This window comes from Hymenobacter sp. DG25A, from assembly GCF_001280305.1.
Classification (GTDB): Bacteria; Bacteroidota; Bacteroidia; order Cytophagales; family Hymenobacteraceae; genus Hymenobacter.
Genome location: NZ_CP012623.1, coordinates 2533056 through 2590726, shown reverse-complemented (window position 1 = coordinate 2590726; position 57671 = coordinate 2533056). Strand labels below are relative to the sequence as shown.

The following is a 57671-nucleotide window of genomic DNA, read 5'->3' as shown; positions in this document are numbered from 1 at the left end:
GTGCTGATAGGCCGTTTACTGCTGCGCCAGGCCCGATTTGTGGTTGATGTCAGCCGCCTGAACGTCTCGTACAAAGCCGGGCAAGCGGCAGAGCGCCGCGCCCGCTAACGGCGTTTTCGTCATCTTTGTGCCCCCATTCGGCCTCCTCTTTCCCTTTCTTTTCAAGCACCTTCTCTGATGAAACTGGCGATTCTGTCGCGTGAGCCGAAACTCTATTCCACTGCCCGTTTGGTAGAAGCCGCCCAATTGCGCGGCCACCAGGTAGAGGTAATAGACCATCTGCACTGCAACCTGGTACTTGAAAAAGGCATGCCTGGTATTATTTACCAAGGCCGTCGTTTAGAAGATTTCGATGCCATTATTCCCCGCATCGGGGCTTCCGTTACGTTTTATGGCTGCGCCGTAGTGCGTCAGTTTGAGATGATGAAGGTGCGCACGGCTGTGGAAAGCCAGGCCATTGTGCGCAGCCGCGATAAGCTCCGCTCTATGCAGATCCTGGCCCGCGCCGGCGTGGGCATGCCCAAAACCGCCTTCACCAACTATTCCGATGAAGTGCCCCAGATGATTGAGCAGGTAGGCGGGGCGCCGGTTATCATTAAGCTGCTGGAAGGCACCCAGGGCCTGGGCGTGGTACTGGCCGAATCGGCCAAAGCGGCCCAGTCTGTTATTGAGGCCTTCCACAACCTGAAAGCCCGCATTATTGTGCAGGAGTTCATTGCCGAAAGCAAAGGTGCTGACCTCCGGGCCTTTGTGGTAAACGGCGAAGTAGTAGGGGCCATGAAGCGGCAAGGTGCGGCCGGCGAGTTCCGCTCTAACCTGCACCGGGGCGGCAGCGGCAAGCTGGTAAAGCTGACCCGGGCCGAAAAAGCAGCCGCGCTGCTGGCCGCCAAATCCCTGGGCCTGGGCATTGCCGGGGTAGATATGCTGCAAAGCAAGCGGGGCCCGCTGGTGCTGGAGGTAAATTCCTCGCCGGGCCTGGAAGGCATTGAAAAAGCTACCGGTCTGGATATAGCCGGCAAAATCATTGAGTATACCGAGGAGTTGGCCCGGAAGCACAAAAGCAAGGGTGCCAAGCGCAAAACCACGGCGTCGGCTGCCCCCGATAGTCAGTCGGACGAGCCACAGCAGTAGCGCAGAACCGCTTTTACGTTAGGCAGAGGACCGCGCGCTCAGCTCCTGCTGCACCCGGCGCGAAAGTTTGGCCCAGACTAGCTCGTAGGATTTTCGGACGTATTCCTGCCATTCCGGGGTGGTAAAGCGGCGGAGTTCCTGCACCAGCATCCAGTGGTGGCGGGCCATGTAAGGTGCCGGAATAATGGCGGGCGTTTCCGTGAGCAGGGCAAAATCCTCGTCGCTGGCTTTGAAGCTGACGGTAGTGGGAGAGTCCAGGGACATGACGCAGAACATTTTTTGTCCCACGCTAAAGCACAAATCATGTCCCCATTTTATATCTTCCGTAGCCGCCGGCAGATGCTGACAGAAGGAGCGTAAGTCTTCCAAATTCATAAAGGGAGGGTTATAGGCGCCTGAAGTCAGGTTCAGCGCCTGGTCCTAAGGTCGGCTAAATTCCTTTTTTCTTCCACTAGTCCATCTGCATTTGCCCAGTCACTCCGTTACCGAGCCCCAGGATATTTGCATCAACGGCCTGACCATCCGGCCGGGCGAGCGGGTAACTACGCGCCTGGTCATTTCCCGGCTGCCTTCCGGAACGGTGATTGATGTGCCGGTAAATGTGTTTCGCTCAACCTTGCCCGGCCCCACGGTGCTGCTGATGGCCGGCATGCACGGCGACGAGGTAAACGGCATTGAAACCATCCGGCGGCTGATCCGGCGCAATATGCTGCAGCCGCTGCGGGGCAGCATTATTGCCATTCCGCTGCTCAATATCTACGGGTTTCTGAACTTCTCCCGGGAGGTGCCCGATGGCAAAGACGTGAACCGCAGCTTTCCCGGCCACCCCCGGGGCTCCCTGGCCAGCCGCGTGGCGCACCGCTTCATGCGCGAAATCATGCCCCTAGTAGACTACGGTATTGATTTCCACACCGGCGGAGCGGCCCGCAGCAACAGCCCCCAGGTGCGCTGCCTGCTGGGCGAGGATGACGAGACGGATGCCCTGGCGGCCGCTTTTGCCGCGCCCTTTACGCTGCACTCGGGCCTGCGCGCCGGCTCCCTGCGCGAGGCCGCCATGCAGCAGGGGCGGCGCATTATTGTGTACGAAACCGGGGAGTCGCTGCGCTTTGATGAGCCCGGGATTGAGCTGGCCATTGCGGGCACGTTTCGGGTGCTGCACCACCTGGGCATGGCGCCGGAGGTGCCGCCGCCTGCGCAGCCCAGCATCATCTGCCCCCGCCATACCTGGCTGCGCGCGAAGTACGCCGGGCTGTTTCGCAGCCACGTGCAGCTGGGCGACTACCTGGAAAAAGGGCAGGTGTACGGCACTATCACCGACCCCTACGGCGAAATGGCCGTGCGCCTGGAGTCCCTGGTGAGCGGCTACGTGGTGGGCGTCAACCACATGCCCGTGGTAAACCAGGGAGATGCCCTGCTGCACATCGGCCGCACTGATACGGCCCCGAGCCGCGCCGACCTGATTGTGCCCTTCGAGGAAAAGCCCGGCCGTACCCCCGAAGAAACCGACCCGGACGAGGACGAAACCACCACGGTGCTGGAATAGCCGGGAGGCCGCACGCTTTCCTGATTTATTCTCGGGGCCGGAATGCGGATGGCTTGCCGCATTTTATGTTTCTTTGCCCGGCCGTTGTTCGGCCTCCTTCTTTTTTTCTATTTCTTACTGATGAACAACCCCCTGCGCATCGTTATTGACGCGGTCCTGGTTATTGCCGTGGCTGTGCTGTTTTACCTCCACTTCGCTAATAAGCCGGCCGCCACGCCCGCCCGCGTCCGCACCGTAGTGCACACCGATTCCACCGGCACCGCCACTGCCACCAACGAGCTGGAAGCCGTAGCCGATACCGATAAAATTGCCTTCGTGGTTTCGGAAGAGCTGCTGAATAACTACCAGGCCATGAAAGATGCCCGCAAGAGCTTCGAGGCCAAAGTGAAAGGCTGGAGCAACCAGAACGACGCCATTGGCCGCCAGTTCCAGAGCGCCATCCAGAAATATCAGCAGCAGGCCGCTTCGCTCACGCCCGAGCAGCGGGCTGCCACCGAGCAGCAGCTGGAAGCGCAGCGCGTGAAAGGCGGCCAGCTGCAGCAGCAGCTGCAGCAGAAAGCCGCGGAAGAAGAAGCCCGCATGACCAAGCAGGTGCTGGACCGCGTGGACAAGCAGGTGGCGCTCTACGGCAAGGAAAACGGCTACCGCCTCATCCTGATTTCTGCGCCCAGCGGCACTATTGCCTACGGTCGCAAGGACCTGGACATTACCAAAGAAGTGACGGCCTACTTGAACAAGGAGTACTCGGCTAAAAAGAAATAAGTACTGCGGCCGTTGCCGCTTAGAAAACGCCTGCCTTTCTTCCGGGAAAAGCAGGCGTTTTTTTCGGCCCGGCGGGCAACCAATCAGGCTTTGTCAGGCTCTTGCAGTCAACCCGAATAGCTTTCTTATCCTACTCTATGCCAATACTTCGACGCTTAGGATTGCTGGTATGCCTGCTACTGCCCATGGGCGCAGTGCAGGCCCAGCAGCCCGCCAAAATCACTATTAGCGGCTACGTGCGCGACGCCGCCACCGGCGAAAACCTGATTGGCGTGGCCGTGGTGCACCCGGCCGGCGGCCAGGGAACGGCCACCAACAACTACGGCTTCTACTCCCTGACTTTGCCTGCCGCCGACTCCGTGCGGCTGCTGGTCTCTTACCTGGGCTATGAAAAGGCGCGCTGGGCCGCGGCCGCCGGCCGCAGCCACACCCACGATTTCCGGATGAAGCCGCTTTCCGCCGAGCTGACGGGCGTGGAAGTGGTAGGCAGCCGGGAGGAGAAAATTGCCCAGAGCACACGCATGGGCACCATCAACGTACCCATCACGCAAATAAAAACCCTGCCCGCCCTGCTGGGCGAGGTAGATGTACTGAAAGTGCTGCAGCTGCTGCCCGGCGTGCAGAGCGGGGGCGAGGGCACCAGCGGCCTCTACGTGCGCGGCGGCTCCCCCGACCAGAACCTGATTCTGCTGGATGGCACCCCGGTGTACAACGCCTCGCACCTGTTCGGGTTTTTCTCCGTGTTTAATGCCGATGCCCTGAATAACGTGGAGCTGATTAAAGGCGGCTTCCCGGCCCGGTACGGCGGGCGGCTTTCCTCGGTGCTGGATATTTCCATGAAGGAGGGCAACATGCAGGAATTCCACGGCGAGGGAGCTGTAGGGCTGATTGCCTCCAAGCTCACGCTGGAAGGTCCTATCAAGAAGGATACGGCCTCGTTTATTTTCTCCGCCCGCCGCACCTATCTGGATATCCTGGCCCAGCCGCTCATTAAGGCCAGCCTGGCCAGTGAGAACAGCAGCGGCTCCCTGGGGTATTTCTTTCATGATTTGAACGGCAAGCTGAACTGGAAAATCAGCCCCCGCGACCGGGTGTACCTGAGTGCCTTTACCGGCTACGACAAGTTCTACGCCCGCATCCGCGACAAATATGAAAACGAGGATTACAACAGCACCAAATCGGCGCTGGGGTGGGGCAACCTCACGGCGGCGCTGCGCTGGAACCGGGTGCTCAACAGCCAGTTGTTCCTGAATACCCACCTCACTTACAGTAAGTACCAGTTCAACATCGGGGCCGAGGAGGAAAGCCGCTCCGGCAGCCAGACCGACAAGTTCACCCTGCGCTACTTTTCCAATATCCGGGACCTGAGCCTGAAGTCGGACCTGGACTATATGCCCTCGCCCGACCATTATATCCGGGCCGGAGGGCAGTACATTCTCCACTCCTTCAAGCCCGGGGCGCTGCAGGCCAAGGGTTCCGAGGAGCTGAGCGAGCTGAACTCCGTATCGAAAGTAGGCGCGCACGAGGCCTCGCTTTATGCCGAGGACGACTACCGGGTAAATGAGCGGCTGAAGGTGAACGGGGGCCTGCGGCTGAACAGCTTTCTGGTGAAAGATAAGCTGTACCCTTCGCTGGAGCCGCGCCTGGCAGCCCGGTTTCTGCTCACGCCCGAATGGGCTCTGAAAGCCGCCTACGCCCGCACCACGCAATACATTCACCTGCTCACCAACAGCGGCATCGGCCTGCCTACTGATTTGTGGGTGCCCTCTACCGCTACCGTGCGCCCGCAGCGGGCCCAGCAAATCAGCGTGGGCGCGGCCCGTACCCTGCGCTACCAAGATGAGGACTATGAGCTGAGCCTGGAAAGCTACTACAAGCCCATGCGCAACCTCATTGAGTACCGTGAGGGCGCCAGCTTCCTGGGCACTACCGACAATAACTGGGAAAGCAAAGTAACCAGCGGCCGGGGCTGGGCCTACGGGGGTGAGGTGTTTCTGCAGAAGAAAAGCGGCCGCACCACCGGCTGGCTAGGCTACACCCTGGCCTGGAGCAACCGCAAATTTCCGGAGCTGAACCAGGGCCGCCTGTTTCCCTTCAAGTACGACCGGCGCCACGACGCTTCCCTGGTCATCATTCATAAGCTGAAGGAAAACCTGCTGCTCTCCGGCACCTGGGTATACGGCACCGGCAACGGTACCACGCTCTCAGAAGGCCGCTACCGCCTGGGCGTGTATGAGCAGTACGACGACTACGGCCCGCGCAACGCCTACCGCATGCGCGCCTACCACCGCCTGGACCTGGATTTGAGCCAGACCCGGAAAAAGCGCTGGGGCGAAGTAGTAAACAGCTTCTCGCTCTACAACGCTTACAGCCGCAAAAACCCCTATTATCTCTACCTGCGCCAGGGCCGCACCGATGAGTATGGCAACGAAGTGGAGAAGTCTTCTTACCGGCAGATTTCTCTGTTCCCTATTATCCCATCGTTCAGCAAGAGCTTCCGCTTTTAAGGTGAATTCTGATATGAAAATGCTACCCAAGCTCCGTCCGGCGGCCTTTCTTTTTCTGTTGCTGCTGACTGCCGGCTGCGAAATGGCGGTGGATGTGCCCGCCCCCAAGCACACGCCCCGACTGGCCCTCACCTATGTGCTCAGCAACCAGACTCCCGATTCCCAATACTGGCAGAGCTACCCGCACCGCCAGCTCACGGTGAGCATCAGTCAGGGCGTGTTCAATAATGCCGAGGTGAGCCAGCCCGCCAATGCTACCGTGGAGCTGCTGGATGCCAGCGGGCAGGTGGTGGAGCGCTTTCGGGGGCGCTACCGCTACTACAACCCCTTCACGCAGGATAGCATGGGGGCCTACTATGAGCCCTTGTATGGCTTTGCGGGCCAGCCGGGCCAGCGCTACACCCTGCGGGCCGCCCTGCCCGGCCTGCCAACGGCCGAAAGTACCATAGCGCTGCCGGCGCCGGCCGCAATGGGCGCGGCTACCTTTGTGCGGCGGCAAAGCACCCCCAATGAAAGCCAGTACTTTGCGGCCGGCCACCTCACGCTGAGCATGCCCGATGCCGCGGCTTCCACCGATTATTATGTGGCCACGGCCCGGGTGCTGGACGCACAGGGGCGCTTCTGGGGCATGCTGTCCAACGACTATCAGAATGAAGACCCCGGCAGCGACGTGTCCGTAGACCGGTTTCTGCTCTCCGATGGGTACAGCAACCGCCCCAATGTGTACGCCGATTTAAACGCCAACGGGCGCACCCTGACGCTGACGCAGAACGTACAGGCGTATTTTTCGGGCAACTTTAATCCCGGCGACCCCCAAAACTACCGGGAGCCGGCCTTCATCGAAGTAACCGTCAGCACCCTCAACCGCGAAGCCTACGACTTCTACCAGTCGGTGCAGCGCTACCAGGACAGCCACGACAACCCCTTTGCCGAGCCGGCGCCCTTAGCCTCCAACATCCGCAACGGCTACGGCCTGTTTGGCGGCGCTACCGATACCAAGGTGGTTATCCCCATTCAATAACCAGCTGGTGGCCGGCCTCCAGGGTAAGTCGGCCACTGGCTCAGGTTGCTTAGCGGTGCAGCAGCTGGCGCAGTACGGCGCCTTCGCTGGTGCGCAGCCGGATAAAATACATGCCCCCTGCTAACTTCTGCAGGTTCAGCGTGGCGCGGAGGGTGCCTTGCCGGGGCTGCACCTGCTGCGTGCGCACCACTTGCCCCAGGCTATTCATAATTTCCGCCTGCAGGGGCGTGGTTTCCCGCAGGCCGCTTACCTCCAGCGTGGCGGCCTCGGCGGCCGGGTTGGGGTAGAGGCTACCCTGGTTTTCCCGCAATGCCAGCCGGGTGGCCGTCACGGAGAAAGCCTGGAAGTTGCTGTTATTGGTGCGGCTGACGTTCATGAAGGTGGTGGTGCCGGGCGTCAGCTGCTGTTCCACCGTGCGCAGCACCCGGTTGTTGTCGCCGTATTTAATGAGGTATCTGGTTTCCGAAGTGATGACCCAGGCCGCGCCTTGCCAGATTTCTTCCCGGTTGTTGGTGAGGTTATGCTGGGCATCGTTTAGTAGGGAAAGGCGGGTAGCATTCACCCACGCGGTGCCCGACCAATTCTCCGTTACTTCCACGCTGCTTCCGTTGCCGGGGTAGCTGAAGGTATGGCGAAAAGCATTCTGCCAGGTATTGTTGCCCCAGGTCTGCTCAATGTAGGAAGTATACTGCTGGGCATTGAAATCGGCCCACTCAATATTAATCTCCCGCGTGGCATTCACCCACGCGTTGTTCTGCCAGATTTGATTTACGATTTCCGTGTGGCGGTTATTGACAATGGTATACTGCTGACGGCTGGTATTTATGAAGCTGCCATTGGGCTGCAGGGTTTCCATAATCATCTCCTGCCACACACCCGCGCCATTACGGGTAACGGTAATGCGGTTGCCATCAGTAAGCACCCATGCGTTATTCATCCAAGTGTATAATGAGCTGGACGTTATATCGTTATGTGTATCGAAAGTGAGTCGGTATTGCGAATAATTTACCCAGGCTGTGCCCAACCAGACTTCTATTTGATAAAGTGTGAGGCGTCCTTGCGCATCATATGTAAAGCTGACGCGTCCCAGCGGCACCTGCGTTACCGAATCAGAAGCCATAATCTGGAGCGGCATACCCTGCTCGTTGTAGGTAGACACGTATGTAATAGCATCCGCCCACTTACCGTCCTTCCACTCATAGTACACCGATTGGCCAGGTAGATAAACGGTTTCCTGCGGACGGGCTTTAGCAAACCCCTGTAATTTTGGTGAGCCAGTGCCTTTAACCAGTTGTTGAAGCTCAATCGGAAGCCGTTGCCACATACCCGTAGCAGATGATTGGGCCTGCCCGGCTAAACTGCCAAGACAATAAAGTGCCAGGAAAAAGAGGCGTAGAGTCGTTTTCATAGCGGTTATAGGTTAAAGGCTGGGTATCAGGAGCAGGGAGCACACCACATTCTGCTGTTGAGTGTACTAATTATTGTGAAATTAAATATATAATTTATGAAATATTTATGCAATGATTTTCCTCACGCTTTCCGCCTAGGGTATAAAAAAACCGGCTGCGGAAGCTCCGCAGCCGGTGAAAAATAGGGTAAGCTGGCGCTGCTTAGAACGCAAAGCGCAGGCTTACTGCGGCATCGTTGTATAAGCCGGCGTAGCCATCAAACACTTCAAAGAAAGGCTTGTAGTCAACACCCAATACGAAGGGCAGGTCTTCCATTTTGTATTCCAGGCCCAGAATCAGGTCAGCACCGGGCGTCACGTACATATGGTCATCGTAGTAGTACGCGCGATACGAATCGTACTTACGGCCTTTGTAGTACCGATAATCGTCGAAGTAGTAGCGGCCGCGGTAGAAGCCCAGGTGGGCACCCGCGCCATAGTAAAACTGCAGACCTTTTACCTCTTTAATGGGGTGATGCTTTTCCAGCAGCAGCGTTACCCGTGCCCCACGGGCTTTGTATTCGGTAGTAACCAGGCCTTCGAAAGCCACATTATTCTTGCCGCTGAGGAAGTGCTTAACCGTTACCCCGGAGGAGTACCCGCCTGCCCGCAGACCAGCTGCGGTCTGGTAGCCGGCGCTGCCGCCGCTTTTCTGAGCAAAAGAAAGCGTGCTGCCCAGCATGAGGAGGATAAAAGTGAAAAATGCAGTTTGTTTCATAAGAAAAGGTAGAAAAAAGGAATACTTGACCAGCAAATATAAGAAGCTGGTTTTAGAGGTTCTCTTCCTTCTAAGCACGAAGGGTAAACAACTAATAACTTGTTGATAAAATCCTAACCGTCGGCGCGCACGCCCCGGGCAATTTCATCAGACAGATGCACGCGGATGCCGCCACCATCCTGCCCGGCAGCCCCCAGCATAGCCTGCGCTACCGCTTCCGCCGAAACGGGCCGGTACTTGCGCAGGGGACCCACCATCAGGGGCGAAACCAGCCGCATGAGTACGGCTCCAATCTGCTCGCCCAGGCGCTTTTCCTGGCGCTGGCCCAGCAGCAGGGAGGGCCGGAAAATATGAATGGCGCGGAAAGGCGTCTGCCGCACGGCGGCTTCCATCTCACCCTTCACGTGGTTGTAGTAAATGGCCGAGCCTGCATCGGCCCCCATAGCCGAAACCACCATAAACTGCGCCGCAAAGTTGCCGGCCGCCAGGGCGGCCAGCTTTACCACGTACAGGTAATCTACTTTATAAAAGGCTTCCTTCGAGCCGGCCTGCTTCATGGTAGTGCCCAGGCAGCAGTACACGTCGTCCGCTATCAGGGCCAGGCGTTGGTCTTCCAGCTGGTTGAAGTCTACGATGCGCTGCTCCAGCTTGGGGTGCACCAGCGGCAGCGTGCGGCGGCCAATGGAAATGACTTTAGCGTATCGGTCGCTGGCCAGGAGCAGGGGCAGCAGGTGCTGGCCTACCAGACCACTGGCACCGGCAATAAGGGCGGTTTTCTGAAGTTTCATGCGGCAGAACGGCGAAGGCAGAAGCAGGTGCGAAAGAGCTTCGGGCGTCCTTACGCAAAAAAGGGGAGCAGGGTAGCGCCACCCCGGAAAACGGGCTGCTTACGACTCCGGAATAAGCCGCGTGTGGTCCGGTGCCAGTTGCACCTGCCCGTTTTTGTACAGGTAGCCCAGGGCTTTTTTAAACACTTTCTTGCTGATGCCCAGGCGGCGGTAAATGTCGTCCGGCTCGCTCTTGTCTGAGAGCGGCAATGTGCCGCCGGCTGCGTGCAGGGCCTTTAGTACTGTTTCTACGGCATCGCGCGCTTCGTCGTAGCCAATTTTCTGCAGGCTGATGTCCAGCTTGCCATCGGGCCGCACTAGGCGCACGTAGCCGGTGGGCGTATCGCCCAGGCGCAGGGGACGGAATACTTCGTTGTGGTATAGCAGGCCCTGGTACTGGCCGTTCACCAGCACTTTAAAGCCCAGGTCGGTTTCTTCGGCTACCATCAGCTGCACGGCGTCGCCGGGCTGGCCGGGGAAGGGCTCGTGGCTCAGGAAACCCTCCCAGCGCGCCGAGGCCACGATGCGGTCGGAGGTTTCATCCAGAAACACATACACGGTGGCCCGCTCGCCGGGGCGCAGGTTGCGGCGCTGGTTGCGGTAGGGTAGGAAAAGGTCTTTCTCGAGGCCCCAGTCCAGGAACGCGCCCAGCGGGGTTACGTCGCGCACGCTGAGGGCGGCAAACTGCCCTACGCGCACCAGCGGGTCCAGGGTGGTGGCAATGAGGCGGTCTTCGGAGTCGCGGTACACAAATACGCGCAGCACGTCGCCTACCTGCGTGCCGGCCGGCACGTACTTGCCGGGCATCAGCAGGTCGCCGTCGTCAGAAGACAAGTACACGCCAAAGTCTACTTCGCGCGCTACTTCCAGGTCGTTATAATCACCGAGCTGCATGGGTATTAAGTTAATAGGGAAGCAGGGATAAGAAAGCATCGGCCAAAAGCCGCCGCCTTACCGGGCCTGCTGTAAAATCAGGAATGGGTACGAAAGCCCGCTGCAAAGGTCCGAAGAAGCGGCGGGATTACTTCTGCCTGCCAAAATACTTACTCATAGCGCACCAGACTGGGCTGGCCAAAGCTAAAGTCGCTGAAATCATAAAACGGGCGGGCATTCTCGAATACCCGGATACCATTCCGGTCGAACTGCCCGCGGGGGTAGAACCCGACCAGAATCTGGAAGGTGCGGATGGCCGTGTATTCGTTGCGGAAGCGCAGGCCCAGCCCAAACCCGGTGAAGGGTGTTTCCTTGAACGGCAGGGTCTGCAGCTTGGTGGTGTTCAGCCAGGCCGCATCCACAAAGCCAACGGCCGCCGTGCGGAAGCCGAGAAAGGAAACGGGCGTGTAAACGGTAGCCTCGTAATTAACCACGAAGCGGCTGGTGCCGCGCAGGTTGCCATCGGTGCGGAAGCCGCGCAGGCCCCGGTCACCATCAATATTCAGTACCCGCTCAGTGGGGAAACGGTTTAAACCAATGGCGGTGCGGTTCCAGAAAAAGTGCCGCCACTGATAGTTGCCCGTGTGGTACAGGCGCGTGAAATACAGGATTTCGCCGCCGGCCACGCCCTGTTGCCAGTCGTTGCTTTGCCCCCGCACAAAGGAGCCAAAGTCGCCGCTGACATATAAGTAGCCGCGCCGGGGGTTGTAAGAAGCGGCCGCGGCGTGCATGCCAAAGTAACGGCGGTTGGTGGCCTCATTAAACTCATAGCCGCTGGTGAGGCTGATGAGGGTACCGGTGGGAATGTCTTCGGTGCGGCCAAAGCCAAACAGGTACGTATCCTTATAGTAGTAGCGGACGCTGTAGCCGATGGTGCCCAGCACCAGCCCAGCGTTTTGAAACTCCGTCTTGTCGGGCCGGCTGTAGTAGTTGGTGCGGATAAAGCGGCCCGATACGATAATGCGCCCCGGGTTTTCATAGCCCAGGTCATAGCTATGCAGGCGGAAGGCGCGGCCCAGCCACACGTCCTGGGTATTAAACCGAAGGGGCACCAGGCTGTCGGGGCGGCCATCCTGGTGGTTGAGGATCAGGGGCCGGTCGAATACATTCAGGGCCACGGCGCCGGCGTAGCGGGTATTAATGGAGTAAAAGCCGCGCGAGACCACCACGTTCATTTCCTTGTTTTCGTAGCGGTTGAGGTAATGCACCTGCCCGGTCAGAAAGTTGCGGAACGGCACCAGATAGCTGCCCTCGTAGCTCCAGTTTTGGGGCTTGGGGCGCCCATACTCGTAGCGGTTGCGGAACTGGTGGCCCTGGCCCAGAAAGTTGACATCGCGCAGCCCGATAACGCCCGCGCCCACGTCCCGCACCTGCACTGAGCCGCTGATGCTAAACACGTCCCGGGTGATGACCTCAATATCCACGCTGTCCTGCGTGGTGGTTTGCTCGTTCACGAACACGCGGGCATCGGCAATTTCCGGGGTCTGACGCAGCAGACGCTCCGATTCGGCCAGGGCCTGCGGCTCCAGTTCTTCGCCCACCCGAAACTGCAGCACCTGCCGTACCCGCGCCCGCGAGGTTTTGATGTGCAGCGTATTAGCCGACTTTTCCAGAATGTTGCGCGGCTTGCGCGTGGGGTCGTTCAGACGGTAGCCAAAGGCATCGAGGGTGTTGATGTTGATGCGCCGCACCACTTTATAGCTGTGCCGGTCATACTGCCGGTCCAGCAGCTCGGCATCCAGGCCGGCGCGCTCCTCGCGGCGCCCGGTAAAGTTGAACAGGGCCGCCGCGGCTTTGCCGGCAATGGTTTTGCGCTTGGTATAGGCTTTCAGGTTATTCAGAATCCGCTCCTGATCAAAGCGCCGTCGCAGGGAATCGGGACGGGTTTCGCCAAGGGAGTCAGCGGGCGTTACGGGGCGCTCGGGCTGCTGCGCCCAGGCGGGCATGCCCAGCAACAGCAGCCCGGCCAGCAGCAGCCAGAAGGCCGCACCGGGCCGGCGTAAGTTAGATAACGGAGGAAGCACCCTTAAGCGGCCCGTTGGGTTAAGCGACGAGCCCGGGCAAGATACGGGTTCCGGAGGGAGTGCCTGAATAACCGATGGAAAGAAGCGGCTCATGCCGAAAAATGCTGCCGAGTAAAGTCCAGGCCCCAAAGGGACGTAGGCCATAAACGAAACCTGATTTTTTAGAGTTGATCTCCGAACTATTTCTAAAAAATTTAGCTTAGTGATATAGTGTAGTATTGAGTGGAATAGAATAGTTTTAAGCCCAGAAACAGCCTATTTGATGAACGAGCGAATTCAGGAAAAGCTAAGTATTTTGGCAGATGCCGCCAAGTATGATGTGTCCTGCTCCAGCAGCGGCGGCAAGCGGAAAAATGAGAACCGGGGGCTGGGCAATGCCGAGGGCATGGGTATTTGCCACAGCTATACCGAAGATGGCCGCTGCGTGAGTCTGCTGAAGATCTTGCTCACCAATCACTGCATTTTCGACTGCGCCTATTGCGTATCGCGCCGCAGCAACGACGTGAAGCGCGCCGCCTTTACCGTGGATGAAGTGGTGGACCTGACCATGAACTTTTACCGCCGCAACTACATCGAGGGCCTGTTTCTGAGCAGCGGTATTTTCTCCTCCCCCGACTATACCATGGAGCGGCTGGTGCGCATCATCAAAAAGCTGCGCACCGAGCACAAGTTCAATGGCTACATCCACGTGAAAGCCATTCCGGGTGCCTCGGAGGAGCTGATTCAGGAAGCCGGCCTGTACGCCGACCGCCTGAGCGTGAACATTGAGCTGCCCTCAGAAATGAGCCTCACCGCACTAGCCCCCGAAAAGAATTACCAGGAGATTCTCACGCCCATGGCGCAGATTCGGGACGGCATCATCCTGAATAAAGAAGAGAAGGCGCTGTTCAAAAAGGTGCCGCAGTTTGCCACCGCCGGCCAAAGCACCCAGCTGATTGTGGGCGCTTCCGCCGAAAACGACCACCAGATCATTCAGCTTACCGACTCGCTTTACAAAGGCTACGGCCTGAAGCGCGTGTACTACTCCGGCTACATTCCCGTGACCGATGACGCCCGCCTGCCGCAGGTAACCCAGCCCCCGCTCATCCGGGAGCACCGCCTGTACCAGACCGACTGGCTGATGCGCTTCTACGGCTTTCAGGCCGATGAAATCCTGGACCCCGAGCATCCTTTCCTGGACCTGGAAATTGACCCCAAGCTGGCCTGGGCCCTGCGCAACCGCCACGTATTCCCGGTAGACGTGAATACCGCCGACTACGAAATGATTCTGCGCATTCCCGGCGTGGGGGCCCGCTCCGCCAAGCGCATAGTGGCCGCCCGGCGGTTTGCGCCCATCACCCTGGACCACCTGCACAAGTTTGGCGTGGTACTGAAGCGGGCCAAGTTCTTCCTCACCTGCCGCGGCCAGGCCCTGGAAAAGCGGGAGTACGACGAGCAGACCATCCGCCGCCAGATTTTGTTCGGGGCCGGCTCAGTCCGCTCCGCCCTCGTCACCCAACAGCTCGATTTATTTGCTCAGGCCTCCTAAGGTGTATTAGCAGCTGGCAGGGGCCAGTTGTTTGTTCGATTCAGCGACTCTGCCATGTCTTCCCTCAACCCGCATTCCCTGTTTACTAACCCTACCGATTCCATGACTATTTCTCATCGCGCTGCCGACGCGTCGGCTTCTCCCCAGCAGGCCCCCAAATCTGTGAAAGTAGCCCGCGTGGCCTGCTGCTGTAAGCTCTCGGATTTGCTGCCCATTGTGCAGAAAATGCACCGCGAGGCTGCCCGTGCCCACGCCACCCGCACGGGGCAGCAGTCGGAAGCGGCGTAAGAAAGTGCCGCCCCGCGGTAACCCTGCCCGCCCGCATCCGGTACCACCTCTATGACCTACGAGCTCGACCATCAGGACGTCCGCACCAACGGCATTACGCTGCACGTGGTACAGTGCGGCCCGGCCACGGGGCAGCTGGTCATCCTGCTACACGGCTTTCCGGAGTTCTGGTACGGGTGGCGCCATCAGATACAGGCACTGGCCGCGGCGGGCTACCGGGTGTTGGCCCCCGACCAGCGCGGCTACAACCGGAGCGACAAGCCTCGTGGCGCGGCCGCCTACCGCCTGGAAATACTGGGGGCCGATGTGCTGGGGTTGCTGGAGGCCGCCGGCCGCGAGACAGCCATCGTCATTGGCCACGACTGGGGCGCGGCGGTAGCTTGGTGGCTGGCAGCCAACGCCCCGGAGCGCATTCTGCGGGTAGCTATTCTGAATGTGCCGCACCCGGCGGTGCTAGGGCACGCCCTACGGCGCATGCCCCGGCAGCTAGTGAAAAGCTGGTACATTTTCTTTTTCCAGCTGCCCTGGCTGCCGGAGAAACTATTTCGGCGGCATCAATACCGGTTTGGCCGCCGCGCCCTGCGGGGCACCAGCCGGCCGGGTACTTTCACTACCGAAGATCTGCACCGCTATGTAGCGGCCTGGTCGCGCCCCGGCGCGCTTACCGGCATGATCAACTGGTACCGGGCTGCTTTTCGTAAGCCCGGGCGCATTGGGCGGGTAGGGCGCATCCGCATCCCTGTGCACATCCTGTGGGGGCGGCGGGATGCCTTTCTGGAGCCAGTGTTGGCTGAGCGCAGCCTGGAGTGGTGGGGGAACGGGCAACTGACGTATTTCGAGCAGGCCACGCATTGGCTGCATCAGGAAGAGCCGGCCGCTGTAAACAAGCTTCTGTTAGCGTTTCTTGCGGCAGAGGGTTAGAGCTATGGTATTGAAATTCCTGCCGCTGGCCGCCGCAACTACCCCGGGTTACTTTCTTCGCCCTTTTCTTCTTACATGAGTCGTTCCCTTGGTCCGCGCCCGGCGCGTAACAGCGTCCCGTCTTCGGCAAATGCAGGGGTAGCCCGTATTGCGCCGCAGCTCACCAACCCGCCGCTGGACTATACATACGACGGCTCTTTTGAAGGCCTGCTGACGGTTTTGTTTCAGGTCTATGACCGTAAGGCCGCCCCAAACAGCATTCAGCCCCTCGGCGCCGTGCAGGGCGGCTTGTTTGCGCAGTCCGTGCTGGTAGAAACCCACGATGCCACGGCCGCCCGCGTGTGGGATGGGCTGGTGCGGTATATGGACGCCGAGGCGCGCACCCGGCTGTTCCATACGTTTCTGAGCGAGCAGCCCGACCGGGAGCTCCTGATTTTCCGCTACGCCGACACGGCCATGCGTGCCGGCCGCGACATCTCCGAAAACTACGCCGACGATACCGTGCGCCGCATTGCGGGCATTGCCCAGCAGATGTACCGCGAAAAGCACCGCATGGAAGCCTTCGTGCGCTTCGAGAAAACCAGCGACGAGCTGTTCCACGCCACCATTGAGCCCGATTTTGACGTGCTGCCGCTCATTGCGCCCCACTTCACCAAGCGCTACGCCGACCAGCGCTGGCTTATCTTCGATAAGCGCCGCCGCTACGGTTTGTATTACGATTTGCACCGCACCGATGTAGTGGAGTTCGAAACCCCCACGCCGCAGCGGCGCACCGATATTTCGGCCACGGTGCTGGATGAGCGGGAACCCCTGTTCAAGCTGCTCTGGCAGTCCTACTTCGACCACGTAAATATTCCGGAGCGCAAAAATATAAAGCTGCACCGCCGGCATATGCCCCTGCGCTACTGGCGCTACCTGAGTGAAAAACAGCCGCGCGAGCAGCGCTTCGAGCCCATTAAGAATAAGCGGCCGATAGGCTAAAACCGCTGGTGCTGGGTTGAAAAGCGCTAATTTGCAGCGCAAACCAGCATCGTTTATGAGCAATATCCTCGTTTTTGGCGCCTCCGGGCAGTTAGGGCAGTGCCTGCAGCACGTAGCAAAAGAAAGAAACCTGAGCAACCTGGTTTTCCTGGCCGAAGCCGAAGCGAATATTCTGGATGAAGAGAAGCTGGCAGCTGTTTTTGCCAAGTACCAACCCGCGTACTGTATCAATTGCGCTGCCTACACGGCCGTGGATAAAGCCGAAGACGAGGTAGCGCTGGCCCGTAAAGTCAACAAAGACGGGGCCGTGAATCTTGCCCGGCTGTGCGAGCAGGCTGGCGCCACCCTCCTGCATATTTCCACAGATTTCGTGTTTGCCGGCACAGGCAACCAGCCGCTGGTGGAAACGGATGAAGCCGCGCCTATCAGCATTTACGGCCTCACCAAGCTGGAAGGCGAGCAGGGGGTAGCCGCGCAAACCAGCCGCTACTTTATCCTGCGCACCAGCTGGCTGTACTCCGAGTATGCCGGCAACTTTGTGAAGACCATGCTCAAGCTGGGCCATGAGCGGGAAGAACTGAAGGTTATCTGGGACCAGGTGGGCACCCCCACCTACGCCATTGACCTGGCTGGCTGCCTGCTGACCATTATCGAAACCCGGAACCAGCAGTACGGCATCTACCACTACAGCAACGAGGGCCTGACTTCGTGGTACGACTTCGCTAAGGCTATTTTTGAGCTGAGCAACACGCCGGTGCGCACTCTGCCTATCCGCACCGCCGAGTATCCCACCAAAGCCACGCGCCCGGCTTACTCCGTAATGGATAAGACCAAAGCCAAAACCCAGCTGCAGGTAGCCATTCCGCACTGGCGCGACAGCCTGAAAGTATGTTTGAGCCGTCTGTAGGCGTAAACTGATTCCGCTATACATTATGAAAAGGCCGTGCTTCACATCAGAAGCACGGCCTTTTCTTTACGCCAAAAACCAAGAATTGAGTCCGGGGTGTAGTCAGCGTACGCCTTGCCATTTACTCAACGCGGCGCTAATAATCGGGGCCTTGCTATAGCCGTGTGGGGCTTATCCCTCACCGTAAGCGCACAGGGCTTATTGCTGGTTTCCTGACTCGTCGGGGTTTTCACTGGCTTCGTTTCGGCCCGCAGTATATTGAAACCCAATAACACTCTTTTCGCTGCCCGGATTTTCGGGAGTAGTGGTGACTGCGCCTTGGGGTGGCGCGCTGTTAGCTGGCTGCGCTACAGCATTGGTGGCTTGTAGGGGAGTGCTGACGGATATTTCTATCGGGATGGAAAGCGTCAGCTTGGTTGGGGCTTCCTGCGCGGCGGGCGCGCTGGCATTGCCTGCCGCACCATAAGCGGGTGGCGTGGCCTCCGCCGTTGGGGCAGGGCTGCTAGTGGCAACCGGAATGCTGGTGACGGTGGCAGTTGGGGCAGGGGCAGGGGCAGCGGCCGCACTGGGAGCAGGCGCTGCTACGGCAGTCGGTGCCGGAGTGGCTACTGCTACGGGGGCAGCTGCAGCTACCGCCGTTGGGTTTAGAGTAGCTTCGGCAGTGGGGGCAGGATTGACGGCGGCAGTAGGAGCAGGATTAACAGCGGCAGTAGGAGCAGGATTAACAGCGGCAGTGGGGGCGGGGTTGGCCTGCGCCATTGGAGCCGGGTTGGCTTCAGGGGCGGGCGTTGGGTTGACAGCAGCGGTTGGGGCAGGATTGGCCTCAGCAGTTGGAGCAAGAAAGGGAGCAGGGGCAGGCTTTTGGCTTGGGCCTTGGTCTTGGGGCGCCTGGTTGGTAGGCAGCGGCGTAGGATGGTCTTGCGTATCCATGATGAAGAGGAAAAAAAGATGAAAAAAGCAACCGGGCTAAGCTCAAAATTCCTGCCCTAAGTGCATCATTCACAATACGTAAACTGGTCGCTGCCGTTCAATATTATTATTGAGTTTACGAGGGTTTTTAGCTCCTCCTATTACTCCTGAAAACCGGCCGGTTCCACCGGCCCTCGATAACCGAAAAACGGGACCTGTCCTTCATCGTTATGCTACAAAGCAGACAGGTATTGTCCTCGCCTAACGCACCTCCCGTTTTCCTGAAGTTACCAAGCCAAGGGCCCGTATCATCTGGGCTGAGAGAAAAACTCTAGGCGCTCATTTTTTGCCTGCGCTTCTGGTGTGTTTATCTGAGGTTACGGGTACGCACCACCTGCCTTCCGGCCCTAAGACCGCACCAGCAAGCAGCATCGGCTTACTGCTTTGCTTCAATTTTAAAATCACATGACTGTCCGTTTTCGGTAGGCTTTCCGGCTGGTTATCTGTATATTACAAGATGAATCTGGCTTAGAAAAGTGATAAAAATTGCCTTTCTATACGCTTGGTACACAAGTAGCCGGAAGACGTTAAATGCCTGTCTGGCCGGCTGAAAGCAAATAGTTGCCAATTGGTAAGGCTGATGGAGGGAACGTGGCAACGCAATAGGCACAAGCCAGATCCAAATTCAGACAACCAATAAAAGGTCGCCATTTACTGTCGAGCTTAAAAAAACATCAACCCCCATAATAGCCGGTTCCTTTTCCCAGGAATCTGCTGCCCTCCGTGTCTTTCCATTCTTAGCTTTTCTAATTCCCACCACGCATGAAGAAAACCTTTACTCACTCCCCGTCTGGCTGGTCACAAGCCAGTCGGCGGCTGCTGGCCGCGGCGGCTCTGCTGCTGTCTGCCACGTTTACCACCCAGGCCCAAACCTTGGTTTGGGAAGATAATTTCGACGGCACGGCCATCAATCCCGACTCCTGGACCTATGATTTTGGGGATGGCTGCGAGCGGGGCATCTGTGGCTGGGGCAACCAGGAATTGCAGTACTACACCAGCCGGCCTGAAAACGCCCGCCTAGAGAATGGCAGCCTGGTGATTGAGGCCCGCAAGGAAAAATTCCAGACCCGGGAATTCACCTCGGCCCGCCTGAAAACGTTTGGCCGGGTGCAGTTTAAATACGGCACGCTGGAGGCCCGCATTAAAGTGCCGAATCTGAAAAACGGCCTGTGGCCGGCATTCTGGCTGCTGGGCACCACGGGCAACTGGCCCGCCAGCGGCGAAACCGATATTCTGGAGATGGGCAGCAAGGCCTCTTACCCCAGCAACGTGAACAACTGGGTTAGCGCGGCCCTGCACTGGAGCTATAAAGGCAACCTGGCCGATTACAGCGAAATCTACAAAAGCCCCACGCCGCTAACCGATGACTACCACGTCTATAAAATGGTGTGGGATGCGCAGTTCATCAAAGTGTTTATTGATGGCACCCAATACTTCTCCGCGGATATCACCAATACCCCGGAAAAGGATATGGAGGAATTCCATAAGTCGCAGTACATCCTGCTGAACATGGCTGTGGGCGGCAATTATACCGGCCAGCCCGGGGTAAATGATATTACCGCTACGCTGCCTGCCAAAATGCTGGTAGACTATATCCGGCTGTACCAGAGCCCCGGTGATGAGCTCTACCTGGGGAAAGACCATGCCTTCGGCGGCAATTTCGGCATCTATACCGAGCAGGCTACTATTACCAACAAGCTGGAGTTTGGGGCAGGAGCGGAGCTTTACTACTGGAACAACCTGACCAACATTACCCCCATGCCCGCCGCCTACGAAGGCACGCAGGTGCTGGCCGTGCGGGCCGGCAGCGGCGACTGGTTTGGCATGGGTGTAGATCATGCCCCTATCAACCTGCTCAATTTCGCGCAGGATGGCGCCCTCAAGTTTCATTTCAAATCCTCCTACACCGGTCAGTTTAAGATTGGGGTGAAAAGCGGGCATGGCGAAAGCTGGATTAATTTCCCGGCGGGCGGGGCTGCGCAGTATGGCCTGGTGCGGGATGGCAGCTGGCACGAGGTAACCATTCCGCTGAGTGCCTTTAACCAGCCTAACGTAGGCATGCACATTGATCTAGGCTCGATGACCAGCCTGTTCATGTTTGCCGGCGACCCTGCTTCCAGTACGGCTGATTTCTTCTTTGATGATATGTACCTGAGCGGCGGGATAATCTCCAACCCGGTGCCCACCGTTACGCTCACCGCTCCGGCAAACAATGCCGTAGTAACCACGCCGGCCAGCATTACGCTCACGGCCACGGCCGCCGACGAAAACGGCAGTGTAGCCAAGGTAGATTTCTACCAGGGCACCACCCTGCTGGGCACCGATACCAGCAGCCCCTACAGCTTTGCCTGGACCGGCGCTGCCGCCGGGGTGTACACCCTTACCGCCAAAGTCACCGACAACGAAGGCGCGGTTGCTACTTCGGTTCCGGTGACGCTGTTTGTCTCGGCTCCCAATAACAGCGCGCCCACGGTTAGCCTGACGGCCCCGGCGGCCAATGCCAGCTACTTTACCCCGGCCAGCATTGTCCTCACCGCCAATGCCGCCGATGCAGATGGCTCTATCTATAAGGTGGAGTTCTACCAGGGCACCACGCTGCTGGCAACGGACATGGCCAGCCCCTACACCTATACCTGGACCAGCGCGGTAGCCGGCACCTATGCTCTCACGGCCAAAGCCACCGATAATGGCGGCGCCGTTACCACCTCAACGGCCGTTACAATTACAGTGGCTGATCCGGTAAAGCCCACCGTAACCCTGACCAGCCCCCTGGCTACCGACAAGTTTACGGCTCCGGCTACCCTCACGCTTACGGCTACCGCGGCAGATGCCAACGGCACCATCAGCATGGTGGAGTTCTATAACGGCGATACGAAGCTGGGCACCGCCACTACTGCTCCTTACTCTTATGAGTGGAAGAACGTGGCCGCCGGCTCTTACTCCCTAACGGCCCGCGCCACCGATAATGATGGCAATACCACTACCTCGGCGGCAGTGGCCGTGGAAGTGAAACCCCTGGCCTGTACCGGCCTGGCCGCCAACGGCGACTACAGCTACGAAGTGTTCAGCCAGGATGGCAATGTGACTTACACGTTCCATCCGCTGGGTGCTACGGCCGGGGGCAATCTGGGCCTGATTTACATCCAGGAAGGTGGCGTAGGCGCTTACCCCGGCTACCCCATGACCAAGAATGCCGCCGGTGACTTCACCTTCTCTAAGCCTATTGCCACGGGTATAGCCACCAGCTTCTACTTCACTTATCAGGTAGGTGCAGGTGGCCCGGAGCGCAACTCCGCTGACAAGCCCCATTCCTACACCGTGGGGCAGAACTGCGACACCAGCGGCCCCGATAATGCCGCTCCTACGGTTAGCCTGACGGCCCCGCTGGCCACCGGCCAGTATGTGGCGCCCGCCACCATTACGCTCACGGCCACGGCCGCTGATACCGATGGCACCATAGCGAAAGTGGAGTTCTTCCAGGGAAATACCAAGCTGGGAGAAGATGCTACGGCCCCGTACTCCTATGAGTGGGTGAAAGTAGCCGCCGGTTCTTATGCCCTGACGGCCAAAGCCACGGACAATGCCGGCAAAAGCACTACCTCAACGGCGGTAACCATAACCGTGGCCGGTACTGATGGCTACTGCGCTTCCACCGATGATTACAGCTTTAAGGCCGTAACCACGGGCGAAAACGTAACCTACACATTTCATCCGCTGGGTGCCACGGCCGGCGGCAACCTAGCCCTTATTTACATCCAGGAAGGTGGCGCAGGCGCTTATCCCGGCTACCCCATGACCAAGAATGCCGCCGGTGATTTTACCTTCACCAAAGCCATTGCTACAGGTGTAGTAACCAGCGTGTACTTTACCTACCAGGCTGGTGCGGGTGGCCCGGAGCGCAACTCCGCGGAGAAACCGCATTTGTATGTGGTGGGCTCCAGTTGCGCCGCTACGCCTACGCCTAACAAGGTGGCTTCTATGGTGGAGGGTTTCTCGGTGTATCCTAACCCCGGGGCAAGCCGCACGGCGGTTTCCTTCTCTATGCTGGTTTCGGGTCAGTACAGCCTGGCTGTATATGACTTAAAAGGCAGCCGGGTGCAGGTAGTAGCTGCCGGTTCTGCGGCGGCCAACCAGAAAATAGCCAAGGAGCTGTTGCTTTCCTCGTACGCCAACGGGGTGTATCTGCTGAAGCTGGTAACCGACCACGGAGTGGCTACCAAGCGTTTGGTGGTGAGCCACTAGTATCTGAACGCATTATTAAAAAAGCCCCGGCCGTATGGTCGGGGCTTTTTTTATGCTCTATAGGGATGAGGCTACTCTTCTGACAACTCAACAGCCATACCAGCACCAGGCCGCCCATAAAAGCGGTTAACCAGGTAGCCCGCCACGCCAAACGCCAGCCCCACGGCGCATACGCCCGGCCAGTGGAAATGCGCCCAGGCCTGCCCGCCCAGCCAGGAGCCCAGGGAGGCGCCAATGAAAGCAGCCGTCATATACACCGTATTCAGGCGGCTGCGGGCTTCCGGCAGCAGGGAAAAAATGCGTGATTGGTTGGAAATGTGGGTCATCTGCTGGCCTACATCCAGAATAACAACGGCCAGAATCAGCCCCACCAGATAGTACCCACCAAACAGCAGGAGCACAAAAGACCCTACACACAGCAGTATGCCAATGTTGAGGGCAAAGTCGGCGCCTTTGCGGTCGGCTGAGCGGCCAGCCAAGGGCGAGGCCAGGGCCCCGCTGGCGCCAATGAGGCCGAACAGGCCGGCCACATCACTATGGTAGTTGTAGGTGCTGCTTTCCAGGAAGAACACCAGCGTAGTCCAGAAAGCGCTAAAGCCGGCAAACATGCACAGGCCCACCAGCGCCGAGCGGCGCAGCGTAGGCAGGGTGCGGGTGAGGGTGCCCAGCGAGCGAAGCAGGCTGGCGTAGCTGCCGGTAAAGGTGGGCTGATTGCGCGGCAGCATGCGGGCCAGAATGCCGGTCAGCACCACCATCACGCCGGCACCTACCCAGAACATGGTGCGCCAGCCAAAATGCGCGCCCACATACCCGCTGATGGTCCGGGATACCAGAATGCCGATAAGCAAACCGCTCATGACTTTGCCTACCACCCGGCCGCGCTCCTCATTAGTGGCCAGGGAGGCTGCCATGGGAATCAGCAGTTGCGGCACCGCGGAGAAAATGCCAATCAGCAGGCTGGCGGCCACCAGCAGCGCAAACGTAGGGGCAAAGGCCGCGCCGGCCAGACAAACCGCCGCAAAGAGCAGCAGGGCCAGAATCAGGCTTTTCCGCTCGCGCTTATCACCCAGTGGCACCACAAACAGCAGCCCTAGGGTATAGCCTACCTGCGTAATGGTGGCTACCAAGCTCACCCGGCTATCCGACAAGCCAAAGGTCTTCCCGATTTCGGCCAGCAGCGGCTGGTTGTAGTAGATATTGGCCACCACCAGTCCGCAGGTAATGGCCATCAGCCAGACCAGGGCCGGAGCAAGCGGAGGATGGGACGGAATAGGACGAATGTCCTCTAGCACTGGCTGAGGCGCAGCCGCAACGGCATCTTTCATAGGAGGCAAAATTACGGCGGCTATTATTGCCGCCGCCTTACTGGCCTCACACAACCCCAAGTCAGCCGGGAAAGTTGTTAACTATTGTACAATAGTTAACTGTAGAACTTCTGTGCTATTTATTGAATAACCTTTCTTTCTATAACCTTCATTTCATTATCAAAGACAACGTAGCAACTCATGGACGAACCTGGTGGCGTTCGATAGGTGTAAGTTGTGGTTTGTGGAACAGGAAGAAAATACACTCTGGATTCTGGATTGCCCATTATAGCCAGGACAGTAGACGAGTCCATACCTATTTCAACCTTACGGATGTTACGAAGATTCTCCTGACCTATTGCTGCCTCAGGGCTCCAGTGGGCATCATAATTAATATATAGGATCAGCGCGAAGACGGGACTCAGAAATACCAAGAGGGTTTTAAAAGTGTCACGCTTCATGTTTTATCTAAAGAGTAGCATACTGCTTTTTATACAGCCCCGGCGTTACGCCTTCATACTGCTTAAACAGCTTCTGAAAGTAAGCCGTGTTATTGAAGCCCGTCCGGAAGCACACGTCCGTAACGGTGGTAAGCGGGTTGCGCAACAGGCGCTTGGCTTCGGCCAGGCGCTCCTGAATCACATATTCTACGGGCGTGAGGCCCAGCTCGCGCTTAAACACCCGGAAAAAGGTGGCCTTGCTCATGCAGGCCAGCTCGCTCAGCTTCTCAATGGTAATCTGCTCCGTGAGGTGCTGTTTGATGTACTGCACCACGTGGGCAAAGCGGTGGGACGTGACGTGCTCCTTATAGTTGTGAAAGAGCAGCTGCCGGGCCTGGGTTTGCATCAGGCGCACCAGCATTTCCTGAATGGTGAAGTTGGCCAGCACATCCTTCACGCGGCCCGTATCCTGGGAAAGCTGCACCAGGCGCTCCAGGGTGCTGGTAAGCTCGGGCGTGTTCTGAAAGTGGGCGTGCTCGGCGGTGTCCAGCTGCCAGGGCAGGTGCTCTTCTGCGCGGGGCGAGTGCTCATTGAGCAGGTCTACGGTTTGCCGGATGGTATCGGTGGGAATAGCTACGGCCAGGCATTGCGTGGGCTGGGCCTCGTTGGCTTCCGGAAAATCAATGACCATGGTTTCATCCTTGCCCACCACTACTGACTCGCCCGGGAGGTAGTCGAAGGCCGGGCGGCCGGCCAAGTGCATCACTTTCTTGCCCCGCAGCATGGTGGTAAGCACCACGTGGCCCATGCTGAGCGGTACCTGGTGGGCCGTGCGGTGAGTTTCAAACACGTTCAGCTCAAAGGCTTCCAGTGTGTACACGGTGCGGTTTTCCACCAGCGTGGTCAGCTGCTCTGGCTGATGCAGGGAAATAGGGGCGGGCAGGTGATGGGTAGGCATGGGTGGGGAGTCCGATGAGAAGCCTGAACGCGGAAATAGCACAATACTTTCTCTACAATAGAGAGCAAGCGGAAATTGTTCATTGCAATTAGCAGAAAACCAGCAGGCTAGGTTGAGCTTTCGGGGAAAAGCTCAACGGCAACTTGCGACTATAGGCGGTATTTCTGAGAGTATAATACAACTATTTCGGCAGGATAAGAAGCTAGCTTGGGATATCCGAAACCCACACAAATCCCCATCCATGGAAACCCTAGAAAAACCCACCACCCTGGTTGCCCGGCCTCAATTCAAATCCCACTACGATAATTTTATTGGCGGCAAATGGGTAGCGCCCGTGAAAGGGCAGTATTTCGAAAACCCCTCGCCCATTGATGGCAAAGCCTTTACCAAAGTAGCCCGCTCCACCAAAGAGGACATAGAACTGGCCCTAGATGCCGCTCACGAAGCCTTCAAAACCTGGAGCAAAGCCTCGCCTACCACGCGCAGCAACGTGTTGCTGAAAATTGCCGACATCATGGAGGCCAACCTGGCCCACCTGGCGGCGGTAGAAACCGTGGAAAACGGCAAAGCCATCCGGGAAACCATGGCTGCCGACCTGCCCCTGGCCATTGACCACTTCCGCTATTTCGCGGGCGTGATTCGGGCCGAGGAAGGCTCTGCTACCGAGCTAAATGAAACCACCCTTTCCCTAGTTATTCAGGAGCCGCTGGGCGTAGTGGGCCAGATTATTCCCTGGAACTTCCCGCTGCTGATGGCCACCTGGAAAATTGCGCCGGCCCTGGCCGCCGGCTGCTGCGTGGTGGTGAAACCCGCCGAGCAGACGCCCGCCAGCATTATGGTGCTGATGGAGCTGATTCAGGACGTGCTGCCCCCCGGCGTGATTAACGTAGTAAACGGCTTCGGGCTGGAAGCCGGCAAGCCGCTGGCCAGCAACAAGCGCGTGCAGAAAGTAGCCTTCACCGGCGAAACCACCACCGGCCGCCTGATCCTGCAGTACGCCGCCGAAAACATCATTCCCGTGACCATGGAGCTGGGCGGCAAGTCGCCGAACATCTTCACTAAATCGGTGATGGACCACGACGACGACTTCCTGGACAAGTGCCTGGAAGGCGCGGCCATGTTTGCCCTGAACCAAGGCGAAATCTGCACCTGTCCTTCCCGTTTGCTCATCCACGAGGATATTTACGATGAGTTTATGCCCCGTCTGATTAAGCGCGTAGAAGCCATTAAGCTGGGCCACCCGCTGGATTTGGAAACCATGATGGGCGCCCAGGCCAGCAACGACCAGTACGAGAAAATCCTGAGCTACCTGGAAATTGGCAAGGCCGAAGGCGCCGAGGTGCTGACAGGCGGAGACGCCCACTTCCACGACCATCCAGAGTTAACCGACGGCTACTATATCAAGCCTACCATCTTCCGGGGGCACAACAAAATGCGCATCTTCCAGGAAGAAATCTTCGGCCCGGTGCTGTCGGTTACCACCTTCAAAACCAACGAAGAAGCCATTGAGCTGGCCAACGACACGCTCTACGGCTTGGGTGCCGGCCTCTGGAGCCGCGACGCGCACGAGCTGTACCAGATGCCCCGCGCCATTCAGGCCGGCCGCGTGTGGGTAAACTGCTACCACGACTACCCCGCTGGTGCACCCTTCGGCGGCTACAAGGCCTCCGGCTTTGGCCGCGAAAACCACAAGATGATGCTGGCCCACTACCGCCAGACCAAAAACATGCTCATCAGCTACAGCCAGCAGAAACTGGGCTTCTTTTAAAAAGCTGTAGTGATGAAGGGTGAAGCTGTGTTGCAGCTTCTATCCTAAAACATACTGTCATCCTGAGCCTGCGAAGGACCTTCTCCCGTAAAAACGAGTCGTAGCAACGATAATCGTTCTACTGGCATAAGGTCCTTCGCCAAGCTCAGGATGACAGGCGTTTTTACAAATCCACAACTTCACCGCTTCCCATGCCTACTCCCCGAGTTTTAGTAACCCCCGCCGCCGAAGCCACCATTGATTTGCTGCGCGACGAGCATGGCCCTTTAATGTTCCACCAGAGCGGGGGCTGCTGCGACGGTTCCTCGCCCATGTGCTTTACCAAAGGCGAGTTCCGCATTGGGGGCAACGATGTATGGCTGGGCCAGATCCATGACTGCGACTTCTTCATGAGTACCAGCCAGTTTGAGTACTGGCAGCATACCCAGCTCACGGTAGACGTAACCAAAGGGCGAGGAGCGAGCTTTTCGTTGGAAATACCGCTGGGCGTGCGCTTCCTGATTCGGTCCCGGCTGTTTACGGAGGAGGAGTCCCGGGATATGGCGCCGGTGCTGGAAGGCGAGGAATACCTGGCCGCGCAAGCATCTTAGCCTGGGGAGAGATAATCAAGCATACAAAAAGGCCCCGCCAGATACCTGGTGGGGCCTTTTTGTATGGTATGGGTAGCGGCTTACTTGGCTTTTACGGGCAGGCCTTCCAGCTGCGCGTAGCTCAGCTTCCAGAGGCCTTTGGCGTTCTTTTTCCAGATCAGGACAAAGTTGCCTTCGCCTTCGCCCATGGGCTGGCCGGGGGCAGCGGGCAGCACGTCTACCGAGAAAGTACCGGCTTCATATGCTATTTGGGTATCAGCACCGGAGCTAACCGGGTTCAGGCGCAGGTCGGAAATAGTATTGATGGTTTCCCGAACCCAGCGGTTGGAAACCTCCGACTTGCCCTGGTAATGGGCTTCGCCTTGCAGGTAATGCACATCATCCGCCATCATCGTATCCAGCTGCATGGCATTCTTGCTGTTCCAGGCTCCAACAAATTGCTGGTCCAGCGTTTGAATATTGGCGGCATCCTTCTTCTCGTCGGTTTTGGTACAAGAAGAAGCCAGGGCGGCCGTAGCGAGCAATAGCAACAGATAGGGCTTCATAGAGCCAGGGGGTTTGGTGAAGAAGTAAAAGAAATTCGCCGACTCCGGCACAAGGCTGGAGTCGGCGAAACTAAGGGAGAATCCGGACTTACCAGCTCTTTCTACGATATTCCGAGGTAGGATATTCCGTAGAACGCTCCCCATACGAGGCATTGGGCAAATAAGCTGCGTTCATGGGCATTGACGCGCCATTGCTGGCATACATCATGGCAGGGATAGAAGCGGCGGCAAAACCGGAAGCCGCGCCAGGATATTGCTGCTGCTGACCTACGGCCAGACCATTGTTTTGCTTGGAAGATTCTAGGCGGCGGGCCATGGCCGAACGCTCGGCGCGGGCGGCAGCGGCCTGACGCTCAGCAGCGGCAGCGCGGTTATTAGCCGCTACGCGGGCCGCTTCGGCGGCACGGGCCTTACGCTTGTTGTCAATGCTCTTACCAATTACATAGCCAGTACCAGCACCGGCGGCAGCGCCTACTGCGCCACCCACTACGCGGTTACGCTTATGAATCAGGGCACCCGCAGCAGCTCCACCAACGCCACCAATAATGGCGCCTTTGGCTTGTGGGCTCCAGGGCTTTCTAGTTTGCGCCTGAGAAAAATTGGTGAAGGCTATGTTGAGCAGAAATACGAGGCTCAAAATCAGACTGACCTTTTTCATAATACTAGACTTTAAGTTTCAGAAGATGGTTACGCTTGTGATAAGAACTTTTGCAAGCACCGTGCCATAACGGGAAACCGGGCGTTGAGGTTCAATCCGAAAAATGATAAGTATTGGCTGCCGCATAGCAGAAAAGCTCATTTTGGGAGTGAAACAGGCCTATTCAAATCAGGAGAAATACACTTGTTTTGTCCTCGGTTTTCGATGAAATCAGAGCTGCGTCACGGTTACCAATACATCGGTATTGCGGCCGTGGTCGTCGGCGCAGGAAATTTTTACCGGGCCGGATGGGGGATGGAAGAACACCCTTTCCGTGGCGGCCGCCGCTCGCAGAAACTGGTCGTTCACGTACCAATACACCTGCCGCACCTCATTATCGGTGGTGCAGCTGAGCAGGAGCTGCTGCTTTTCGTGGCTATTGAGTACGTATTCCGTATTGGCGGCGGGCGAGGTGATGCTGGGGGCCCGCTCCGGGCCCTCCTGTACCAGCTGGCATTGCGGGTTGTGCGCCGGCAACCGGCGGTACGGAATGCCCTGGGCTTCTTTGTAAGCGGCTATTTCGGGCAGCAGATTGGGGTACCACTCCCGCCGGAACCCGGCAGCCGGCGCGCAGGCCCGGCAATACGTGAATTGGCCATCGGCAGAAAGCAGCACTTCCCGCTGGTGCTGGCAGCGCTGCCCCGACGATACGCCGGGCAGGAAATAATCAATCAGCTGGTTGGGGCAGTTCTCCCCCGGTACCAGGCCCGACTCGGCACACACCAACCGAAAATCCAGCGCGGCGGGCGGCACAAACCAATCGTTGGGCGAATTATAGGCTACGGCATTAAACAGATCAAAGAGCAGGGGCGTGGCCACATCGGCGCCGGTGAGGGCGGGGCTGCCCTGGCCGCTGAAATTGCCCACCCACACACCAATAGTGTATTGTTTGTTGTAGCCGATGCTCCAGGCGTCGCGGCGGCCGTAGCTGGTGCCGGTTTTCCAGGCTACTTTGGGCAGACGCAGGCTGCTGGCCGCGCCCAGCGGCAGATCGGGGCGGGTAAGCTGGGCCAGAATATCGGTAGTAAGAAAGGCCGATGCCTCCGTAAACAGCCGGCTGGAGGCGGCGGCAGGGGCGGAGGTCAGCCGCAGGCCGGCGTAGCGGCCCCCGTTGGCCAGCGTTACATACAGGTTGGTCAACTCTTCCAGACTAGCACCGCAGCCCCCCAGAATACTACTCAGGCCCAAACGCGGGGCATTGCGGGTGATATTCTGAAAACCCGCCTGCCGGAGCTTATCCGTGAAGGCGGGCACCCCCAGCTCGTGGAGCACGCGCACGGCCGGGATGTTGAGGGAATAGGCCAGGGCCCGCTCCAGCGTTACTTCGCCATTGCAGTGCTTGTCGAAGTTCTCGGGCCGGTAGCCCTGGAAGTTGGTGGGTACATCGGGCAGCATGCGTTTGGGCGTCACCAGGCCGCGGTCCATAGCCAGCGCATACAAAAACGGCTTCAGCGTGCTGCCCGGCGAGCGAACCGCCTGCACGCCATCATTCTGACCCTGGTTGGCGAAGTCCCGGAAATCGGCGGAGCCCACGTAGGCCTCTACCTGCCGCGTGCGGTTGTTGATGACCAGCACCGAGGCCTGAGTAATGCCCCGCTCATAGAGGCGGCGCACGTAGTTACGCGTGAGGTCTTCGGCCTTGCTTTGCTTGCTGCTACTAAGCGCCGACCGGATAATGGCCTGCTGAGGAAACTGCCGCACCAGCCGGCGCGAAAAGTGCGGCGCCAGCGCCGGGGCGGCATGGCGCTGCACGTCCAGCGGCTCCAGCAGGGCATCTTCCACATCCTGTTTCGGAAATAACCCGGCTTTGGCAAAGCGCCTGAGCCAGCGGTTGCGCTCCTGCAGCACCGCCGCGTTGTTTTTGCCTAAAATCAGGCCGCGCGGACGGTTGGGGATAATGGCCAGCGTGACGGTCTGGGCCAGGGAGAGGTAATCAGGCGGCTGCTGGAAGTAGAGTAATGCTGCTGATTTAACGCCTTCCACATTGCCGCCATAAGGCACCAGATTCAGGTAAAGCTGCAGAATCTCGGCCTTGCTGTAGTGCAGTTCCAACTGGGTGGCGCGCAGCATTTCCAGCAGCTTATTACGGAAGGTGCGCTCCTTAGGCTCCAGCAGCCGCGCCACCTGCATAGTAATGGTGCTGGCCCCGGTGGTGCGGCCCGTGCCAAACACGTTGCGCCCGGCTGCCTGCACCAGCGCTACGGGGTTCACGCCTACGTGCCAGTAAAACCACCGGTCCTCTTTTTCTATAATAGCCTTGCGCAGTGCGGGGGTGATTTCGCGCAGCTCGGTTTTCATCCGCCACTTTTGGGTGGGGTTCAGGTATGCATGCAGCACCGAGCCATCGGCTGCCAGCACGATAGGGGAGTACTGCGGGGGCGGCGGCACCGGAAAAAGCCGGTCGAGCAGAAAGCCTGTGCCAACTACCAGCAGCAGCCCCAGCCCATACCGCCGCCAACGCCACAGCGCGGAAGAAAGGAATGCTAAAAATGCCCGGTAGTTCACCCTTGCAAGATACAGCACTGCCTTTATGAGCAAATACTATATCAGCGTAGCGTTGCTTTAAACCTCCGAAAGCCGGGCCTACTGCCATCCATCCTTAGAAAACAGAAAGCCCGACCCCAGGATCCGGGGTCGGGCTTTGGTAAGCAGTAAAGCAAAGGAGGACTACTCCGCCTTGATCTTCGACTTCTTCTTCTTGTTTTTTGCCTTTTTCACGTCAGCAGGCTGCGTTGTTGCAACAGCATCTGCTGAAACCGCGGTACCCGTTTGCGTTTCTACGGTAGTTGTGGTAGCCGGAGCCGTCGTTGCAGCAGGCGTGGTTACGGTTGTATTCACGGTGCCTGTAGCATCGAGAACGGCAGTACCTACCTGGGTTCCCACTGTAGTGCCCTGAGTAGGCTGGGTAGTGGTGGTAGTGGTAGTGCTGGTTTGAGCGTTAGCAGCAGTAACACCGGTTACGAGGAGTGCGGCAAGAACAAATACCTTCTTCATGGGTAAGGGATGAGGTGAATTTTTCGAAATGACCGGTCAGCCATTTCGACCTCGCCTTGAACGCGGGTATCTTTCCATTGTTATATCATACCCGAATTATACACTTTGCTTCAGCAGTTCGTGCAACACCGTCTGCATGGAAAACACCCGGTTGCCGGCCTCCTGAATCACCAGTGAGTTAGGCGAATCCAGAATGGCATCCGATACTTCCACGTTGCGGCGCACGGGCAGGCAGTGCAGGAATTTGGCGTGGTTGGTGCCGGCCATGTGCTCGGGCGTCAGCATCCAGGAAGGGTCGTTGCTGATAACCTGGCCGTAGTCCTGGTAGCTGCTCCAGTTCTTGGCCTGCACGAAGTCAGCGCCTTCTAGGGCCTTCTTCTGGTCGTACTCAATGCGGGCGCCTTTTGTGAACCTGGGGTCCAACTCGTAGCCCTCGGGGTGAGTGATGACGAAGTCTACCCAGTCTACTTCCGAGAACCAGTCACAAAACGAATTGGGCACGCACTGGGGCAGGGCGCGCACGTGTGGTGCCCAGGTCAGCACCACTTTCACGCGCTCCTTCTGCTTGTGTTCCGCTACCGTAATCAGGTCGGCAAAGCTTTGCAACGGGTGCAACGTGGCGCTTTCCAGGCTTACCACGGGCACGGTGGCGTACTTCAGAATCTTGTTGAATACTTCCTCGCTGTAGTCGGCCTCGCGGTCCTTGAGCGTGGGGAAGGTGCGCACGCCCAACACGTCGCAGTACTGGCTCATTACGGCAATGGCCTCCTTAATGTGCTCCTGGGTGCCGCCGTTCATCACCGCGCCATCAGCCATTTCCAGCGTCCAGGAATCGGCGCCGGCGTTGAGCACCCAGGCCTGCGCGCCCAGGTTATAGGCCGCCTTCACCGAGCTAAGCCGGGTGCGCAAGCTGGGGTTAAAGAAAATCAGCCCCACGGTTTTGTTCTTGCCGATGTGCTGGTAGCCAAACGGATTGGCCTTGATTTCCAATGCTTGTTGCAACAGGGCTTTATAGTCGCCCGCATCGGCGAAGGAGGTGAAGTTTTTCATTTTGGTTGAAGAATGGCTAAGGCCTAAAGCTAAAAAAGAACGTCATGCTGAGCTTGTCGAAGCATTTCTACCGCTTCGTAGGCCAGTCAGCCGCGCCATGTTTCTAAGTTGATGGTTTCCCAGTGGGGATTAAAAGCTGTAATCAACGCATCCTTCTTACTGCGCGTCCAACCTTTCAACTGATTTTCCCGCGCAATAGCCTGTTTAGCATCCGGGCAAAGCTCAAAGTACACCAGCAAATCCGTCTGATACCGTCCAGTAAACTTACCCACGTCGCCCCGGCCGCTGCTGTGTTCATAGAGGCGGCGCGTCAAGTCGTTGGTGACACCGATGTACAAGACGGTTTTAGTCGGGTTAGTCAGGATGTAGACGTACATGGGGCCACTATACGAAGAAAATCAGAACGTCATGCTGAGCTTGTCGAAGCATCTCTACCGCTTCGTCCTCACGACAGGAGTTAGCCAGAGGTAGAGATGCTTCGACTGCGCTCAGCATGACGTTGTTTTTTCCTTTGATCCGAAGCTTTGCCTTACATGGCCTTATACTCGTTCCAGCTCTTGATCTTCAGGTCCTGCATGTCCAGGGTGCAGAAGGCCTGAATGAAGGCCTTGGCCAGCCTCGCGTTGGTCAGCAGCGGAATGCCGAAGTCCACGGCCGTGCGGCGGATGGTGTAGTCGTTGTCCAGCTCGCCCTTGCTCAGGTTCTTGGGGATGTTGAGCACCAGCTCAATCTTCTTCTCCTTCAGACAGGTCAGCACGTTGGGCTCCTGCTGCTCGTCGGGCCAGAAGACCAAGTGGCTGGGCACCTGGTGCTCGGCCAGGAAGCGGTGCGTGCCCCCCGTGGCGTAGAGCGCGAAGCCGTGCTGCACCAGCAGGCGGGCCGAGTCCAGCAGCACCAGCTTGGAGAGCAGCGGGCCGCTGGACATCAGCACCGACTTTTGCGGAATCTTATAGCCCACGCTGAGCATGGCCTTGAGCAGGGCCTCCTCGGCCGTGTCGCCCAGGCAGCCCACCTCGCCCGTGCTGGTCATGTCCACGCGCAGCACCGGGTCGGCGCCGGGCAGGCGGGTGAAGGAGAACTGCGGGGCCTTTACCCCCACGAAGGGCAGGTCGTAGACCAGCTCGCTGGCGTCGCGCGTGACCTTCTTGCCCAGCAGCACCTGCGTGGCCTTCTGAATCAGGTTGTGGCCCGAGACCTTGCTCACGAAGGGGAAGGAGCGCGAGGCGCGGATGTTGCACTCAATGACGCGGATTTCGCGGTTTTTCTCCAGGAACTGGATGTTGAAGGGCCCGCTGATTTCAAACCGTTTCGCAATCTTCTCGGCAATGATTTTGAGCTTGCGCACCGTGCCCACGTACACGCGCTGGGGCGGGTAGTACATGGTCGCGTCGCCGGAGTGCACGCCGGCAAACTCCACGTGCTCGGAAATGGCGTACGAGACAATCTCGCCCTTATCAGCTACCGCGTCCAGCTCGATTTCCTTGGCCTCCTGGATGAACTCGGAGACCACCACCGGGTACTCGGCACTGACCTGCTTCGCAGCTTTGAGGAATTCTTCCAGCTCGAAGGCATTGGACACCACATTCATGGCCGCGCCTGAGAGCACGTAGCTGGGCCGGATCAGCACGGGGTAGCCCACCTCACCCACGAAGGCCAGCATGGCCTGCAGCGAGGTCAGCTCCTGCCAGCGGGGCTGGGCAATGCCCAGCTCATCCAGGATGGAGGAGAACTTGTGGCGGTTTTCGGCCTGGTCAATCATGGCCGCGCTGGTGCCCAGGATGGGGGCCTGCGCGTCGGCCAGGCGGGTGGCCAGGTTGTTGGGAATCTGCCCGCCCGTACTCAGAATCACGCCATTGGGCTGCTCGAAGTCCAGAATGTCCATGACCCGCTCAAAGCTCAGCTCCTCAAAGTAGAGCCGGTCGGAGACGTCGTAGTCGGTGGAGACGGTTTCGGGGTTGTAGTTGATGAGAATGGTTTTGTAGCCTTCGGCCGCCGCCGTCTGCACGGCCTGCACCCCGCACCAGTCAAACTCCACGGAGGAGCCGATGCGGTACACGCCCGAGCCCAGCACCAGCACGGACTGGTCGGTTTCCGGCGCCAGGTCGTGTTCCGTGCCGTGGTAGGTGGTGTAGAGGTAGTTGGTCTGGGCCGGGAACTCGGCCGCCAGCGTGTCAATCTGCTTGATGACGGGCAGCACACCCAGGGCCTTGCGGCGGGCGCGCACGCGCAGCTCATCGGCTTTCACGTCGCCTTCGCCTAAGAGTTTGACCGCTATTTGCTGATCCGAGAAGCCGGCTTTTTTGACGTCGCGCAGCAGCGCGGTGTCCAGCCCGTCGAGGCCGCCGTTGGTACGGCCTTCGGCCAGCTTTTGGCCCAGCTCAAAGATGGTGGACAGGCGCTGCAGAAACCAGTGGTCAATCTTCGTCAGCGCATGCACCTGGTCCAAGGTGTAGCCCGCCTCGAAAGCATGATTGATGGCGAAGATGCGCTCCTCGTTGGGCTCGCTGAGCAGCTGGTCGATGGCGGCATTATCCAGCTCGTCCTCCGGGCGGTTGGCTACGAAGCCGCGCTTGCCCGTGTCGAGCATGCGCAGGCCTTTCTGGATGGCTTCCTCGAAGCTTTTGCCGATGGCCATCACCTCGCCCACGCTCTTCATGGCCGAGCCGATCTGCCGGTTCACGCCCGCGAACTTGCCCAGATCCCAGCGCGGCAGCTTCACCACCACGTAGTCCAGGGCCGGCTCAAAGAAGGCCGAGGTGGTCTGCGTCACGCTGTTCTTGAGCTCGGCCAGTGAGTAGCCCAGGCTGAGCTTGGCCGCCACGAAGGCCAGCGGGTAGCCCGTGGCTTTGGAGGCCAGGGCCGAGGAGCGCGAGAGGCGCGCATTCACCTCAATGACGCGGTAGTCCTCGGATTTCGGGTCCAGCGCGTACTGGATGTTGCACTCGCCCACGATGCCCAGGTGGCGGATGGTCTGAATGCCAATGCGGCGCAGCTTGTGGTACTCCCGGTTGGAGAGCGTCTGCGAGGGGGCCACCACGATGCTCTCCCCGGTGTGAATGCCGATAGGGTCGAAGTTCTCCATGTTGCAGACCGTGATGCAGTTATCATAGGCATCGCGCACCACTTCGTACTCCACTTCCTTCCAGCCCTTCAGCGACTCCTCCACCAGAATCTGGTCCGAGGTGGTGAAGGCTTTCTGGGCCAGGGCCCGCAGCTCATCCAAGTTATTGGCAAAGCCGCTGCCCAGCCCGCCCAGGGCAAAGGCGGCCCGCACGATAATGGGGAAACCGATCTGCGCACCGGCGGCCAGCGCGTCCTCCAGCGTCGTGACGGCCACGCTGCGGGCCGAGAGCACGCCAATCTGCGCGAGCTTTTCCTTGAAGATGTCCCGGTCCTCCGTGTCGATGATGCTCTGCACGGGCGTGCCCAGCACGCGCACGTTGTACTGCTCGAACACGCCGGCCCGGTACAGGGCCACGGCGCAGTTCAGCGCCGTCTGCCCGCCAAAGGCCACCAGAATGCCGTCGGGCTGCTCCTTTTTGATGACTTCCTCCACGAAGTAGGGCGTCACGGGCAGAAAGTACACGTCGTCGGCCAGGCCCTCCGAGGTCTGCACGGTGGCAATGTTGGGGTTGATCAGGATGGTGCGGATGCCTTCCTCTTTGAGCGCCTTGAGGGCCTGCGAGCCGGAGTAGTCGAACTCGCCGGCCTCGCCGATTTTCAGCGCGCCGGAACCGAGGATAAGCACTTTGGTGGGTTTGTTCATGCTAGGTGCGCGTGGGGTTTGCCCCATGCTTTTTTGGGAGCAGAAGACTAATCTTTAAAAAATTCGACCGGCCTGTTAGAGCGGCTATTTACCGGCTTTATACTCGGCCACTGCCTTCAGGAAGTCATCGAACAGAAACTCCGTGTCCTGGGGGCCGCCGGCGGCTTCAGGGTGAAACTGCGTCGAAAAAAACGGTTTCGACACGTGCCGGATGCCTTCGCAGGTGCCGTCGTTCAGGTTCTCGAACAGCACGCGCCACTCGGCCGGCAGCGTGGCCGGGTCGACGGCGAAGCCGTGGTTCTGGCTGGTGATGTAGCAGTGCTGCGTGCCGGTGAGCCTGACGGGCTGGTTATGGCTGCGGTGGCCGTACTTGAGCTTGAACGTGTCCCCGCCCGCGGCCAGGCCCATGAGCTGGGAGCCCAGGCAGATGCCGAAGATGGGCTTGTCCTGCTGCAGGGCTTGCTGCAGATGCTGGATGGTAGCGGTGCACATCTTCGGGTCGCCCGGGCCGTTGCTGAGGAACAGGCCGTCGTATTCCAGGGTGGTGAAGTCGTAGTCCCAGGGCACGCGGATGAGCTCCACGTCGCGCTCGAGAAAGCAGCGGATGATGTTGGTCTTGGTGCCGCAGTCCACCAGCACGATTTTATGCTGGCCGTGGCCGTAGCGGGTGACCTGGGTGGGGCTGACCTGGGCCACCAGGTTATCGAGGTTGGGGTCGTGGAAGGGCACATCTTCCTCCGCTACAATTTTGCCCAGCATCGCGCCTTTCTCCCGCAGCTTCTTGGTGAGCATGCGGGTATCGACGCCGAAGATGCCGGGGATGTTATACTCTTTGAGCCAGTCGCCCAGGCTCTTGGCCGCGTTCCAGTGGCTGTGCTCCTGGGAGTAGTAGTTGACGACCAGGCCGGCAATGTGCACCTTGTCCGACTCGAAGATCCGGGAAATCGACTCGTAGAGCTCCTCGCCGGGCACGCCGTAGTTGCCGACCATCGGGTAGGTGAGCACCAGAATCTGGCCGGCAAAGGAGGGGTCGGTCAGGTTTTCCGGGTAGCCGGTCATGGCCGTGCTGAACACCACCTCGCCCGCGGCCGAGGTAAAGGCCCCGAACGATTGGCCCTCGAGTTCGGTGCCGTCTTCCAGAATGAGTTTTACTGTTTGGGTCATTGGGTGTAGCGCTGAGCTCCGGCTCGGCGTACGAGCGGAGCGAGTTCCTCGCGTTAGAATGTGATGAGGTGGTTGGGAATTGTCCTAACGGTGCGGTTCCACATACTCGCTGCGCTCGTGCGCCGAGCTGGAGCTCAGCGCTACAAGTGTATACAGCGCCTGCAAAAACCGATCAACCTCCGCTTTCGAGATGTTCAGCGGCGGCAGCAGCCGGAGGACCGTAGGATCGGAGGCATTGCCCACGAAAATGTGGTGTTCCGACAGCAGCTTGTCGCGCACGTCTTTGATGGGAAAGTCGTATTTAATGCCCACCATCAGGCCCCGGCCCCGGATTTCCTCAGCCCCGGCATTGGCTTCCAGCTCCGAGCGAAGGTAGTGGCCCATTTCAGTAGCATGGGCCAGCAGGTTTTCCTGCTCAATAACTTCCAGCACGGCTAGGGCGGCGGCGCAGGCCAGGTGGTTGCCGCCGAAAGTGGTGCCCAGCAGGCCGTAGGAGGCTTTCAACTCCGGCGCAATCAGGATGCCGCCGATGGGGAAGCCGTTGCCCATGCCTTTCGCCACCGAAATGACATCGGGGCGGATGCCGGCGTGCTGATGCGCGAAGAACTTGCCGCTACGGCCGTAGCCGCTCTGCACTTCATCAGCAATCAGCAGCGCGCCGTACTGCTTGCACAGCGCGGCTAAGCCAGTCAGGAACTCATCAGAAGGCATGATGATGCCGCCTACCCCTTGAATGGGCTCGATAATAGCCGCACAAACGTCGCCGCCCTGCAGCACCTGCTCTACCGCCGCCAGGTCGTATTCCACAAAGGAAATGGCGTGGTCAGCATTAAAGGGGGCTACGATTTTTGGATTATCGGTAGCGGCTACCGCACCGGACGTACGGCCGTGGAAAGCGCCTTTAAAGGCTACCACGCGTTTTTTACCGGTGTGGAAGGACGCCAACTTCAGGGCATTCTCGTTGGCCTCGGCGCCGGAGTTGCACAGGAACAGCGAGTATTCTTCGTAGCCCGATACCTGCCCCAGCTTGTGCGCCAGCTCCTGCTGAATCGGGATCTGCACCGAATTGGAGTAGAAACCGATGTTCTGCAACTGCTCGGTGAGGCGCTGCACATAGTGCGGATGGCTGTGGCCGATGGAAATAACGGCGTGGCCGCCGTAGAAATCCAGGTATTCCTGGCCCTTATCGTCCCAGAGTTTTGCCCCCAGCGCCTTTACCGGCGTGATGTTGACGAGCGGATATACGTTGAAAAGCTCCATAGTATAGAAGTGACAGCTGAGAGGTTAGAACTTAGAGGCAGTCGTCAGAAATCAGAAAAAGAACGTCATTCCGAGCGCAGCCGAGGAATCTCGCGTGCTGATGTTGCAGTAGTAATCCGGACGTCAGCACGCGAGATTCCTCGGCTGCGCTCGGAATGACGTTCTAGTGGGTTAGAACAGTCCTGCTTTCAAATTCAAGCCCGTCGTTTCGGGCAGGCCGAAGAGCAGGTTCATATTCTGGATTGCCTGGCCGGAAGCGCCTTTCACCAGATTGTCAATAACCGAGGTGATAAGCAGCTGCTTGCCGAATTTCTGCACGTGCAGCAGGCATTTGTTAGTATTTACTACCTGCTTCAAATGAATTTCCTTGTCCGAAACCGTTGTGAACGGCGCATCGGCGTAGAACTTCTGGTACAGCGCCCGCGCCTCCTCCTGCGTCAGGTCCGACGGTGTATAAACGCTGGCGAAAATGCCGCGCGAGAAGTTGCCGCGGTAGGGAATGAAGTGGATGTCCAGCTCCAGCGGCGTCTGCAGCTGTGCCAGGCTTTCCCCAATTTCGCCGAGATGCTGGTGCGTGAAAGGCTTGTAGATGGACACGTTATTCGTGCGCCACGAGAAGTGCACCGTCTCCGACAAGCTCTGGCCCGCACCCGTGGAGCCCGTAATGGCCGACACATGCACATCATCCGTCAGCTTGCCGGCCTGAGCCAGCGGCAGCAAGGCCAACTGTATGGCCGTGGCAAAACAGCCGGGGTTGGCAATGCTCTGGGCCTGCTGAATGCGGCTTTTATTCAGCTCCGGCAGCCCGTACACAAACTCGCGGCCATGAAACTCGGCGTCGGCTTCCAGGCGGAAGTCGTTGCTCAGGTCGATGATGTGCGTGGTTTCCGGCAGCTCGTGCTTTTCCAGCCACGCTTTGGAGTTACCGTGGCCCAGGCACAGAAAAACCACGTCCTCATCACCCACTAGCTCCGAGGCAAATACCAGGTCGGTTTCGCCCACCAAGTCGTCGTGTACCTGGTACACGGGGTTGCCGGCGTTAGAGGAGCTCACAATGCCGCCCAACTCCACAAACTCGTGGTGCAGCAGAATACGGATCAGCTCCCCGGCGGTGTAGCCGGCGCCGCCCACGATGCCAACCTTAATTTTCATCGTTGAAGGAGGAGTGAATCCGCAGCTGATTGCTGAAGATTTTGATGAAGCCTTTGGCGTCGCGGCCGTCCCAGGCGTCGTTTTCTTCGCCGTAGGTAGCCACTTTGGAACGCATCATGTCATATTTCGACTCGATGCCCTGCAGCTCGAACTGGTACGGTTTCAGCGTCACGAACACCTTGCCCGATACCCGCTCCTGCGACGAGGTGAGGAAAGCCTCGAAGTCGCGCATCACCGGGTCGAGGTACTGGGCCTCGTGCAGCAGCGTGCCGTACCAGTTGGCCACGTAGTCCTTGTGCAGCAGCTGCCAGCGCGAGGACGTGTGCTTTTCCAGCAGGTGGTGGGCTTTAAGCAGGATTAGCGGCGCAGGGGCTTCGAAGCCCACGCGGCCTTTGATGCCCAGAATGGTGTCGCCTACGTGCGTGTCGCGGCCAATGGCGTAGGCGCCGGCCAGCTCATTCAGCGCCTGAATCAGCTCCACTGGGTTCATAGCCTTGCCATTCAGCGCTACTGGCTCGCCTTTCTCAAAGGTTACTTCAATGTTCGTAGGCTCGGTTTCGCTGAGTTGGGTGGGGTAGGCCGACTCGGGCAAAGCCTGATGCGAGGTCAGCGTTTCGACGCCGCCCACGCTGGTGCCCCAGATACCCTTGTTAATGGAGTATTTGGCCTTTTCCCAGCTCATCTCGAAGCCGTGTTTGTTGAGGAAGTCAATTTCCGCTTGGCGCGAGAGTTTCAGGTCGCGGATGGGGGTGATGATTTCCGTGTTGGGCGAAATCACCGAGAAAGCCACGTCGAAGCGCACTTGGTCGTTGCCGGCGCCGGTGCTGCCGTGGGCAATGTAGTCGGCCTTGTGCTCCCGGGCGTACTCGGCCAAAGCCAGCGACTGGAACATCCGCTCCGCGCTGACGCTCAGCGGGTAGGTGTCGTTCTTCAGCACATTGCCAAAAATAAGGTAGCGCAGGCAGTCGTGGTAGAAACGCTGGGTCACGTCAATTACCTCGTGCTTCGTGGAGCCCAGCTCGTAGGCCCGCTTCTCGATGGCAGCCAGCTCTTCCTCGGAAAAGCCGCCGGAGTTGACGATAACCGTGTGCACCTCCAGACCCAGCTCGCGGGTGAGGTACACAACGCAGAAAGACGTATCCAAACCGCCGCTGTAGGCGAGAACTACCTTTTTCATTAGTGCTGTTGAGGTTCTTCGATGAAGTTGATGGTTTCCTGGGGCTGCTGGGCAAATTGGTCGTTGAGGTTATCGTAGACCATGCCGGTGCACAGGCACATTTTGCGGTTGTTGTCCTGCAGAATCTGGTAGTTTTTGCAGCTACCGCAGCCTTTCCAGAAGTCGTCGCTCTGGGTAAGGTCCTGGAATGTAACCGGGCGGTAGCCCAGCTCGCTGTTGATCTTCATCACCGGTCCGCTGGTGGTAATGCCGAAGATTTTGGCCTGCGGATACTTGGTGCGCGACAACTCAAACACACGGTGCTTGATGGCGCGGCCCAGGCCTTCCTTGCGCAACTCGGTGTTCACAATCAGACCCGAGTTGACGACAAATTTGTTGTCCTCAAAGGTTTCGATGTAGCAGAAGCCAGCCAGCTGGTCATCCAGAAAGGCAATGATGGCGTCGCCGCGCTCCATCTTCTTAATCAGATAGTTGGGGTCGCGCTTGGCGATGCCCACGCCCCGTTGCTTGGCCGACTGCTCGTACCATTGACAAAGCGTTTCCACATACTGCGCGTCGGCAGCATTCGCAACTCGTAGAATCATGGGAAAAGTGACGATGGGGCCTATCCGGAGCGGAAACGGCAGAATATCGGAGGGAAATAGCAGATGCACGGAGGCAAACCGTCCGCAGACGGAGTTGCCGCAACCACTTCCGGGAAGGAGCAGTAACCGGGGAACGTGCCAGAAAAAAAGGAGGATAGCGGAGCGAAGACGCGCGTTAGCGTCGCGCCAGGCGGGGACATACTTTCACCCGCGTTGGAAATAAACTCTTCGGCCTACACTCGTGTCAGTCAGTTGTCGTGGATTTCTCTTTAGGTTCCTCCGCTCTTACGCGAGCGGGCTTCGTCGGTTCGCAGTTCGCTGAGGAACGCAGGACGAGGTATTGCAAGCCAGCGGTTAAGCTGGCATTATTCGCACCAGTAGGGCAGTACGACGCGTAAGGGCAATAGAAGAGAGACGAATCATGACAAGGACCAGTACCGCAGGGCGGTGGATGGGTTTCTGCGTCTAAAATGCGTTAGACCCTGAAATCGTTGCAAAACTAGACGTTTTTTTTCGGAAACTTTGCTGGATCAGTCCAAAAAAAATGAGCGGCCAGTAAAATATCATACTGCCGCTGGTTCTCGTTTTAAATAGAAATTTGGGCGTTTTGGTGCCGTGCGCGCCATTTTTCTTTCACCTCGATAATGAGTAACATCCTGAAAATATTCAAGATTGGTGGCGGTATCATCGATGATGAGCAGCAGCTACGGCTTTTCCTGGCCGAGCTGGCCCAGGTGCCCGAACAAAAGATTTTGGTGCACGGCGGGGGCAAAGGAGCCAGCCAGATGCTCACCGATCTGGGCATTGCGCCGAAGATGGTGCAGGGCCGCCGCATTACCGATGCCGCCACGCTGGATATCGTTACCATGTTCTATGCCGGCAAAACCAACAAGCAGATAGTGGCCCTGCTCCAGAGTTACGGGGTAGATGCGCTGGGCCTATCCGGGGCCGATGGCAACGCCATCCGGGCCACCAGGCGCCCGGTACAGGAAATCGACTACGGTTTTGTGGGGGATTTGCCCCTGGACAGCATCAACACCGGGCTGGTAAATCAGCTGCTGCGCGCCGGCCTCACACCCGTATTCTGCGCCATTACGCACGATGGCCAGGGCCAATTGCTGAATACCAACGCCGATACCATTGCCAGCACCCTGGCCCGCGCCCTGGCCGATTTGTACGAAGTGGAGCTGCACTTCTGCTTCGAGAAAGACGGCGTGCTGGCTGATATCAACGACGAGCAATCTGTTATTCCGCGCATCACAGCGGAGCAGTATCAGCAGCTGAAAGCCGAAGGCGTTATTGCGGCCGGCATGGTGCCCAAGCTCGATAATGCCTTTGCCGCCCTGGCCGCCGGTGTGGAGCGTGTGGTTATTGAAAATGCACTGAAGATCAACGAGCCGGTCAAAACCATCCTATGTCAGCAGTAAGCCCCTCGCTGGCCGAAGAGGCCATTCAGCTGCTGATTCAGCTGATTCAGACACCTTCCTTCTCCCGGGAAGAAGCGAAAACGGCCGATTTGCTGGTGGCATTTCTGACGCGCCATGGAGCGCAGCCCCAGCGCAAAGGCCACAACGTGTGGGCCCGCAACCGCCATTTCAACCCCGCCAAGCCCACCATCCTGCTCAACTCCCACCACGATACCGTGAAGCCCGGCGCCACCTGGACATACGACCCATTCGGCGCGGTGGTGGAAGAGGACCGGCTCACGGGCCTCGGCAGCAACGATGCCGGCGCCTCAGCGGTAAGCTTGCTGGCTACGTTCCTGCATTTCTATGAGCAGGAAAACCTGCCCTACAACCTGATTTGCGCCATTACGGCCGAGGAGGAAATTTCCGGGGCGGGAGGCATCCGCAGCGTGCTGCCGGAGCTGGGGGAAATTGCCCTGGGCATTGTAGGCGAGCCTACCCAAATGGACCTCGCCATTGCCGAAAAAGGCCTGGTGGTGCTGGATTGCGTGGCCCACGGCCGCACCGGCCACGCCGCCCGCGAGGAAGGTGAAAATGCCCTCTACAAAGCCGTGGCTGATATTCAGTGGCTGAAGGATTTTCGCTTCCCGAAGGTATCGGAGTTGCTGGGCCCGGTGAAAATGACCGTTACGCAAATTCAGGCGGGCTCCCAGCACAACGTGGTGCCTGACCGCTGCACCTTTGTGGTAGACGTGCGCACCAACGAGCTGTATTCTAACCCGGAAGTGGTGGAGCTGGTGCGCCAGCACGTCAGTTCGGAGGTGACGCCGCGCTCCACGCATTTGAACTCCTCGCGCATTGCGCCGGAGCACCCGCTGGTACAGCGCGGCATGGCGCTGGGCCGCCGCACGTTCGGCTCCGTTACGCTGTCGGATCAATCAATGATGCCATTCACCACCGTCAAAATCGGCCCCGGCGACTCCGCCCGCTCGCACACGCCGGATGAGTACATTCTGCTCAGCGAAATCCGCCAGGGAATCCAAGGCTACGTAGACCTGCTGACGGGACTGGAATTGTAGCCAGAGCCAATCTTAACCGTCATGTCGAGCTTGTCGAGATATCTCGCGTGGGGTCATTGCCACAGTAACTGTCATGCTGAGCTTGTCGAAGCATCTCTACCGCTTCTTCTGGGAATACCAACACAACGTCAGCACGCGAGATGTCTCGACAAGCTCGACATGACGTTCTTTCATAATAAAACCACGGCCAGTTGCGCTGTAACGAATAACCAAGCATGAAAATCTGGGACAAAGGCATTGCCGTTGATAAGAAAATAGAGCAGTTCACCGTGGGCCGCGACCGGGAGCTGGATATGTACCTCGCGCGCTTCGATGTGCAGGCTTCCAAAGCCCAGGCGAACATGCTGGCCAAGGCCGGCTTGCTTTCCGAAGCCGAAAACCAGCAGCTACAACAGGGCCTCACGGAGCTGGCCGCGCAGCTGGAAGCCGGCACGTTCACCATCGAAGAAAGCTTTGAGGACGTGCACTCCAAAATCGAGTATTACCTGACGGAGAAATTCGGCGACGCAGGCAAGAAAATCCACACCGCCCGCTCCCGCAACGACCAGGTGCTGACGGCCATTCAGCTCTTCCTGAAAGATTACACCGAGCGCGCCGCCGCCCGCACGCTGGAGCTAGTAGAGGTGCTGCTGCGCAAAGCCGAGCAACACCGCACCGACCTGATGCCCGGCTACACCCATTTTCAGGCCGCCATGCCCAGCTCTTTCGGCCTGTGGTTTTCCGCCTACGCCGAGCACCTGCTGCTGGACCTGGCCCTGTTCGAAGCCGCTCACACCGTAGCCGACCAAAACCCTCTGGGCTCCGGCGCCGGCTTTGGCAGCTCCTTCCCGATAGACCGGTTGCAAACTACCCAGGAGCTGGGTTTTGGTAACCTGGCTGTGAGCAGCGTGGGCGCGCAAATGCTGCGTGGCAAAACGGAAAAAACCGTGGCGTTTGCCGTGGCTGGCATGGCCGCCACCCTCGCCAAAATGGCCTACGACCTGGTGCTGTACAACTCCCAGGACCTGGCCTTCGTGGAACTGCCCAAGGAGTTTACCACCGGTTCCAGCATCATGCCCCACAAGAAAAACCCCGATGTGTTTGAGCTGATTCGGGCCCGCTGCAACGCGCTGCAGGCGCTGCCCAACACGCTTATGCTGGCCACCAGCAACCTGCCCAGCGGCTACCACCGGGACTTCCAGATTCTGAAGGAAATCCTCTTCGAGCCGATGACGCAGTTTCTGGATATTCTGGACATCGTGCTGTTCGCCCTGCCGCAGCTAAAAATCAAGCCCGACTTGCTGAACCAGGCGAAATATGACGCAGTATTCTCCGTCGAAAATATTAACCAGCTTATCCAAACTGGCACACCGTTCCGCACCGCCTACAAGCAGGTAGGGCAGGCCGTGGAAGATGGCAGCTACGTGCCGCACCGCGAGTTTCATACCACGCATTTAGGCAGTGTACACAACCTTGGGCTGGAAGAAATTCAGGCCAAGGTGGCGCGGTTTAAACAGGGAAGTAAGTTGGTAGAATAAATTCTCTCTGTCATCCTGAGCTGTGCGAAGGACCTTCCTCGTCTTTGTGATGAGCTAAAATAAATGCACAAAGCCCTTTTCCGTTTGCGTGGAAAGGGCTTTGTGCTTTAAAAGCACTTTTGTGCTAGCAGAGAGGAAGGTCCTTCGCACAGCTCAGGATAACAACGGGGAAATAGTTAGTTGTTCTATTGCTAAGAGTGATTTTGGGTTTTGGTAAAACTCCCTTCCGTCATGCTGAGTGCAGTCGAAGCATCTCGCGTGCTGCTGTTGTGGTAGTAACTATTTACCACACTAGCGAGATGCTTCGACAAGCTCAGCATGACCATTTCCAGGCATGCACTTAGTCCTGGCGCACTAGGTAGCGCACCACTATTGCATTCTGAAACTCCAGGGCCAGAGCATCCCCGTCAATAGAACCAAGTTTTGGTGTTATGCCTATATAATATGCCCAATATTTTCCCTCCTTAAGATCAGGCTGGCCGAGCAAGGCGGCTACTTGGGATTCGGTTAGGCCGATAATCGGGTGTGTCGTCTGCAAGTCCTTCACCATCTCATAGCGCTTTGTGGCATTGCTTGTCCAGCCGCTGGTGGTAAAGTCCCGTTGCGGATAATACAAGTAGGTGCGAAGGGCTAAGTATAAACCCACTGCACAGAGCAAAGGCACCGCCAAAAAAGTGGTGAGAACAGCCAGAAGGTTAGGATGCTTTTGTTGGGTCCAGTAGCGCTGAAATAAGCGGCGAATGATTAAAAAAGAAGCCAGACAGATCAGGCCAAGCAGAAGCAGGGTGCCGGAATAGATAAAGGTGTTTACCCAATTCATAAGCCTGGAATACAGTACTAAACAAACGCTACCGCACCCGCACCACGCCCGCCCCGCTATAGCTGTGGTACTCGGCATTGTACATAGCATCGGCACTCACAGGGCCTAGCTTGAAGGTGCCTTTGGATACCGCGCGGCAGAGGTAGTAGAAGGATTTGGGTTGGGCGGTGGCGGTGGTGAACAGGTTAATCCGGTCGTCGCGCACGTCTAGGTAGTCGGGCTGGGCGGCATCGGTGGCCCAGGCCAGCTCGCGCACGGCCCCGATGCGTGGGTTTTCGATTTCCAGGCCCGCGGGCAGCAGGTCGGTGATGGCCACGTTCTTGATTTCGCCGGCCGCGCCGGGGGCCTGTAGGGTGATTTTGACTACCACCAAATCGTTCTGACGAAAGGTGGGCGCGCCTACGGGCTGACCGGTGCGGGTGAGAAAGGTGCGGCGCACCTGCAGGTAGGCGTCTTCCTCGCGCACCTGCCCGCTGGGGCTGATGCCTTCGGTTTCCCAGAAGTAGTACAGGCTGCCCTGACCCTGGGTGCGGAGGGCCAGCTGCCGGTTGGCCACGTTGGTTACGGTGAGGTCTTTGCCGGAGAAATTGCCAATGGCTTTGCCGTCGGCCAGCAGGCTGGCGGTTACGGTGCTGCCGGCGTTTTTCCTGGCCTGCTTGCCTAGAGCCAAGAGGGAGAAGGCGCGCTCCTGGGTGTTGAGCCAGCTGGCCCGCTTTACCTGCCGGCTTAACTCGCGGGCCAGGCCGGGGATTTGTGGGTTGCCAGGGTCGGCGGCCAGCAGGGCGTTGAGCACCAGGGCCTGGTCGCGGATGGGGGAGGAGAAGGAGTTGCCCAGCTCGCGGGCGGCGGCGGTGGGAGCAGCGTTGTAGCGACTGGGCACCGTGCTTTGGTAGCCGCGCTGGTTGCCGCTTAGGGCAAACGCAGCGGCCAGCAGGTAGCGCGCATCGGAAGTGAGCAGCTGGCGGTTGGCTTTGTAGTAGTTCAGGCCGGTGGCATCGGGGCGGCCGGCCAGGGCCAGCACGTAGAGCGAGTAAGCGGTTTCGCGCTTGGCCTGGGCCAGGGGCTGAATCTGGCCGCTGGTGAGGATGACGTTGTAGGTTTCCATTTCCCGTTTGCGCACGCGGGCCTGCAGGTAGCGCAGCACCCGGTCCAGTACCGGCTCATTCACGGCAAAGCCGGCTTGCTTGGCTTCCAGCAGGAAGTGAGCGGCGTAGGCCGTGGACCACCAGTTGTCGAAGTCGCCGCCGGGCCAGTAGCTGAGGCTGCCGTTGTACATCTGCTGGGCTTCTACCTTACGGATGGCTTCCTGCACGTGGTAGTTTGGATTGAACATACCCGCCTTCGAAGTACCGGTTTTCTGCCCCAGCGTGGCGGCCAAATCACCGTAATACAGCTGCGGAAATGCCGCCGATACGATTTGCTCCAGGCAGCCGTAGGGGTATTGCAGTAGGTAGCGCAAATCCCGGGCAAACTCCGTCATCGGGGAGCGGCTCACCACCAGCTGACTCCGCAGGGAAGAAGGCAGGAAATCAGTTTTTAGATTCAACTGCTGACTGGCACCACCTGCTACCACACCCGCGCCGGTGCGCTTCTGCAGTGGGGAGGCGGGCCGTATGGGTAGTTCGATGGTTTCGGTGAAGGTTTCGTTCCCCGATTTAAAGCTCATCGTAACGGAAGCATTTCCGATTCGGGATTTGGCAAAAAGTCGGAATAGAATTCGTCTTTCTGCGCCAGGTTGCAAGCTGGCTGCTTGTGACTTGCTGTTCGGCAGTGTCTTGTCCGAAATGTCTTCATCATTGACGACCTCCAATGGGCCGTTTAAATCCAGCATTACATTCGCAATGCCAGCTAGGGGCTTACTAGTCGTATTCGTCAGCGTAACGGGCATAACAATCGTGTCGCCAGGGCTGAGGAAGCGGGGCAGAGCGGTGCTGATAACTACCGGGTCGGCCACACGCATAGTGTGTTCGGCGGAGCCGAAGGCATCGTCTTTATAAGCCACAGCCATGATGCGCAGGGCGCCGCTGAATTGCGGTACGCGCACTTTGTAGCGCACCTTGCCGCTGGCATCGGCGGTGAGTACGCCGCTCCATTTGGCCACCATCTTCACGCGGCGGTTGGGTACGGGCGTGGTGCGGCGGGCCAGGTCACCCACGTCGCCGCCGGTGCTGCTGGTACCTAGCTCGGGCAGTAGAAAGGGATACACGTCGTAGGCCTGCACTTCCAGGGTGCGCTTCTGGTAGAAGTAGCCGTGTGGGTCAGGCGTGCGGTAGTCCTTCATCTGCAGAATACCCTCGTCTACCACCGCCAGCGTCACTTTGGCTTTAGGCGCAGTGCTGACTTCAATGGTTTGCCAGGTTTGCGAGCGGCTTTGCGCGGGCGCTTTGATGGCGACTTTCAGCCTAGCCTCGGGCTTTTCCACTATCAGCGGCACAAAGCCCCGGGCCACGGTAAGCGGCAGGCGGTTGTCTTTGATTTCGCGGATGGCGGTGGCCGTTACGTACACATTGGGCACGTGGCCGGCGCGAATAGGAATGCTCACGCGGGCCGATTTCTCGTCGGTGTTCACGTAGAAATGGTCCAGCACCCTGTCCCGCTCCACGGTTACCAGCACGCGGCCGGGGAAGGGTGTTTTCAGCAGCAGATGGGCCGTTTCCCCGGGCTGGTATTTGGCTTTATCGGCTTCAATAGTCACCTCGCCCTCGTTGTTTACTTCGAAGGAATTACTCTGCGTATCACCGTAGCCGTAGGCGTACACGCGCCGGGCCACATAAGTGCTGGCGCCGGGCCGGGAAACCCGGATTTCGTACTCGCCGGAGTAGTTGGGCGCGAAGTTGAGGCCGGCATCGGCGCCACCGCTGGGAACTGTTACAGTGCGGCTGAGCACCACCTGCTCGCGCTTCTGCGAGTTGTAGATGTAGCGGCCGCCCTGGCGCTCAATTACGGTTTCCCAGAGCAGGCGCACCACCTGCACGCGGGCCTGGGCCGTGGTAGGTGCGCCGGCCGGCGTGAGGGCCACCAGCCGCACCGGCAGCTGGGTGCGCGTGGCTACCAGCTCGTCCATGTTTTTTACCCCGAACATCACTGGCTGGGTCTGCACTTCAAATGTGGCGAGGCGGTTTACAGGCCGGCCGGTTTCATCGAACACAGTGGCAAAGGCCGCGCCTTCCAGCGTGCCGAGGTCAGTGTAATCAGGCACTTCGTAGGTGGCGGTGCCGCGGCCGTTGGCGTCGGTGGTGCCTTCGCGCATGGTCTTTTCAAAGCGGGCTGAAATCGGGGTGGATTCCTGCTCGCCGTAGCTGCCGCGCTGCTTTTCGCCGCTGTTGATGGCGAAGGTGTAGTCGGGGTAGTTTTTGGGGGCGAAGGACTTTTCCTTCAGCGAGAATTCTACTTCAAACTTGCGGTCGGCGGCGGGCGGGCCGAAGAGGTTCTGGGCGGTAATCAGGGCCGAAACGGTCTGGCCGGGCTTGGCTACGGCGCGGTCGGTTTTCACCGTCACCTTCATGCGGTCGGGAATGAACTCTTCCACGCTGATTTTGCGCGAGGTGAGCAGCACGTCGTTGCCGGTCAGTACTTCCAGCGTGTAGATGCCCGTCATCACACTGGGCGGCAGGATAAAGCTGGCTTCGAAGGTGCCTTCCGAGGTGAGCTGCTTGCGCAGGCTGGCGTACTCCTTGCCGGTGGGCAGCAGCAGCCGAATCTTGACGGGGAGCTTGGTCGGCGGGTTTTTCCAGCCTTCGGTGCGGATAATGGTGTTGGTGCGGATGGTGTCGCCGGGGCGGTACAGGTCCCGGTCGCCGTAGAGGAAGGCCTGGTGGCGGGCGGCATTGCTTTGCAGGCCGCCCACCTCAAAGCGGGAGGTTTCTACGCGGCTGCGCGTGAGGTCCAGAAACGTGAAATCAGCCTCCTTTTGCGCCACCAGCATGCCCAGCTTAAAGCGGCTGTTGGCGGCCGTGCTGTCGAATCTGGCCACGCCCTCGCGGTTGGTGATACCGGTGCCGATGACCTGATTATTCGTGCTCACATAGCGCACTTCCACGCCGGCCAGCGGCCGGGCATTGCGGATGGAATTGGCGAAAACCAGCGTGCTGCCGGCCTTGCCCTGCTTTACAATCAGCCCGATATCCGACACGGTCACCAGCTTACTCACCTGCAGCCACTGCCGCTCGGTGTCCTGCACTTTCACAATGTACAGGCCCTTCATACCGCCCGAAAACTCCAGGTCTTTCAGACTCAGATTCAGGAGCCGCAGCCCTTGCTCTTTGGGCAGTCCGTCCACGGTATAGGTGCGCTCAGAGAGGACGTTACCCAGAGTTTCGACATCGTAATACTGGAAGGAATGGTCTACGTATTCACCTTCCTCACCTTCTTCGCCTGCCGTTTCATCGTACTCCGGGTAGCCGTATTGGGGGCCGCCGCGCAACAGCTGCTGAATGTTGTTGGCGTAAACTTTGGCAATGGTCACTTTCACTTTTGCTACCTCGTTGATGCGCACGCCCAGGTTGCGCGTGCCCAGGGCATCGAGGTACATGGCTTTATCGGCGGAGGCAAACTGAATGCTGGGCCGCTCATCGGAGAAGCTCACGGTTTGGGTGGTGGTTTCGGCCAGCTGCCCGCCCAGCGCGCCGCGCAGACCCTGGCGCAGCGTTATCTGGTAGCTTTTGCCCACCTCAAACCCGCCTTTCAGCGCCACGCCGCTTTCCAGCTCCTCTATCTGAAAGGGCACCTGCGGCGTTACCGTGAGGCTGCTCTGCAGCTCCTGCTGACTGACAGGCTGGTTGGTGAGAATGGTAATGGTGGCCTCGGCGGTTTCCATATTGCCGGTGATGGAGCGCACCTCCAGGGCCTGTGGGTCGGGTACGGTTACTTCGGCGGAGTAGTCGCGGGCGGTGGGCTGGTCGCTGCCCACGGCGTGCAGGCCAGGGGCCAGCGCTACCGTCAGCGGGCTGCCGGTGCGCACCTGCTGGGTAAGGTGCACGCTGATGCTCTGGCCAGGCTCGGCGCTGGGTACTTCGAAGGCTACGGGCTGGCCATCCTGCGTGAGCCGCAGCAAAGGCTTGACATCCGTGGGGCGTACGGGGTAGTTGAAGGGTAGCTCCACGCGCATTTCCGCCGTGCCGGCAGCCCGCGCCGAGCGGCCCCAGAATGCCTGGGGCGGATTCAGCTGCAGATAGGGCGTATGAAATTTCCGGCGGTTCTCGGGGAGCGAAACGCTGCGCTTGTCGGCGGGCAGGTTTTCGGCCAGCAGCTCGGCGGTAAAGGTGGTGCTCGGCCGGAAAGGGGTAAGAGGAGAGAAAATCAGCTCCCGCTCACTGGTCCACTTGAATTTGCCGCGCACGGCGGGCTCAAACTTCACGTACTGAATAGTGTCCCAGCGGTCCTGTTGGTCCTTGCCTACCACATCCTCGTCAAACTGAAATACCAGATTCTGGTATGGGTCAATTTCCTCGCCGTTGGCATCGGAGCCGGAGGTGGAACCGGTTTTGGAGCAGGCAACCAACAGGGCCAGCAACACCAGCAGAGGCAGGCGAAAAAGGATCCGACGCAACATGAAATAGGGAATAGGAAGGATAGCGGCGGAAAGGTATAGAAAATGAGGAATGAATATGGATTTAGAGGGATATAATACCCAAGGATAACCGGCATCCTATTTCATGCGGAAGTAGCAAGGTTTCTACCTTTGCTTATTCATCAGCCTTTTATGTCCAGCACTATTCTCACAGTTCCCGGCCTGGGCAGTTCCGGCCCGCTACATTGGCAAAGCCAGTGGGAACAGCATTACGGCTACCGGCGCGTAGAGCAGCACAACTGGGACCAGCCGGTTTATGCCGATTGGGTTATGCAGCTGGAAGCAGCAGTAGCGGCCGCCGGCCCCAACGTAGTACTAGCCGCTCACAGCCTAGCCTGCGCTACCGTGGCGCATTGGGCCCGTACCACGCAGCTGACCCTTGCGGGAGCTTTGCTGGTAGGCCCCGCCGACGTAGACCGCCCGGATTTCCCGACCGAAGCCGTGGGCTTTGCGCCCATGCCGCTGCAGAAGCTTCCTTTCCCCAGCATAGTAGTAGCCAGTACCAACGATGAATACGTGACCCTGGCCCGTGCTCAGCACTTTGCCCAGGCCTGGGGCAGTCGTTTGGTGAATGTGGGAGCCAAGGGGCACCTCAATTCCGATTCGGGACTGGGTTTGTGGCCGGAAGGGCATGCCTTGCTGCGGGAACTCATAAAATAAAGTATCCGGCGGCAGCTTATTGCAGTACAGTAACCATGCTTTCCCACGCCCACGAAATCTTTCTGGAAGTAGCCCGGGAGCTGAGCTTTACTAAAGCCGGCCAGACGCTCTTTCTGAGCCAGTCGGCGGTGAGCAAGCAGGTAAAGGCGCTGGAAGAATACTACAAAACCGGCTTGTTTGAGCGGCTCGGCAATAGCGTGGTGCTCACGTCGGCCGGCGAGCTGCTGTACCAAAAGCTGCTTCTGGCCAAGCAGCTGCAGCATGAGCTGCACCAGGAATTCACCACGCTCAGCAAAGACTTCTCGCCGCAAGTGCGCATGGTTATCGGGGCCAGCACCACCATTTCGCTGTATATCATTCCGCCGGTGCTATCGGCCTACCTGGGCAAGTTTCCGAACACGCAACTCACCCTGAAAAACCGCAATAGTGAGAACATCCTGAAAGCGTTGCTGGAGCATGAAATTGACCTGGGAATTATTGAAGGCATCCATAAAGTCAGCAACGTAACGTACACGCCTCTGCTGACGGACGAAGTAGTAGCCGTCTGCTCAGCGCGCAATCCGCTGCACCGGGAAGGGCTGGTAGCGCAGGACCTGCGGCAGATTCCGGTGGCCCTGCGCGAATCGGGGTCCGGCACGCTGGCGGTGCTGGAGGAAGCCTTGGCCGCGCGGCACATTAAGCTCACCGATTTGCGGGTAAAAGTGCGACTGGGCGGCACCGAGGCCCTGAAGAACTTTGTGCGCGTAGATACCTGTCTGGCTTTTCTGCCCCGGCAGGCCGTGATGAAAGAGCTGGCTTCGGGCGAGCTGATGGAAGTGCCCGTGCGCGACCTGAACCTGATTCGTCACTTTGATTTTGTGCAGCGTAAAGGCACGGAAAACAATGTGCCGTACAAAAACTTCGTGCAGTTTGCCCGGCGTCACTATTCTAAATTGGAATAGGCTATTCCAAATAGCCATTTGTTTTCGGAATAGGCTACGGAGAGTTTTGCGTTGATACAAGCGCTATGAACACTCTCCTCGATACTACTACCCGCCTTCAGCAGTTGCATTGCGCAGCCTGTAAAACGCCTTACTCGGCTTTCAGCTTGCAGCATGTTTCGCCCTGTTGCGGCCAGCCTTTACTGGTAGATTATGCCCTGCACGAGCCGCTTTCCCGCACGGAGGGAATTAACCAGGCGGAGAATTCCATGTGGCGCTACCGGCCGCTCCTGCCTCTTTTGGATGAGGCAAACCGGGTGAGCCTGGGCGAAGGCTGGACGCCGCTGTTGGCGCTGCCCCGGCTGGGTGCCCACCATGGCTTACCTAATCTGCTGCTGAAAGACGAAGGCCAGAACCCCACCGGCTCCTTTAAGGCGCGGGGCCTGAGTATGGCCATTTCCAAAGCCAAAGAGCTGGGCGTTACCGGCTGCATTATTCCCACGGCCGGCAATGCCGGGGTAGCCATGGCCGCCTACTGCGCCCGGGCGGGCCTGCGCGCCGTGGTAGTGATGCCCCGGCACACGCCCAAAGCCTTTCAGGAGGAGTGCTACTGGTATGGCGCCGAGGTGCACCTAGTGGATGGGCTCATCAACGACTGCGCGGCCCTGGTCCGCCAGCTGAACGCCGATAATGCCCTGCTGGACGTTTCAACCCTGAAAGAGCCCTACCGCTTGGAGGGCAAGAAAACCATGGGCTACGAGCTGGCCGAGCAGCTGAACTGGCAGCTGCCTGATGTGCTGCTATACCCCGCGGGCGGTGGCACGGGGCTCATCGGTATCTGGAAAGCTTTTCAGGAAATGCAGGCCCTGGACTGGCTGCCGGCTGATGCCAAGCTGCCTCGCATGGTAGCTGTGCAGGCTGCCAGCTGCTGCCCCCTGATTGAAACGCTGGCCGGGCGGCAGGCCAACTGCCACACCTATATGGGCCAGGCCACTATTGCCAATGGGCTGGCCGTGCCGCGGCCCCTGGGCGAGCCCCTGATGCTGCGCGTGCTGCAGGAGTCGCGGGGGACGGCTATCAGCATTACGGACGAGCAGATGCTGGAAGGCATGCGCGAGCTGGCCCGGCACGAGGGACTGTTTGTGGCGCCGGAAGGCGCCGCCGTCTGGATGGCCGCCCGCCATCTGCTCCAAACCGGCAGTATACAGCCCCAGGAGCAGGTGGTCTTGTTGAATACCGGCTCGGCCCAGAAGTACCTGGAAAATGTAGAAGGCCGGTATCAGGGGTAAGCGGCGTGGTGCGCTCCGGCAGGCAGGTTCTGGAACAGCAGGAATCTGGTTACTTTGCCGTATGCACGCTCCATGTTCTTATTCCACCGGTTTCCTGCTGGCCCTGGGCCTGCTGGGTTCGTGTCAGATGTCGAAAACCCCGACTACTCCCATTACTTCGTCTTCTCCCGCCAGTCAGGTGGCGCCGCCCGTGTGGCAGTCGGCGGCATATACCGTGTACCGCGACTCTTTGGTGCAGGGTAAATATACGGCCCGGGCCCGCTCCCGCACCGAGCTGACGTCCAACTACCAGAGCCCGGCCAACGAGTTTCAGAGCCCACAGGTGAACTTCAAGTTCAGCCTCAACGGCAAAGACAACGAAATGCAGCCCGGCCAGGACCACGTGTTTATGGCCCTGCCGCAGGCTGGCGGCGCGGGTCTGGAAACGCCGGTTATCGTGTTCGGGAAGCAGTATGTAGGCCAAACGGCTGTGCCGGCCAATACCTACCTGGCGCCCAACACCCCGCTGAAAATCCGGCTGGATCTGCGCCCCGTGCTGGCGGCCTTTGAGAAGGAAGGCTACTACCAGCTCTACAACGGCCAGAAGCTCTACAAGCAGGATTTCAAGAAGGTATTTGTGGCAGGCAACACGGCCCCGCTGAGCTGGGACTTCGATAACCTCATCAACAAGCCCCAACTGGAGCTGAAGGACCCCGACGGCAACGGCATCTACGAAACCACCGTGGTGCTGAATGCCCACTCCGACGCCAAATCCACCGCCGGCCAGTGGAAGCAGACGCTGGATACGTCCGGAATGCCTCAGTATTCTTCTGACTATCCTTTGCTGGATGCGCTCTACAATCTGGCCCTGGAAGAAGCCAGGCGTGCCGTAGAGCCCGATGGTACCTTCCGTACCGGCCAGGAGTGGGCCGGGGTTTGGACGCGGGATATCAGCTACAGCATCATTCTGGCCCAAGCTGCCCTGCAGCCGGAAGTAGCCAAAACCAGCCTCCTGCGCAAGGTCACGCCCGATGGCCGCATTATTCAGGACACGGGCACCGGCGGCGCCTATCCGTGCTCTACGGACCGAATGATCTGGGCCACCGCCGCCTGGGAAATCTACAAAGCCACCGGCGACGAAGCCTGGCTGCGCAAGGCCTATCCCATCATCAAAAAGTCTATTGAAGATGATGAGCGCAACGCCTACGATGCCACCACCGGCCTGGTGCGCGGGGAGTCCTCCTTCCTGGACTGGCGGGAGCAGACCTACCCGAAGTGGATGCAGCCGGCAGATATCTACCAGTCGGAAAACCTGGGCACCAATGCCGTGCACTTCCAGGCCAACCAGGTGCTGGCCCTGATGGCCGATAAGCTGGGTCAAAAGGCGGTGGCTGCTATGCACAGGCTGCTGGCCGAAAACATCAAAAAAGGAATTAACCAGCACCTGTGGCTGGAGGTTAAAGGCTACTACGCGCAGTACCGCTACGGCCGCAACTTCGCCATCGTGTCGCCGAAAGCGGAGGCCCTGGGCGAGGCGCTGACGGTGCTGTGGGGCGCCACGGAAGGCAGCCGGGCCCAAACGGTAATGGCCCATACCCCCGTGATGGACTACGGCATTCCCTGCATCTACCCCCAGATTTCGGGCATTCCGCCCTACCATAATAACGCCGTGTGGCCCTTTGTGCAGAGCTACTGGGGCCTGGCCGCCGCCAAAACCGGCAATGAAACGGCCTTTATGGAAAGCCTGATGGCTGTAAGCAGGCCCACTGCACTGTTCCTCACCAACAAGGAAAACTTTGTGGCCAGCAACGGCGACTTTGCCGGCACTCAAATTAACAGCAGCAACATGCTCTGGAGCCTGTCCGGCTCGCTGGCGCTGGTGTATAAGGGCTTGTTTGGGATGGATTTTCAGACCGACCGCCTCGTGTTCCAGCCCTTTGTGCCCCAGGCACTGCAGGGCACGCGCAAACTCACCGGTTTCAAATACCGCCAGGCGGTGCTGAATATTGAAATGACGGGCTTTGGCCAGGGTATCCGCACCATTACCCTGGACGGACAGCCACTGCCCGATGCCGCCGTGCTGGCCACGCTCACCGGCCCGCACGACATCAAAATTGAATTGCCGGGCTTCGCTTTTGCTGCCTCTTCCCAGAATAAAGTAGCGCACCACGTATCACCCATGACGCCCGCCGTGCGCTACGCCAACGGCCGCCTGGCTTGGGCGCGGGTGGAAG

44 protein-coding genes (2 of these 44 cut by a window edge) are annotated in these 57671 nt (G+C 58.7%); 21 read left to right on the top strand and 23 right to left on the bottom strand.

The window, feature by feature from the left end; genetic code table 11:
- Both AM218_RS11070 and rimK read left to right on the top strand, forming a co-directional pair.
- Window positions 1-108: the 3' portion of an ATP-dependent zinc protease family protein gene (locus AM218_RS11070; protein ID WP_054413919.1), read on the top strand. It extends 369 nt beyond the left edge of the window; the window shows 108 of its 477 coding nt (coding positions 370-477); the start codon falls outside the window, past its left edge; its stop codon occupies window positions 106-108.
- A 69-nt stretch (window positions 109-177) separates the two neighbouring features.
- Complete coding sequence (gene rimK / locus AM218_RS11065) at window positions 178-1131, top strand: 30S ribosomal protein S6--L-glutamate ligase (RefSeq protein WP_054413918.1); 954 nt, start codon at window positions 178-180, stop codon at window positions 1129-1131.
- Between the two features lie 18 nt (window positions 1132-1149).
- Here rimK and AM218_RS11060 read toward each other — a convergent pair whose 3' ends face one another.
- Window positions 1150-1506 carry an MmcQ/YjbR family DNA-binding protein gene (locus AM218_RS11060; protein ID WP_054413917.1) on the bottom strand — a complete coding sequence of 119 codons (357 nt, stop codon included), beginning with the start codon at window positions 1504-1506 and terminating at the stop codon, window positions 1150-1152.
- Window positions 1507-1597: 91 nt separating this feature from the next.
- Here AM218_RS11060 and AM218_RS11055 point away from each other — a divergent pair, with 91 nt between their 5' ends.
- The 4 genes from AM218_RS11055 (at window position 1598) to AM218_RS11040 (ending at window position 6964) form a co-directional block, all read left to right on the top strand.
- Window positions 1598-2674 (top strand): succinylglutamate desuccinylase/aspartoacylase family protein, encoded by a 1077-nt coding sequence (locus tag AM218_RS11055; protein WP_054413916.1) that lies wholly within the window; start codon window positions 1598-1600, stop codon window positions 2672-2674.
- Between the two features lie 120 nt (window positions 2675-2794).
- Window positions 2795-3436 carry an OmpH/Skp family outer membrane protein gene (locus AM218_RS11050; RefSeq protein ID WP_197273954.1) on the top strand — a complete coding sequence of 214 codons (642 nt, stop codon included), beginning with the start codon at window positions 2795-2797 and terminating at the stop codon, window positions 3434-3436.
- Between the two features lie 137 nt (window positions 3437-3573).
- Entirely contained in the window at window positions 3574-5943 is a 2370-nt protein-coding gene (locus tag AM218_RS11045) for a TonB-dependent receptor (RefSeq protein WP_071843767.1), read from the top strand.
- Window positions 5944-5962: 19 nt separating this feature from the next.
- Window positions 5963-6964, top strand: a complete 1002-nt coding sequence (locus tag AM218_RS11040) for a DUF4249 domain-containing protein (RefSeq protein WP_197273953.1) — start codon at window positions 5963-5965, stop codon at window positions 6962-6964.
- Window positions 6965-7013: 49 nt separating this feature from the next.
- Here AM218_RS11040 and AM218_RS11035 read toward each other — a convergent pair whose 3' ends face one another.
- The 5 genes from AM218_RS11035 to AM218_RS11015 all read right to left on the bottom strand — a co-directional run bounded on the left by AM218_RS11035 (window position 7014) and on the right by AM218_RS11015 (window position 12913).
- Entirely contained in the window at window positions 7014-8288 is a 1275-nt protein-coding gene (locus AM218_RS11035) for a T9SS type A sorting domain-containing protein (protein WP_197273952.1), read from the bottom strand.
- A 286-nt stretch (window positions 8289-8574) separates the two neighbouring features.
- Entirely contained in the window at window positions 8575-9129 is a 555-nt protein-coding gene (locus AM218_RS11030; RefSeq protein ID WP_054413912.1) for a hypothetical protein, read from the bottom strand.
- 113 nt (window positions 9130-9242) lie between these two features.
- The gene (locus AM218_RS11025) at window positions 9243-9917 is read right to left on the bottom strand and encodes an NAD-dependent epimerase/dehydratase family protein (protein WP_054413911.1); all 675 of its coding nucleotides are present in this window, start codon (window positions 9915-9917) and stop codon (window positions 9243-9245) included.
- Window positions 9918-10016: 99 nt separating this feature from the next.
- Window positions 10017-10850 carry a CvfB family protein gene (locus AM218_RS11020; RefSeq protein WP_054413910.1) on the bottom strand — a complete coding sequence of 278 codons (834 nt, stop codon included), beginning with the start codon at window positions 10848-10850 and terminating at the stop codon, window positions 10017-10019.
- A 149-nt stretch (window positions 10851-10999) separates the two neighbouring features.
- Entirely contained in the window at window positions 11000-12913 is a 1914-nt protein-coding gene (locus AM218_RS11015; protein WP_054413909.1) for a BamA/TamA family outer membrane protein, read from the bottom strand.
- 262 nt (window positions 12914-13175) lie between these two features.
- On the opposite strand from AM218_RS11015, the gene AM218_RS11010 reads away from it, so the two are divergent.
- The 5 genes from AM218_RS11010 to rfbD all read left to right on the top strand — a co-directional run bounded on the left by AM218_RS11010 (window position 13176) and on the right by rfbD (window position 17538).
- A complete protein-coding gene (locus AM218_RS11010) occupies window positions 13176-14441 on the top strand; it encodes a putative DNA modification/repair radical SAM protein (protein ID WP_054413908.1) in 1266 nt (421 codons plus the stop codon).
- Window positions 14442-14495: 54 nt separating this feature from the next.
- On the top strand, window positions 14496-14729 hold the full coding sequence (locus AM218_RS11005) for a hypothetical protein (RefSeq protein WP_054413907.1): 234 nt from the start codon (window positions 14496-14498) through the stop codon (window positions 14727-14729).
- A gap of 51 nt (window positions 14730-14780) precedes the next feature.
- On the top strand, window positions 14781-15650 hold the full coding sequence (locus AM218_RS11000; protein WP_054413906.1) for an alpha/beta fold hydrolase: 870 nt from the start codon (window positions 14781-14783) through the stop codon (window positions 15648-15650).
- A 75-nt stretch (window positions 15651-15725) separates the two neighbouring features.
- A complete protein-coding gene (locus AM218_RS10995; RefSeq protein WP_054413905.1) occupies window positions 15726-16631 on the top strand; it encodes a TIGR03915 family putative DNA repair protein in 906 nt (301 codons plus the stop codon).
- A 55-nt stretch (window positions 16632-16686) separates the two neighbouring features.
- On the top strand, window positions 16687-17538 hold the full coding sequence (gene rfbD, locus AM218_RS10990; protein ID WP_054413904.1) for a dTDP-4-dehydrorhamnose reductase: 852 nt from the start codon (window positions 16687-16689) through the stop codon (window positions 17536-17538).
- Window positions 17539-17736: 198 nt separating this feature from the next.
- On the opposite strand, the gene AM218_RS16815 is transcribed toward rfbD, so the two are convergent.
- Window positions 17737-18468, bottom strand: a complete 732-nt coding sequence (locus AM218_RS16815; RefSeq protein ID WP_157547632.1) for a hypothetical protein — start codon at window positions 18466-18468, stop codon at window positions 17737-17739.
- Window positions 18469-19269: 801 nt separating this feature from the next.
- Here AM218_RS16815 and AM218_RS16390 point away from each other — a divergent pair.
- On the top strand, window positions 19270-22749 hold the full coding sequence (locus tag AM218_RS16390) for an Ig-like domain-containing protein (RefSeq protein ID WP_071843766.1): 3480 nt from the start codon (window positions 19270-19272) through the stop codon (window positions 22747-22749).
- A gap of 71 nt (window positions 22750-22820) precedes the next feature.
- On the opposite strand, the gene AM218_RS10980 is transcribed toward AM218_RS16390, so the two are convergent.
- Complete coding sequence (locus AM218_RS10980) at window positions 22821-24074, bottom strand: MFS transporter (RefSeq protein WP_071843765.1); 1254 nt, start codon at window positions 24072-24074, stop codon at window positions 22821-22823.
- Window positions 24075-24521: 447 nt separating this feature from the next.
- Complete coding sequence (locus AM218_RS10970) at window positions 24522-25451, bottom strand: AraC family transcriptional regulator (protein WP_054413902.1); 930 nt, start codon at window positions 25449-25451, stop codon at window positions 24522-24524.
- 241 nt (window positions 25452-25692) lie between these two features.
- Here AM218_RS10970 and AM218_RS10965 point away from each other — a divergent pair, with 241 nt between their 5' ends.
- Both AM218_RS10965 and AM218_RS10960 read left to right on the top strand, forming a co-directional pair.
- The gene (locus AM218_RS10965; protein WP_054413901.1) at window positions 25693-27219 is read left to right on the top strand and encodes an aldehyde dehydrogenase family protein; all 1527 of its coding nucleotides are present in this window, start codon (window positions 25693-25695) and stop codon (window positions 27217-27219) included.
- A gap of 191 nt (window positions 27220-27410) precedes the next feature.
- On the top strand, window positions 27411-27809 hold the full coding sequence (locus tag AM218_RS10960) for a DUF779 domain-containing protein (RefSeq protein ID WP_054413900.1): 399 nt from the start codon (window positions 27411-27413) through the stop codon (window positions 27807-27809).
- A gap of 80 nt (window positions 27810-27889) precedes the next feature.
- On the opposite strand, the gene AM218_RS10955 is transcribed toward AM218_RS10960, so the two are convergent.
- The 12 genes from AM218_RS10955 to AM218_RS10900 all read right to left on the bottom strand — a co-directional run bounded on the left by AM218_RS10955 (window position 27890) and on the right by AM218_RS10900 (window position 42198).
- On the bottom strand, window positions 27890-28354 hold the full coding sequence (locus AM218_RS10955) for a YybH family protein (protein ID WP_054415517.1): 465 nt from the start codon (window positions 28352-28354) through the stop codon (window positions 27890-27892).
- An 88-nt stretch (window positions 28355-28442) separates the two neighbouring features.
- The gene (locus tag AM218_RS10950) at window positions 28443-29012 is read right to left on the bottom strand and encodes a YMGG-like glycine zipper-containing protein (RefSeq protein ID WP_054413899.1); all 570 of its coding nucleotides are present in this window, start codon (window positions 29010-29012) and stop codon (window positions 28443-28445) included.
- Between the two features lie 210 nt (window positions 29013-29222).
- Window positions 29223-31574: a penicillin-binding protein 1C gene (gene pbpC, locus AM218_RS10945; RefSeq protein ID WP_231717475.1), complete on the bottom strand. Its 2352-nt coding sequence runs from the start codon at window positions 31572-31574 to the stop codon at window positions 29223-29225.
- Window positions 31575-31718: 144 nt separating this feature from the next.
- On the bottom strand, window positions 31719-32045 hold the full coding sequence (locus AM218_RS10940) for a hypothetical protein (RefSeq protein ID WP_054413898.1): 327 nt from the start codon (window positions 32043-32045) through the stop codon (window positions 31719-31721).
- A gap of 96 nt (window positions 32046-32141) precedes the next feature.
- Window positions 32142-33095: an N-acetylornithine carbamoyltransferase gene (locus AM218_RS10935; RefSeq protein ID WP_054413897.1), complete on the bottom strand. Its 954-nt coding sequence runs from the start codon at window positions 33093-33095 to the stop codon at window positions 32142-32144.
- A gap of 86 nt (window positions 33096-33181) precedes the next feature.
- Complete coding sequence (locus AM218_RS10930; protein ID WP_054413896.1) at window positions 33182-33472, bottom strand: GIY-YIG nuclease family protein; 291 nt, start codon at window positions 33470-33472, stop codon at window positions 33182-33184.
- Between the two features lie 152 nt (window positions 33473-33624).
- Complete coding sequence (gene carB / locus AM218_RS10925; protein WP_054413895.1) at window positions 33625-36861, bottom strand: carbamoyl-phosphate synthase (glutamine-hydrolyzing) large subunit; 3237 nt, start codon at window positions 36859-36861, stop codon at window positions 33625-33627.
- Window positions 36862-36945: 84 nt separating this feature from the next.
- A complete protein-coding gene (gene carA, locus AM218_RS10920) occupies window positions 36946-38025 on the bottom strand; it encodes a glutamine-hydrolyzing carbamoyl-phosphate synthase small subunit (RefSeq protein WP_054412240.1) in 1080 nt (359 codons plus the stop codon).
- 84 nt (window positions 38026-38109) lie between these two features.
- Window positions 38110-39285: an aspartate aminotransferase family protein gene (locus tag AM218_RS10915; RefSeq protein WP_054413894.1), complete on the bottom strand. Its 1176-nt coding sequence runs from the start codon at window positions 39283-39285 to the stop codon at window positions 38110-38112.
- A 171-nt stretch (window positions 39286-39456) separates the two neighbouring features.
- Window positions 39457-40437, bottom strand: a complete 981-nt coding sequence (argC, locus tag AM218_RS10910) for an N-acetyl-gamma-glutamyl-phosphate reductase (protein WP_054413893.1) — start codon at window positions 40435-40437, stop codon at window positions 39457-39459.
- Window positions 40427-41614: an argininosuccinate synthase gene (argG, locus tag AM218_RS10905; RefSeq protein WP_054413892.1), complete on the bottom strand. Its 1188-nt coding sequence runs from the start codon at window positions 41612-41614 to the stop codon at window positions 40427-40429. Before argG ends, argC begins: the two co-directional genes overlap by 11 nt.
- Entirely contained in the window at window positions 41614-42198 is a 585-nt protein-coding gene (locus tag AM218_RS10900) for a GNAT family N-acetyltransferase (protein ID WP_054413891.1), read from the bottom strand. The genes argG and AM218_RS10900 overlap by 1 nt, the downstream gene beginning before the upstream one ends.
- A 644-nt stretch (window positions 42199-42842) precedes the next feature.
- On the opposite strand from AM218_RS10900, the gene argB reads away from it, so the two are divergent.
- From argB to argH, 3 genes are all read left to right on the top strand, one after another.
- Window positions 42843-43625: an acetylglutamate kinase gene (argB, locus tag AM218_RS10895; RefSeq protein ID WP_054413890.1), complete on the top strand. Its 783-nt coding sequence runs from the start codon at window positions 42843-42845 to the stop codon at window positions 43623-43625.
- The gene (locus tag AM218_RS10890) at window positions 43613-44683 is read left to right on the top strand and encodes a M20 family metallo-hydrolase (protein ID WP_054413889.1); all 1071 of its coding nucleotides are present in this window, start codon (window positions 43613-43615) and stop codon (window positions 44681-44683) included. The genes argB and AM218_RS10890 overlap by 13 nt, the downstream gene beginning before the upstream one ends.
- 215 nt (window positions 44684-44898) lie before the next feature.
- Window positions 44899-46200, top strand: a complete 1302-nt coding sequence (argH, locus tag AM218_RS10885) for an argininosuccinate lyase (RefSeq protein WP_054413888.1) — start codon at window positions 44899-44901, stop codon at window positions 46198-46200.
- A 340-nt stretch (window positions 46201-46540) separates the two neighbouring features.
- On the opposite strand, the gene AM218_RS10880 is transcribed toward argH, so the two are convergent.
- Complete coding sequence (locus AM218_RS10880) at window positions 46541-47020, bottom strand: hypothetical protein (protein ID WP_054413887.1); 480 nt, start codon at window positions 47018-47020, stop codon at window positions 46541-46543.
- A gap of 28 nt (window positions 47021-47048) precedes the next feature.
- Window positions 47049-52571, bottom strand: coding sequence for an alpha-2-macroglobulin family protein (locus tag AM218_RS10875; RefSeq protein WP_054413886.1), 5523 nt, complete (start codon window positions 52569-52571; stop codon window positions 47049-47051).
- A gap of 150 nt (window positions 52572-52721) precedes the next feature.
- Between AM218_RS10875 and AM218_RS10870 the strand changes: the two genes are divergently transcribed.
- From AM218_RS10870 to AM218_RS10855, 4 genes are all read left to right on the top strand, one after another.
- Entirely contained in the window at window positions 52722-53249 is a 528-nt protein-coding gene (locus AM218_RS10870; RefSeq protein WP_054413885.1) for an RBBP9/YdeN family alpha/beta hydrolase, read from the top strand.
- 35 nt (window positions 53250-53284) lie between these two features.
- Window positions 53285-54190, top strand: coding sequence for a LysR family transcriptional regulator (locus AM218_RS10865; protein WP_054413884.1), 906 nt, complete (start codon window positions 53285-53287; stop codon window positions 54188-54190).
- Window positions 54191-54255: 65 nt separating this feature from the next.
- Complete coding sequence (locus tag AM218_RS10860) at window positions 54256-55458, top strand: threonine synthase (protein WP_054413883.1); 1203 nt, start codon at window positions 54256-54258, stop codon at window positions 55456-55458.
- Window positions 55459-55519: 61 nt separating this feature from the next.
- Window positions 55520-57671: the 5' portion of an alpha-L-rhamnosidase-related protein gene (locus AM218_RS10855; RefSeq protein ID WP_082318186.1), read on the top strand. The gene runs 599 nt beyond the window's last position; the window shows 2152 of its 2751 coding nt (coding positions 1-2152); it begins with the start codon at window positions 55520-55522; its stop codon lies beyond the right edge, outside the window.

Excerpts from the sequence above, each read along its gene's own strand:
- rimK (WP_054413918.1), top strand. The coding sequence starts at position 178 with ATGAAACTGGCGATTCTGTCGCGTGAGCCGAAACTCTATTCCACTGCC.
- AM218_RS11060 (WP_054413917.1), bottom strand. The coding sequence starts at position 1,506 with ATGAATTTGGAAGACTTACGCTCCTTCTGTCAGCATCTGCCGGCGGCT.
- AM218_RS11050 (WP_197273954.1), top strand. The coding sequence starts at position 2,795 with ATGAACAACCCCCTGCGCATCGTTATTGACGCGGTCCTGGTTATTGCC.
- AM218_RS11045 (WP_071843767.1), top strand. The coding sequence starts at position 3,574 with ATGCCAATACTTCGACGCTTAGGATTGCTGGTATGCCTGCTACTGCCC.
- AM218_RS11040 (WP_197273953.1), top strand. The coding sequence starts at position 5,963 with ATGCTACCCAAGCTCCGTCCGGCGGCCTTTCTTTTTCTGTTGCTGCTG.
- AM218_RS11035 (WP_197273952.1), bottom strand. The coding sequence starts at position 8,288 with ATGTGGCAACGGCTTCCGATTGAGCTTCAACAACTGGTTAAAGGCACT.
- AM218_RS11030 (WP_054413912.1), bottom strand. The coding sequence starts at position 9,129 with ATGAAACAAACTGCATTTTTCACTTTTATCCTCCTCATGCTGGGCAGC.
- AM218_RS11025 (WP_054413911.1), bottom strand. The coding sequence starts at position 9,917 with ATGAAACTTCAGAAAACCGCCCTTATTGCCGGTGCCAGTGGTCTGGTA.
- AM218_RS11020 (WP_054413910.1), bottom strand. The coding sequence starts at position 10,850 with ATGCAGCTCGGTGATTATAACGACCTGGAAGTAGCGCGCGAAGTAGAC.
- AM218_RS11010 (WP_054413908.1), top strand. The coding sequence starts at position 13,176 with ATGAACGAGCGAATTCAGGAAAAGCTAAGTATTTTGGCAGATGCCGCC.
- AM218_RS11005 (WP_054413907.1), top strand. The coding sequence starts at position 14,496 with ATGTCTTCCCTCAACCCGCATTCCCTGTTTACTAACCCTACCGATTCC.
- AM218_RS11000 (WP_054413906.1), top strand. The coding sequence starts at position 14,781 with ATGACCTACGAGCTCGACCATCAGGACGTCCGCACCAACGGCATTACG.
- AM218_RS10995 (WP_054413905.1), top strand. The coding sequence starts at position 15,726 with ATGAGTCGTTCCCTTGGTCCGCGCCCGGCGCGTAACAGCGTCCCGTCT.
- rfbD (WP_054413904.1), top strand. The coding sequence starts at position 16,687 with ATGAGCAATATCCTCGTTTTTGGCGCCTCCGGGCAGTTAGGGCAGTGC.
- AM218_RS16815 (WP_157547632.1), bottom strand. The coding sequence starts at position 18,468 with ATGGATACGCAAGACCATCCTACGCCGCTGCCTACCAACCAGGCGCCC.
- AM218_RS16390 (WP_071843766.1), top strand. The coding sequence starts at position 19,270 with ATGAAGAAAACCTTTACTCACTCCCCGTCTGGCTGGTCACAAGCCAGT.
- AM218_RS10980 (WP_071843765.1), bottom strand. The coding sequence starts at position 24,074 with ATGAAAGATGCCGTTGCGGCTGCGCCTCAGCCAGTGCTAGAGGACATT.
- AM218_RS10970 (WP_054413902.1), bottom strand. The coding sequence starts at position 25,451 with ATGCCTACCCATCACCTGCCCGCCCCTATTTCCCTGCATCAGCCAGAG.
- AM218_RS10965 (WP_054413901.1), top strand. The coding sequence starts at position 25,693 with ATGGAAACCCTAGAAAAACCCACCACCCTGGTTGCCCGGCCTCAATTC.
- AM218_RS10960 (WP_054413900.1), top strand. The coding sequence starts at position 27,411 with ATGCCTACTCCCCGAGTTTTAGTAACCCCCGCCGCCGAAGCCACCATT.
- AM218_RS10955 (WP_054415517.1), bottom strand. The coding sequence starts at position 28,354 with ATGAAGCCCTATCTGTTGCTATTGCTCGCTACGGCCGCCCTGGCTTCT.
- AM218_RS10950 (WP_054413899.1), bottom strand. The coding sequence starts at position 29,012 with ATGAAAAAGGTCAGTCTGATTTTGAGCCTCGTATTTCTGCTCAACATA.
- AM218_RS10940 (WP_054413898.1), bottom strand. The coding sequence starts at position 32,045 with ATGAAGAAGGTATTTGTTCTTGCCGCACTCCTCGTAACCGGTGTTACT.
- AM218_RS10935 (WP_054413897.1), bottom strand. The coding sequence starts at position 33,095 with ATGAAAAACTTCACCTCCTTCGCCGATGCGGGCGACTATAAAGCCCTG.
- AM218_RS10930 (WP_054413896.1), bottom strand. The coding sequence starts at position 33,472 with ATGTACGTCTACATCCTGACTAACCCGACTAAAACCGTCTTGTACATC.
- carB (WP_054413895.1), bottom strand. The coding sequence starts at position 36,861 with ATGAACAAACCCACCAAAGTGCTTATCCTCGGTTCCGGCGCGCTGAAA.
- carA (WP_054412240.1), bottom strand. The coding sequence starts at position 38,025 with ATGACCCAAACAGTAAAACTCATTCTGGAAGACGGCACCGAACTCGAG.
- AM218_RS10915 (WP_054413894.1), bottom strand. The coding sequence starts at position 39,285 with ATGGAGCTTTTCAACGTATATCCGCTCGTCAACATCACGCCGGTAAAG.
- argC (WP_054413893.1), bottom strand. The coding sequence starts at position 40,437 with ATGAAAATTAAGGTTGGCATCGTGGGCGGCGCCGGCTACACCGCCGGG.
- argG (WP_054413892.1), bottom strand. The coding sequence starts at position 41,614 with ATGAAAAAGGTAGTTCTCGCCTACAGCGGCGGTTTGGATACGTCTTTC.
- AM218_RS10900 (WP_054413891.1), bottom strand. The coding sequence starts at position 42,198 with ATGATTCTACGAGTTGCGAATGCTGCCGACGCGCAGTATGTGGAAACG.
- argB (WP_054413890.1), top strand. The coding sequence starts at position 42,843 with ATGAGTAACATCCTGAAAATATTCAAGATTGGTGGCGGTATCATCGAT.
- AM218_RS10890 (WP_054413889.1), top strand. The coding sequence starts at position 43,613 with ATGTCAGCAGTAAGCCCCTCGCTGGCCGAAGAGGCCATTCAGCTGCTG.
- argH (WP_054413888.1), top strand. The coding sequence starts at position 44,899 with ATGAAAATCTGGGACAAAGGCATTGCCGTTGATAAGAAAATAGAGCAG.
- AM218_RS10880 (WP_054413887.1), bottom strand. The coding sequence starts at position 47,020 with ATGAATTGGGTAAACACCTTTATCTATTCCGGCACCCTGCTTCTGCTT.
- AM218_RS10875 (WP_054413886.1), bottom strand. The coding sequence starts at position 52,571 with ATGTTGCGTCGGATCCTTTTTCGCCTGCCTCTGCTGGTGTTGCTGGCC.
- AM218_RS10870 (WP_054413885.1), top strand. The coding sequence starts at position 52,722 with ATGTCCAGCACTATTCTCACAGTTCCCGGCCTGGGCAGTTCCGGCCCG.
- AM218_RS10865 (WP_054413884.1), top strand. The coding sequence starts at position 53,285 with ATGCTTTCCCACGCCCACGAAATCTTTCTGGAAGTAGCCCGGGAGCTG.
- AM218_RS10860 (WP_054413883.1), top strand. The coding sequence starts at position 54,256 with ATGAACACTCTCCTCGATACTACTACCCGCCTTCAGCAGTTGCATTGC.